The sequence below is a fragment of the Fictibacillus sp. 5RED26 genome, from assembly GCF_015903895.1.
GTDB lineage: Bacteria > Bacillota > Bacilli > Bacillales > Fictibacillaceae > Fictibacillus > Fictibacillus phosphorivorans.
The window spans coordinates 346,029-390,640 of sequence record NZ_JACZDU010000004.1; the positions used below are offsets into that span (position 1 = coordinate 346,029).

The 44,612-nt window shown below is 39.6% G+C and carries 52 protein-coding genes and 2 riboswitches (1 of these 54 only partly in view); of the genes, 15 read left to right on the forward strand and 37 right to left on the reverse strand.

Going from position 1 to position 44,612, the window contains the following annotated elements; genetic code table 11:
- The 4 genes from IHV10_RS16595 to IHV10_RS16610 all read right to left on the reverse strand — a co-directional run.
- On the reverse strand, nt 1-134 hold the 5' end (the start) of the coding sequence (locus IHV10_RS16595) for a YuiB family protein (protein WP_197132010.1). It extends 190 nt beyond the left edge of the window; only the first 134 of its 324 coding nucleotides appear in the window; the start codon lies at nt 132-134; its stop codon lies beyond the left edge, outside the window.
- Between the two features lie 81 nt (nt 135-215).
- Nucleotides 216-347, reverse strand: a complete 132-nt coding sequence (locus IHV10_RS16600) for a YuiA family protein (RefSeq protein ID WP_171005383.1) — start codon at nt 345-347, stop codon at nt 216-218.
- 252 nt (nt 348-599) lie between these two features.
- Nucleotides 600-1,082, reverse strand: a complete 483-nt coding sequence (locus IHV10_RS16605) for an NUDIX domain-containing protein (RefSeq protein WP_197132013.1) — start codon at nt 1,080-1,082, stop codon at nt 600-602.
- Nucleotides 1,083-1,159: 77 nt separating this feature from the next.
- The gene (locus IHV10_RS16610; protein WP_197132016.1) at nt 1,160-2,359 is read right to left on the reverse strand and encodes an NAD(P)/FAD-dependent oxidoreductase; all 1,200 of its coding nucleotides are present in this window, start codon (nt 2,357-2,359) and stop codon (nt 1,160-1,162) included.
- Nucleotides 2,360-2,735: 376 nt separating this feature from the next.
- Here IHV10_RS16610 and IHV10_RS16615 point away from each other — a divergent pair, with 376 nt between their 5' ends.
- The 3 genes from IHV10_RS16615 (at nt 2,736) to IHV10_RS16625 (ending at nt 4,270) form a co-directional block, all read left to right on the forward strand.
- Nucleotides 2,736-3,713, forward strand: coding sequence for an NAD(P)/FAD-dependent oxidoreductase (locus tag IHV10_RS16615; RefSeq protein ID WP_197132019.1), 978 nt, complete (start codon nt 2,736-2,738; stop codon nt 3,711-3,713).
- A gap of 82 nt (nt 3,714-3,795) precedes the next feature.
- Entirely contained in the window at nt 3,796-3,969 is a 174-nt protein-coding gene (locus tag IHV10_RS16620; protein ID WP_197132022.1) for a hypothetical protein, read from the forward strand.
- Nucleotides 3,970-4,108: 139 nt separating this feature from the next.
- Entirely contained in the window at nt 4,109-4,270 is a 162-nt protein-coding gene (locus IHV10_RS16625; protein ID WP_197132024.1) for a hypothetical protein, read from the forward strand.
- A 58-nt stretch (nt 4,271-4,328) separates the two neighbouring features.
- On the opposite strand, the gene IHV10_RS16630 is transcribed toward IHV10_RS16625, so the two are convergent.
- Entirely contained in the window at nt 4,329-4,685 is a 357-nt protein-coding gene (locus IHV10_RS16630) for a HesB/IscA family protein (RefSeq protein ID WP_197132026.1), read from the reverse strand.
- Nucleotides 4,686-4,763: 78 nt separating this feature from the next.
- Nucleotides 4,764-4,943 carry an aspartyl-phosphate phosphatase Spo0E family protein gene (locus tag IHV10_RS16635; protein WP_197132028.1) on the reverse strand — a complete coding sequence of 60 codons (180 nt, stop codon included), beginning with the start codon at nt 4,941-4,943 and terminating at the stop codon, nt 4,764-4,766.
- Between the two features lie 310 nt (nt 4,944-5,253).
- Here IHV10_RS16635 and mqnE point away from each other — a divergent pair, with 310 nt between their 5' ends.
- A complete protein-coding gene (gene mqnE, locus IHV10_RS16640) occupies nt 5,254-6,351 on the forward strand; it encodes an aminofutalosine synthase MqnE (RefSeq protein ID WP_197132030.1) in 1,098 nt (365 codons plus the stop codon).
- 38 nt (nt 6,352-6,389) lie between these two features.
- Here the strand turns inward: mqnE and IHV10_RS16645 are convergent, their stop codons facing one another.
- On the reverse strand, nt 6,390-7,064 hold the full coding sequence (locus tag IHV10_RS16645) for an NAD(P)H-dependent oxidoreductase (RefSeq protein ID WP_197132032.1): 675 nt from the start codon (nt 7,062-7,064) through the stop codon (nt 6,390-6,392).
- Between the two features lie 147 nt (nt 7,065-7,211).
- Between IHV10_RS16645 and IHV10_RS16650 the strand changes: the two genes are divergently transcribed.
- The gene (locus IHV10_RS16650; RefSeq protein ID WP_197132034.1) at nt 7,212-7,592 is read left to right on the forward strand and encodes a winged helix-turn-helix transcriptional regulator; all 381 of its coding nucleotides are present in this window, start codon (nt 7,212-7,214) and stop codon (nt 7,590-7,592) included.
- Between the two features lie 58 nt (nt 7,593-7,650).
- Here IHV10_RS16650 and dapF read toward each other — a convergent pair whose 3' ends face one another.
- Complete coding sequence (gene dapF, locus IHV10_RS16655) at nt 7,651-8,517, reverse strand: diaminopimelate epimerase (RefSeq protein ID WP_197132036.1); 867 nt, start codon at nt 8,515-8,517, stop codon at nt 7,651-7,653.
- A gap of 16 nt (nt 8,518-8,533) precedes the next feature.
- On the reverse strand, nt 8,534-8,776 hold the full coding sequence (locus IHV10_RS16660; RefSeq protein ID WP_197132037.1) for a hypothetical protein: 243 nt from the start codon (nt 8,774-8,776) through the stop codon (nt 8,534-8,536).
- A gap of 99 nt (nt 8,777-8,875) precedes the next feature.
- Nucleotides 8,876-9,021, forward strand: a riboswitch (FMN riboswitch).
- A gap of 187 nt (nt 9,022-9,208) precedes the next feature.
- Between IHV10_RS16660 and IHV10_RS16665 the strand changes: the two genes are divergently transcribed.
- Nucleotides 9,209-9,787, forward strand: coding sequence for an ECF transporter S component (locus tag IHV10_RS16665; protein ID WP_231618429.1), 579 nt, complete (start codon nt 9,209-9,211; stop codon nt 9,785-9,787).
- A 351-nt stretch (nt 9,788-10,138) separates the two neighbouring features.
- On the opposite strand, the gene IHV10_RS16670 is transcribed toward IHV10_RS16665, so the two are convergent.
- Entirely contained in the window at nt 10,139-11,353 is a 1,215-nt protein-coding gene (locus tag IHV10_RS16670; protein ID WP_197132040.1) for a NupC/NupG family nucleoside CNT transporter, read from the reverse strand.
- Between the two features lie 209 nt (nt 11,354-11,562).
- Nucleotides 11,563-11,799, reverse strand: a complete 237-nt coding sequence (locus IHV10_RS16675) for a YuzB family protein (protein WP_191752119.1) — start codon at nt 11,797-11,799, stop codon at nt 11,563-11,565.
- A gap of 237 nt (nt 11,800-12,036) precedes the next feature.
- Here IHV10_RS16675 and IHV10_RS16680 point away from each other — a divergent pair, with 237 nt between their 5' ends.
- The gene (locus IHV10_RS16680) at nt 12,037-13,101 is read left to right on the forward strand and encodes an NAD(P)/FAD-dependent oxidoreductase (RefSeq protein WP_197132043.1); all 1,065 of its coding nucleotides are present in this window, start codon (nt 12,037-12,039) and stop codon (nt 13,099-13,101) included.
- 39 nt (nt 13,102-13,140) lie between these two features.
- On the opposite strand, the gene IHV10_RS16685 is transcribed toward IHV10_RS16680, so the two are convergent.
- On the reverse strand, nt 13,141-13,449 hold the full coding sequence (locus IHV10_RS16685; protein WP_197132045.1) for an LSM domain-containing protein: 309 nt from the start codon (nt 13,447-13,449) through the stop codon (nt 13,141-13,143).
- Between the two features lie 88 nt (nt 13,450-13,537).
- Complete coding sequence (locus tag IHV10_RS16690) at nt 13,538-13,861, reverse strand: YuzD family protein (protein ID WP_144698327.1); 324 nt, start codon at nt 13,859-13,861, stop codon at nt 13,538-13,540.
- 158 nt (nt 13,862-14,019) lie between these two features.
- Between IHV10_RS16690 and IHV10_RS16695 the strand changes: the two genes are divergently transcribed.
- Nucleotides 14,020-14,265 carry a NifU family protein gene (locus IHV10_RS16695; RefSeq protein WP_066238880.1) on the forward strand — a complete coding sequence of 82 codons (246 nt, stop codon included), beginning with the start codon at nt 14,020-14,022 and terminating at the stop codon, nt 14,263-14,265.
- 304 nt (nt 14,266-14,569) lie between these two features.
- Here the strand turns inward: IHV10_RS16695 and argF are convergent, their stop codons facing one another.
- The 10 genes from argF to yutH form a co-directional block, all read right to left on the reverse strand.
- Entirely contained in the window at nt 14,570-15,517 is a 948-nt protein-coding gene (argF, locus tag IHV10_RS16700) for an ornithine carbamoyltransferase (protein WP_197132047.1), read from the reverse strand.
- Nucleotides 15,517-18,609 carry a carbamoyl phosphate synthase large subunit gene (locus IHV10_RS16705; protein WP_197132049.1) on the reverse strand — a complete coding sequence of 1,031 codons (3,093 nt, stop codon included), beginning with the start codon at nt 18,607-18,609 and terminating at the stop codon, nt 15,517-15,519. The genes argF and IHV10_RS16705 overlap by 1 nt, the downstream gene beginning before the upstream one ends.
- Complete coding sequence (locus IHV10_RS16710) at nt 18,602-19,654, reverse strand: carbamoyl phosphate synthase small subunit (RefSeq protein WP_197132051.1); 1,053 nt, start codon at nt 19,652-19,654, stop codon at nt 18,602-18,604. Before IHV10_RS16710 ends, IHV10_RS16705 begins: the two co-directional genes overlap by 8 nt.
- 80 nt (nt 19,655-19,734) lie before the next feature.
- A complete protein-coding gene (locus tag IHV10_RS16715) occupies nt 19,735-20,889 on the reverse strand; it encodes an acetylornithine transaminase (protein WP_197132053.1) in 1,155 nt (384 codons plus the stop codon).
- The gene (gene argB / locus IHV10_RS16720; RefSeq protein ID WP_197132054.1) at nt 20,886-21,629 is read right to left on the reverse strand and encodes an acetylglutamate kinase; all 744 of its coding nucleotides are present in this window, start codon (nt 21,627-21,629) and stop codon (nt 20,886-20,888) included. Before argB ends, IHV10_RS16715 begins: the two co-directional genes overlap by 4 nt.
- A 15-nt stretch (nt 21,630-21,644) precedes the next feature.
- Complete coding sequence (argJ, locus tag IHV10_RS16725; protein WP_197132055.1) at nt 21,645-22,871, reverse strand: bifunctional ornithine acetyltransferase/N-acetylglutamate synthase; 1,227 nt, start codon at nt 22,869-22,871, stop codon at nt 21,645-21,647.
- A 16-nt stretch (nt 22,872-22,887) separates the two neighbouring features.
- On the reverse strand, nt 22,888-23,922 hold the full coding sequence (argC, locus tag IHV10_RS16730) for an N-acetyl-gamma-glutamyl-phosphate reductase (protein ID WP_197132056.1): 1,035 nt from the start codon (nt 23,920-23,922) through the stop codon (nt 22,888-22,890).
- Between the two features lie 147 nt (nt 23,923-24,069).
- Complete coding sequence (locus IHV10_RS16735; RefSeq protein ID WP_197132057.1) at nt 24,070-24,846, reverse strand: SDR family oxidoreductase; 777 nt, start codon at nt 24,844-24,846, stop codon at nt 24,070-24,072.
- An 11-nt stretch (nt 24,847-24,857) separates the two neighbouring features.
- Entirely contained in the window at nt 24,858-25,823 is a 966-nt protein-coding gene (locus tag IHV10_RS16740; protein ID WP_197132059.1) for a 2-hydroxyacid dehydrogenase, read from the reverse strand.
- 361 nt (nt 25,824-26,184) lie between these two features.
- A complete protein-coding gene (gene yutH, locus IHV10_RS16745; RefSeq protein ID WP_197132061.1) occupies nt 26,185-27,207 on the reverse strand; it encodes a spore coat putative kinase YutH in 1,023 nt (340 codons plus the stop codon).
- A gap of 183 nt (nt 27,208-27,390) precedes the next feature.
- Between yutH and IHV10_RS16750 the strand changes: the two genes are divergently transcribed.
- The gene (locus IHV10_RS16750) at nt 27,391-27,888 is read left to right on the forward strand and encodes a phosphatidylglycerophosphatase A family protein (RefSeq protein WP_066397286.1); all 498 of its coding nucleotides are present in this window, start codon (nt 27,391-27,393) and stop codon (nt 27,886-27,888) included.
- 327 nt (nt 27,889-28,215) lie between these two features.
- Here the strand turns inward: IHV10_RS16750 and IHV10_RS16755 are convergent, their stop codons facing one another.
- The 3 genes from IHV10_RS16755 to IHV10_RS16765 all read right to left on the reverse strand — a co-directional run bounded on the left by IHV10_RS16755 (nt 28,216) and on the right by IHV10_RS16765 (nt 30,229).
- Nucleotides 28,216-28,983, reverse strand: coding sequence for a TIGR01457 family HAD-type hydrolase (locus IHV10_RS16755; RefSeq protein ID WP_197132063.1), 768 nt, complete (start codon nt 28,981-28,983; stop codon nt 28,216-28,218).
- Between the two features lie 66 nt (nt 28,984-29,049).
- Nucleotides 29,050-29,706, reverse strand: coding sequence for a helix-turn-helix transcriptional regulator (locus tag IHV10_RS16760; RefSeq protein WP_231619599.1), 657 nt, complete (start codon nt 29,704-29,706; stop codon nt 29,050-29,052).
- 82 nt (nt 29,707-29,788) lie between these two features.
- Entirely contained in the window at nt 29,789-30,229 is a 441-nt protein-coding gene (locus IHV10_RS16765; RefSeq protein WP_197132067.1) for a DUF86 domain-containing protein, read from the reverse strand.
- Nucleotides 30,230-30,332: 103 nt separating this feature from the next.
- Between IHV10_RS16765 and IHV10_RS16770 the strand changes: the two genes are divergently transcribed.
- Together IHV10_RS16770 and IHV10_RS16775 are read left to right on the forward strand one after the other, a co-directional pair.
- On the forward strand, nt 30,333-30,602 hold the full coding sequence (locus IHV10_RS16770; protein ID WP_197132069.1) for a DUF3055 domain-containing protein: 270 nt from the start codon (nt 30,333-30,335) through the stop codon (nt 30,600-30,602).
- A 93-nt stretch (nt 30,603-30,695) separates the two neighbouring features.
- Entirely contained in the window at nt 30,696-30,992 is a 297-nt protein-coding gene (locus tag IHV10_RS16775; protein ID WP_225218678.1) for a hypothetical protein, read from the forward strand.
- Nucleotides 30,993-31,072: 80 nt separating this feature from the next.
- On the opposite strand, the gene IHV10_RS16780 is transcribed toward IHV10_RS16775, so the two are convergent.
- A complete protein-coding gene (locus IHV10_RS16780; RefSeq protein ID WP_066238928.1) occupies nt 31,073-31,348 on the reverse strand; it encodes a YutD family protein in 276 nt (91 codons plus the stop codon).
- Nucleotides 31,349-31,469: 121 nt separating this feature from the next.
- Between IHV10_RS16780 and IHV10_RS16785 the strand changes: the two genes are divergently transcribed.
- Nucleotides 31,470-32,081, forward strand: coding sequence for a YhcN/YlaJ family sporulation lipoprotein (locus IHV10_RS16785; protein WP_197132071.1), 612 nt, complete (start codon nt 31,470-31,472; stop codon nt 32,079-32,081).
- 40 nt (nt 32,082-32,121) lie between these two features.
- Here IHV10_RS16785 and lipA read toward each other — a convergent pair whose 3' ends face one another.
- A complete protein-coding gene (lipA, locus tag IHV10_RS16790; protein WP_197132073.1) occupies nt 32,122-33,006 on the reverse strand; it encodes a lipoyl synthase in 885 nt (294 codons plus the stop codon).
- A 205-nt stretch (nt 33,007-33,211) separates the two neighbouring features.
- Between lipA and IHV10_RS16795 the strand changes: the two genes are divergently transcribed.
- Complete coding sequence (locus tag IHV10_RS16795; RefSeq protein WP_197132075.1) at nt 33,212-34,213, forward strand: M23 family metallopeptidase; 1,002 nt, start codon at nt 33,212-33,214, stop codon at nt 34,211-34,213.
- A 141-nt stretch (nt 34,214-34,354) separates the two neighbouring features.
- On the opposite strand, the gene IHV10_RS16800 is transcribed toward IHV10_RS16795, so the two are convergent.
- The 6 genes from IHV10_RS16800 to IHV10_RS16825 form a co-directional block, all read right to left on the reverse strand.
- On the reverse strand, nt 34,355-34,459 hold the full coding sequence (locus IHV10_RS16800) for a methionine/alanine import family NSS transporter small subunit (protein WP_137791787.1): 105 nt from the start codon (nt 34,457-34,459) through the stop codon (nt 34,355-34,357).
- 1 nt (nt 34,460) lies between these two features.
- Nucleotides 34,461-35,963 carry a sodium-dependent transporter gene (locus tag IHV10_RS16805; RefSeq protein ID WP_197132077.1) on the reverse strand — a complete coding sequence of 501 codons (1,503 nt, stop codon included), beginning with the start codon at nt 35,961-35,963 and terminating at the stop codon, nt 34,461-34,463.
- Nucleotides 35,964-36,153: 190 nt separating this feature from the next.
- Nucleotides 36,154-37,743 (reverse strand): Na+/H+ antiporter NhaC family protein, encoded by a 1,590-nt coding sequence (locus IHV10_RS16810; protein ID WP_197132080.1) that lies wholly within the window; start codon nt 37,741-37,743, stop codon nt 36,154-36,156.
- Nucleotides 37,744-37,885: 142 nt separating this feature from the next.
- Nucleotides 37,886-38,068: riboswitch (Lysine riboswitch) on the reverse strand.
- A gap of 104 nt (nt 38,069-38,172) precedes the next feature.
- Nucleotides 38,173-39,012, reverse strand: coding sequence for a sporulation protein YunB (gene yunB / locus IHV10_RS16815; protein WP_197132083.1), 840 nt, complete (start codon nt 39,010-39,012; stop codon nt 38,173-38,175).
- 72 nt (nt 39,013-39,084) lie between these two features.
- Nucleotides 39,085-39,561 carry a dihydrofolate reductase gene (locus IHV10_RS16820; protein WP_197132086.1) on the reverse strand — a complete coding sequence of 159 codons (477 nt, stop codon included), beginning with the start codon at nt 39,559-39,561 and terminating at the stop codon, nt 39,085-39,087.
- Nucleotides 39,558-40,352 (reverse strand): thymidylate synthase, encoded by a 795-nt coding sequence (locus tag IHV10_RS16825; protein WP_197132090.1) that lies wholly within the window; start codon nt 40,350-40,352, stop codon nt 39,558-39,560. The genes IHV10_RS16820 and IHV10_RS16825 overlap by 4 nt, the downstream gene beginning before the upstream one ends.
- A 123-nt stretch (nt 40,353-40,475) precedes the next feature.
- On the opposite strand from IHV10_RS16825, the gene IHV10_RS16830 reads away from it, so the two are divergent.
- Nucleotides 40,476-40,778 carry a YunC family protein gene (locus IHV10_RS16830; protein WP_066397323.1) on the forward strand — a complete coding sequence of 101 codons (303 nt, stop codon included), beginning with the start codon at nt 40,476-40,478 and terminating at the stop codon, nt 40,776-40,778.
- Nucleotides 40,779-41,227: 449 nt separating this feature from the next.
- Here IHV10_RS16830 and IHV10_RS16835 read toward each other — a convergent pair whose 3' ends face one another.
- Together IHV10_RS16835 and nfsA are read right to left on the reverse strand one after the other, a co-directional pair.
- Entirely contained in the window at nt 41,228-42,070 is an 843-nt protein-coding gene (locus tag IHV10_RS16835) for a DUF72 domain-containing protein (RefSeq protein WP_197132093.1), read from the reverse strand.
- Between the two features lie 24 nt (nt 42,071-42,094).
- On the reverse strand, nt 42,095-42,841 hold the full coding sequence (nfsA, locus tag IHV10_RS16840) for an oxygen-insensitive NADPH nitroreductase (RefSeq protein WP_197132096.1): 747 nt from the start codon (nt 42,839-42,841) through the stop codon (nt 42,095-42,097).
- 297 nt (nt 42,842-43,138) lie between these two features.
- Here nfsA and modA point away from each other — a divergent pair, with 297 nt between their 5' ends.
- Nucleotides 43,139-43,927: a molybdate ABC transporter substrate-binding protein gene (gene modA / locus IHV10_RS16845; RefSeq protein WP_197132097.1), complete on the forward strand. Its 789-nt coding sequence runs from the start codon at nt 43,139-43,141 to the stop codon at nt 43,925-43,927.
- A 295-nt stretch (nt 43,928-44,222) separates the two neighbouring features.
- Here the strand turns inward: modA and IHV10_RS16850 are convergent, their stop codons facing one another.
- Complete coding sequence (locus IHV10_RS16850) at nt 44,223-44,483, reverse strand: hypothetical protein (protein ID WP_197132099.1); 261 nt, start codon at nt 44,481-44,483, stop codon at nt 44,223-44,225.
- Nucleotides 44,484-44,612: the final 129 nt, after the last annotated feature.

Sequence of the window (44,612 nt, forward strand, 5' to 3'; positions counted from 1 at the left end):
ATGACGACTATTGGATATAGAATAACCATAAACCAAGTAGCACGTAAAAGCATGTTAAATAAGAAACCGATTCCAAAGAATAGAACCATAAACAGCAACATTGAAATAATGAATTGCGGCAATAGCAAATCCATGATGTAGACACCCCCATAATCCTTAGGTTAGTTTACTAAACGGGGGCATATACGTCAATCGTGTTTGAGAGCGTTACGGTTTTAAGCTCTTTTTTTACCGCTTCCGCAGCATTCCACACACGTTTCAGATCCTCCAAGCAAGAGCTGAAAATAACCCTTTCCCTCACAGTATGGACATTGATCATGTTTTTTCTGAATCGCATGTTTTCTCATGTTGTAACACTCCCTCTTTTTTTGTTTAAATTTTCAGATAATAATAACAAGGAAATGAGGGAATGAAAAACCGATTTTAAAGCTAAATACTCCAATGTAAGCGTAATCATCATGAACATTCTTTAATTATCAGAATATTTCGTACATTTTTGTTGTTACTTGTTTAAAACCCCTTTCTAAGGAGTTTAACTAAAATAAACAGAGCTCTTCGGAAGCCCTGAATCAATAATCTTTTTCGATAAGTATGTACTTTTATCTACAATCCATTACCTTATAAGTCGTATAACCGAATACGTCTCCAGGATTGATTTTATCTTCTAGAAACTTCACTTTTCTTTCCATAAAGTAATGAATCATTAATGATGTATCAGGATCTGCTCTTAGTTCTTCAGGCGTCATGAGAGCAGCTGTTTCAATTTCACTTGAATGCTGTGAAAGATCGCCATGCTTCTTCCTCAATAAAAAAACAACCATATTATCACTAATGGTTTCTTTAATAACACCTGAGCGTATACCAAGTATTGTACTGACTTCACCAACGATGCCTGTTTCTTCATAAACTTCTCGAATCGCCGCTTCATCAACTGTTTCTCCAGCATCTACAAAGCCAGCTGGAATAGACCATTTTCCTTTTAGCCCGCCATAATTCTTTTTTACGACGAGCCATCTTCCATCCTCATCGATCAGTAGACCAGCTGCTGCAAGCCAAACATTTCCTCTGTCTTTTTTCGTCATCCGAACGCTCGCCCTTTCTCAACGTAATAAAAAAGAACAGAAGCTTTACGCTTCTGTTCTTAGTTTACCACTATCTATTAAAACAGTTTTAATTTTCCTTTTTTAATAACCATCGGTACCCCACCTAGTAAGAACAGGTAGCGGTTATCGATTACTTTTTTCATGGCAGATGCAGTTGCACCAAATAATTTCTTGTTTCCAACTTTACCAATCGCTTCACCTTTACCAAGGGACGCAACTGTACCTTTAATATCAGGCTTGAATTCTTCAAGCTTTCCACCGTTCATCAATGCTTTGATGTTACGGCCGATCGTGTAAGCTTGTTGAATCGCGATTTGAGCTGTTGGAGGATATGGACGATTCGCTTCTTCATCGATGATAAGTGCACAGTCTCCTGCAACAAAAATATATTCGAATCCAGGCATGCGAAGGTCTTTATCAACTTTCACACGTCCGCGCATCGTTTCGAATCCAGCTTCTTCAACTAAGTGGTTACCGCGAACTCCACCAGTCCAAACGATAGTAGATGCTTTGATCTCTTCACCATTTGCAAGAATTACACCATCTTCATTACACTCTTTGATCGGTGTGCTTACAAGGAATTCAACGCCACGGCGTTCTAAGTTATTGATTGCATACTCAACTAGTTCCTCATCAAATCCTGGAAGTACTGTTGGAGCAGCTTCAATATTTACGATACGAACTTTTTCACGAGGAATATCATATTCACGGCAAAGTTCAGGAACACGGTCAGCTAGTTCCCCAACGAACTCAATTCCTGTAAATCCTGCTCCACCTACTACGATTGTAATAAGTTCATCAGGTTGTCCTTCGTTATTGTAACGAGCGAAAGAATAGTCGATATGCTCGCGAATTTTACGAACAGAGTTGATGCTGCGAATGCTGAATGCATTCTCTTTAAGACCTTGGATACCGAAAGTTTCTGGATCAGAACCAAGAGCAATAATTAAGTAGTCGTATGTTAATTCTTGATTATCTAGGATAACAAGCTTTTCATCTTTTTTGATTTCTTTAACCGTATCTTGAACAAAGTTCACTTTGTTCATGTCGATAATGTTATCGATCATGATACGTGTTTTGTCATGATGTAATGTACCCGCTGCGTTCTCATGAAGCCACGTCGTTTGGTAATGATAGTTGTGCTTGTTTACTAACGTGATCTCAGCTTCGTCTGAACCTAGCTCTTTTTGTAAACGGACAGCTGACATGATTCCACCGTAGCCGCCGCCTAATATTAGAATTTTTGGCTTACTCATTTAAATTCACTTCCAGTTCTCATTTTTTTTAGTTTGACCTTTTCAATCATTAAATATGATGGAAAGGAATAGATTGTGATATATTTCACGTAATAAGATATAAATAAATGCAAAAAACGTTCGAAATTTCGACATTTTTTAACCATACACCCTCATCTTATTCCTTTTTTCTTGTTTTTTCAACCCTTTTTTCGTTATGATGATGTTTCAATTTCTATTGTGAAGTACCTTTCATTACGTTGTTTGACAATGTCAAAATCTACAAACAAAAAGAGGACTTTGGGCTTCCTTCAAGAATGTAAAAATGAGAGATAGCACGTTCTGGTCAGAACATATTACATGTTCGTCAGTCATAAATCTAGAAGAGGTGAAAGTTATGACAAAAGAGATTTACGATATTACGATTATTGGCGGAGGACCTTCAGGCTTGTTTGCTGCTTTCTATGGTGGCATGCGTCAGATGAAGGTGAAAATTATTGAGAGCATGCCTCAACTTGGCGGTCAGTTATCTGCTCTTTATCCTGAAAAGTACATATATGATGTTGCTGGATTTCCTAAAGTACTTGCTCAAGAACTCGTCAATAATCTTAAAGAGCAAGCGATGCAGTTTAACCCAACAGTCGTTCTAGAAGAATCGGTTCAAAATGTTGAAAAAAGCGAAGAAATCTTTGAGTTAACAACAGATAAAAGCGTGCATTACAGCAAAGCCGTTTTAATTACGGCAGGCGTAGGTGCATTCCAGCCTCGTCGTTTAGAACTGGCAACCGCTCAACAATACGAAGGGAAAAACCTTCATTATTTCGTAAATGATTTGAATGCATTCGCAGGAAAACGCGTTTTAGTTTGTGGTGGCGGAGATTCAGCTCTTGATTGGTCATTGATGCTTGAGCCTATTTCTCCACAAGTTACGTTAACACACAGACGTGATAAGTTTCGTGCTCATGAACATAGCGTCGAGCAGTTAATGAATTCAAAAGTTGCAGTTAAAACCCCTTATCAAATTACAGAGTTGATCGGTGATGGAGAGAATATCTCAGCTGTTGTTTTAGAGAATGGAGATGTTAAAGAGACCGTTGAAGTGGATGCTGTAGTTGTAAACTATGGTTTCATCTCCTCTCTAGGTCCAATTAAAACATGGGGGTTAGATATTCAAAAAAACTCAATCGTGGTTAACTCAAAAATGGAAACAAATATAAAAGGGATTTATGCTGCTGGTGATGTATGTACGTATGATGGTAAAGTAAAGTTGATCGCTTCAGGTTTTGGTGAAGCGCCTACGGCAATCAACAATGCTAAATCATACATCGATCCAAACGCTAAGACACAACCTTTACACAGTACTAGCTTATTCTAAACTTTTATTGGCGCGGGGTAACAAGCTCCTGCGCCTTTTTATTTTCAATCATTCAAATAGTCATATAAGGGAGAGAGTAGATATGAACAGACAATTTACTGAAGAGGAAATGCATGCTGCTGACTGCCTTCAGGAAATGCAAAGGATCATCAATCAGCTTCATATATCAGACGAATCTTTCCTAGAAGATACGAAAAAAGAAATTCCACGTTTATCTGAGTTGCTACAAGATCTAGAAAAATACACAGTGGAATAAATTGCATATGGTTAGCAACCTTTAGTTCTGTTATCATGGTATTTGAGGCGGACAAGTGCCGCTGACTCATATGAATTTTTACCCGGTGTTGGCGCGCCGGGTTTTCTTATATCTTTTTTTAGATAAGGAGACTTACATAATGGAGATTAATTTAATACTTGGAATTGTTTTCTTTATCCTTGGTACCTTTTTGATGCCTCTTGGTTTAAAAGAGCAACACAAACAAAAGAAATTCTTACTTATCGGTGCTGCTGTTTTATCAGATATACTTGGGGTGCTTTTTATTTTTAATATCATTTAGCTCAAAAAAGCTCCTGCCTCTTGAATAAGAGGCAGGAGCTTTTATTATCGCACTTTATTTAACACTCTTCTGGTGTTCCAGCGTTTGTCGCTGTTCGGAAAGAAGATCCACAGCCACATGATGCGATTGCGTTCGGGTTTGTAATCGTAAACCCTCCACCCATCATGTTCTGTTTAAAGTCGACAACTGTTCCTTTTAGGACTTTTGCACTTTCTTCATCCACAACCACGCGGATTCCTTCAATCATCTCTTCTCGGTCTGAGTCACTTTTATCACTATCGAAACCCATGCCATAAGAAAGTCCTGTACATCCGCCGCCTTTTACCGCTACACGGAGAAATTGATTTTGATCTTCTTCATCAGCAAGCATTTCTTTAATTCGACTCGCTGCACTATCTGTTATTTCAACGATCATCGTGATCACTCCTCTTATAAGGATCTATATCTATAGTATAACGACTCTTAAATAAGCCCTCAAGGAATCGGCTTTCGATTAGTTGGTTTTTTGCTGCATTTCCATAATCTTATTATGTGTCTCATCAATTTTTCTACTATATTTTAACACCATTGGATGCTGCAGACCTAACACGTTCGCCGCCTGTATCATTTTATTACGCAATGCCTCTAATTGTTCGATCTTTTCAAGTCTAGCGGCTGGTATTGTGGCTTTCATTTTCGTCACTCCACTCTTCGTTTTCAACATATCCGTTCCTTTTATTTTACATTTTTTCTATTTATTAGACAACGAGTCACTAATAAAAAAATTAAACTTTTTATGTGCTAATATCTGTAAAAGCAGCTTCCCTTGTCGTAAAGTTTGAATAGGATTATAATGATTATGCAATTAAGACATGTATTGAATTCTCTTAATACATAAGTATTCGTATAAATTTGGTAAAGAGAGAGTGTCGCTTTATGCCTATCTCTTAAAAAATTGTGTACATCATCCGAACATTTCATTTGAAAAATTAGGGGGATTAGTAATGGCAAATATATTAACGCTAGATACGCGTATGGAGGCAATCGCTGAGAAGATAACTCACGGTGAGCGTCTTTCGATTGAAGATGGATTATTTCTATATGAAACGAATGATTTGCTAAGCGTTGCTTCATTAGCAAACGAGGTTAATAAGCGTAAGAACGGCGACAACGTTTACTTCATTGAAAACTTGTACATCAACCCGACTAACGTATGTGAAGCTACTTGCAGTTTCTGTGGCTTTAAACGTAAGCCTGGTGAAGAAGGCGCTTATACGATGAACGATGAGCAGCTCTTGAGCTATGTTGAAAAACGCTGGAACGATAACATTAGAGAGTTTCATATCGTAGGTGGCCATAATCATGAAGTACCTTTCGATTATTATCTAGATACGATTCGAACGTTAAAAAAGCATTATCCACAAGTAACGGTTAAAGCATATACAGGTGCAGAGATCGAGTTCTTCTCCAGAATAGCTGGACTTTCTATGAAAGAAGTATTAGAAGAGTTGATTAAAGCAGGTCTTGATACCCTGCCTGGTGGTGGTGCTGAGATTCTGACCGAACGTTACCGTTTAAAAATGAGCCCAGACAAAGCATCGACTGATCAGTGGTTAGAAGCACATGAAATCGCTCATGGTTTAGGATTAAAAACACATGCAACAATGTTGTACGGATCTATTGAGACGAAAGAAGAACGTCTCATTCATATGGACCGCTTGCGCCAACTTCAAGATTCAACAAACGGATTCATGGTATTCATCCCGTTAGCTATGCAGCCTCGTACACAATCTATGGGATTGATGAGAAGAACATCTGCTTTTGATGATATGAGAACCATTGCGATCAGCCGACTCATGCTAGATAATTTTGACCATATCAAAGCATATTGGATCAACATTGGTGTTCAGTTAACTCAAATGGCATTAACGTTCGGTTCAAGTGACATCCACGGAACGTTGATTGAGGAACGTATCTCTCACGCTGTTGGAGCATTAACGTCATCAGGGATTACACGTAAAGAACTTGTTCACTTGATCAAAACAGCCAACAAAGTTCCTGTAGAACGTGATACATTTTATAACATTATTCAAAAATACTAAAAAGTGGAGGCGATTGTGCCTCCACTTTTTTATGTTCGTTACTCAATCCATTTCACAACATCGCTCATATCTTGACGAACTTTTGGACGGGGTTCATTTACGCGATAGCCGAATCCTACCATAACCGCTACTTCAAAGTTTCCTCCTTGAAGTACTCCTTCTCTTTCTAAAATTGCCTGAACTTTCTCTTGATCAAATCCTTCGATCGGGCAAGAATCAATTCCTATCTGCGCTGCAGCTGTCATCATATTTCCTAGTGCAATATAGACTTGTTTAGCTGCCCAATCGACCATAGCGCGGTCGTTTCCAAGAAGCTTAAAGTCAGATTCTAAGAATGTCTTGTAAAACCCACTGATCGCATCATACGCTTCTTTCGGAAGATTCTTTACATCTTTCTTGATATGCTCAATGTATTCTGAATCGTACATCATATCTTCTGCCGTACGTGCTAGCATCACGATATAGTGACTCGCAGTCGGCAATTGTTTTTGTGCGCCCCATGATACAGGTTTCAACTGTTCACGTAGCTCTGGGTCTTGAATGACAACAAAACGCCAAGGCTCAAAGCCGAAGGAACTCGGTGATAGACGTCCAGTTTCTAAAATAAATTCAAAGTCTTCATCTGAAATCTTTTTCTCTGGATCAAATTCCTTTGTTGCATGTCTGAACTGAAATGCCTCTAAGATTTCTTGTTTTTTAGCTTCTTTATTCATGATGTTTATCTCTCCTTCAATATTTATGAACGTAATTTAAAGTTGTTTTGATATCCTACACAATATATTATAAAAGTAATAACAAAAATGAAAAGTACGCACATTTTTGTGTCATAGTATCATTTTTTATACTAAAGGAGCCATTCAATGACTAATCAACAATTCGACCTTTCCAATTGGCAATCTCACGGCTATTCATGTCCAGTCGAAGCGACTCTTGATATTATCGGTGGTAAGTGGAAAAGCGTTATTTTGTATCACTTGATCGAGGGCAAGATACGTTTTAACGAACTAAAGCGCCTCGTCCCTGGAATTACACAGCGAATGCTTACCCTACAGCTACGAGAATTAGAGCGTGACGGCATCATACACCGAGAAGTTTATAAACAAGTCCCGCCGAAAGTGGAATATTCTCTAACTTCATTTGGTGAAACACTGATCCCTATTATAAAGTCCATGCTTCAATGGGGAATTGAACATACGGAGAAAATCGTTCAACATCGTGAGCAGGCTGAAGTTAAGGATTAAAAAAAGAAAGCATCTCTGCTTTCTTTTTTAGTAGGTGTAGGCTTAATGTGTGCACCTTCTACCTATTAGTATGATATTCACCCGTACAGATTATTTCTGCTGGGCCAGTCATCCAAATATCTCCATTATCTTTCCAGTTAATGATGAGATCTCCGCCTGCTAAATGAACAGTAATATCCGTATTTCTATCTGCTTCTTCGTTTAGAACGGCAGCTACAGCTGCTGCACAAGCTCCTGTACCACAAGCTTGTGTAATACCTGATCCTCTCTCCCAAACTCTAAAGTGCATTTCACTTTTAGACACCACTTCTACAAACTCTGCGTTTACCCAATCAGGAAACATTGAATCTTTTTCGATGATTGGTCCTAACGAATGCAGAGGCGCTTTCTCAATATTATCCACAAAGAAAACGGCATGTGGATTTCCCATGGAAACAGCAGTGAGTCTTAAAGGTGTCCCATCAAAAGATACTTCCTCATTCACCACTTGTTGGAGGTGGTCAAATCCCGTGACAGGAATTTTTTGAGGTCGAAGGATGGGGTTACCCATATTAACCGTAACGAGTGATACTTTATTGTTGTTACCTATTGTTACTTTTGCAGTTACTAAACCACCTAGTGTTTCAATCTGAAATTCGGTTTCTGTTACTAACCTGTTTTCGTACGCATATTTGGCTACACATCGAAGTCCGTTACCACAGTTTTTAGCTTCAGAACCATCATTATTAAAGATTCTCATTTTAACTGGCGCTAATTCGCTTGGGCAGATTAGAATCATCCCATCTGATCCGATGCCCGTGTAAGGATTTGAGACTTCCGCTGCTAACCTCGGCAGATCAGCTTCATCAATACACTCTTCAAACATGTTTATATAGATGTAATTATTGCCTAATCCATGCATTTTTGTGAATTTCAACGTATCCATCGCTTAACCCTGCTCCTTATGATTGACCTCTCAATTTTTCATCCGTATAAAAATAATCATCGTCGGCGTTTAGTATGGTTAACTTGCCATGACAACAAGGCATAATAAGTATCTGTTTAATTCCTTCTTGAGCAAGATTCAGTTGTTCTTCTTTAAAGGAAGTCAATACATTGTCTCGTTGGCAGAACGGACATTCCGAAATATAAATATCCTTCATCATTCTTTCATATGGCCATGTATATTCAAATGTTAATTTCATATCGGTTCATCCTCTATTTGGAAGGTATGGTTATTGCATATTCGTTCACAACTTACATTTTTTAAAGTATAATAGGTGATGTAACAAAATACAATAGCGATCCATCTTCGGGGCAGGGTGAAATTCCCGACCGGCGGTAAATGAAGATTCCCTCTTCATCAGCCCGTGAGCGAAAAAGTTTTCTTTTTTGCTGATCTGGTGTAATTCCAGAGCCGACAGTATAGTCTGGATGGGAGAAGATGTAGGTACAGCGGTTCAACTCTAATTAGAACCCTTTGTTTAAGCATGCCATTTTGTGCATCTTTTACATGCTGTTTATCATACTTACAAACTCCCTTAGTCTCATTAACTGACTAAGGATTTTTTGTGTGAAACAGGCTGTGCTGCATTCGAAATCATGAGATGGCGCAACACAAAAGAGGAGAGATTTCAATGCAAAAGGGAAAGATCAAACAAATGGTAGCGGTATCGATGCTCAGTACGATTGCTTATGTACTGATGATGCTCGACTTTCCGTTCCCAGGGTTACCTCCATTTTTAAAGATTGATTTTAGTGAGGTGCCTGCACTTCTAGCTGCAATCATTTTCGGACCAGCGGCAGGAGTTATGGTGGAAGCCATAAAAAATGTTCTACACTACGGGATAGTAGGAAGCTTTACCGGAGTACCAGTTGGCCAATTAGCAAACTTTGTGGCCGGTATTCTATTCATTCTTCCAGTATCCTACTTATTCCGCAAAAAGAATTCTGTTAAACGTCTTTCAGCGGGCTTGATCTTAGGAACGGTTTTGATGACATTTATGATGGGTCTGCTCAACTACTTAATCATCTTACCAGCCTATACGTGGTTCCTTGGTGCTGATCCGATGTCTAGCCAGATGATGCTTGATCTTATATTAAAAGGTATAACACCGTTTAACTTGATAAAAGGTACAATAATTACACTGTTATTCGTAGCATTATACAACCGAATGCAGCCATGGGTGATGAAACAGATCGCTCAACAGGCTTAAATATAGAAGATAAAACCGCAGGGGGGATGATTCCCACTGCGGTTTTTTTATTGTTCATGATAGGGGTATTATGCTGGACGGGCGGTTAGATTGCTTGTCGAAATTTAGCGAACCGCCTTTATTTTTGAATTTAGACTTAATTGAACGCCGTTTTGACTTAATTAAGTCTTATTTCGACCCAATTTTGTTTGCTTAGACTTAATTATAGATGATGATACCCTAGCTGGTATTATTCAGGGGACTATGTCCCAAGTGTGACAGAGAATTGCACCGCACGCTATCTGCTAAAAGCCTCCCTAACAAAAAAAGATGCTCAAGCATTAGCTTGAACATCTTAAAATGAAACCATTTTTATAGAATAAACATACCTGCGATTGCACCGCTTAGTAAGTTTGCGATTGTAGCTGCGATTACAGCGCGCATTCCAAGTCTTGCGATGTCAGGACGACGAGTAGGTGCCATTGCTCCAAGACCACCTAAAAGGATTGCGATCGAAGAAAGGTTCGCGAAACCACAAAGTGCGAAACTTACAACCGCTACTGTTTTCGGCATTAAGTCTGGAATTTGAGGTGCGAATGAAGAATAAGCAACGAACTCATTCAATACGATTTTTTGACCGATGAACGTACCGGCTTTAACTGCTTCTTCCCACGGTACACCAATAACAAATGCGATTGGAGCGAAAATATAACCTAGAATTTGTTGAAGTGTGATATCATAACCGAACCAGCCACCGATTCCGCAAAGGATACCGTTAACTAAAGCGATAAGTGCGATGAATGCAAGTAACATTGCCCCAACGTTAAGTGCGATTTGAAGTCCATCTCCAGCACCTTTTGCTGCAGCGTCAATTACGTTTACTGTATCTTTATCACGTTCTAATTTGATCTCACCCATTGTTTCAGGCTCTTCTGTTTCAGGAACAATGATCTTAGCGATTGCAAGTCCTGCAGGAGCACACATAAAGCTTGCCGCGATTAAGTATTCTAACGGTACTCCTAATAGGTAATAACCAATCAATACAGAACCTGCTACTGATGCTAGTCCACCTACCATTACAGCAAAAAGTTCAGATTGAGTAAGACGGTTCATATATGGACGAATAACTAGAGGTGCTTCTGTCTGACCTAAGAAAATATTTGCAGTAGCACTCATTGATTCTGCTTTACTAGTTTTTAATAACTTAGATAATGCTCCCCCTAAAATTCTTACAACCCATTGCATGATGCCTAGGTAATAAAGAACTGAGATTAGAGAAGAGAAGAAAATGATAACGGTTAAAACTTGAAACGCAAAGATAAATCCTTTTCCTTCTGCTGGAATCATACTTCCAAACAAGAAAGTAATTCCTTCGTTCGCATAAGCCACAACGTTTGAAACCTTTTGTGAGACGCTTTGCAATGCTTGTTTTCCAGCATCCCATTTAAGAACGATCAACGCAAAAGCAATTTGAATTGCTAGTGCACCGATTACCGTTCTCCAGTTAATCGCTTTCTTATTTTGAGAAAGTAAGAATGCGATTACAAGAAGAACGAGCATACCACCTAATCCCCATAAAATTTGCATATTCGTACACCCCTTTTGTAATTTGGAAGAAAACGCTTACTATTAGCACGTTAGTTGTCAGACATCCAATGACTGACCCTTTTCTAATGTAACAAATTTCGACAAAAATGCAATCGTTTTTCAAAAAATTATATGCTAGATATTTTTCCCAATCATAACTCCCTTATCCATAGAAAAAGCAGCTATCCCATTTTTAGAATAGCTGCTTTTTAAAACATTCCGTTTTCTTCTATATGATTGTAAATATTTTTCACAAGTTCATCTGATGTTTCTCCGTGAACGATATCTCCATTTACGAGAGCAAACATCGACTTTGCACAGTGTCCACAATAGCCTAGACACCCATACTCGATAACGTCTAGATCATAGTCTTTCTCGAGTTCTTCGAGCGCTTTTTGTGCACCACTCGCTAAATTACTTACACAAAACTCTATAATCGGTCTCATTTCCGTCTTCACCTCTTGATGAATCCATCCTAACCGTTTCTATAGTTGTAGTCAATGTAAACACTCATTCTTCCTGTGTTTTTTCTATAAAAGAGTTGTGAAATTGTTGCAAAGTGCTATACTTAAACATGTCAAAAACGTGTAATCGTTTACTTATTTCGAGTTAAGGTTATTTACTAATATATGCATTTTTAAAAACAGATAAGAATTGTCTTGAAAGAAAAGGGGAAATGACAAATGAAACACCTCGTTTTACTTGGCGGAGGATATGGAAATATGCGTGTGCTAAAGAGACTTCTTAATTCCTCAGACCTCCCTGAAAACATTCAGCTTACGCTTATTGATCGTGTACCTTATCATTGTTTAAAAACTGAATACTATGCACTTGCTGCAGGTACGATATCTGACCATCATGTACGTGTTACCTTTCCAGACCACCCTCGCCTGAATATTAAATACGGCGAAGTTACAGCAATTGATGTAAAAGAAAAAAAAGTTCTATTAAAAGATCAAGATGCAGTCTCATATGACGATTTGGTTATCGGCCTAGGTTGCGAAGACAAATATCATAATGTCCCTGGTGCTGACCAATTTACGCTCAGCATTCAGACTATTGATAAATCACGTCAAACGTATCAAATTCTAAACAACTTGCATGCTAATGCGGTTGTTGCAGTAGTTGGTGCCGGTCTTTCAGGAGTTGAGTTGGCATCTGAACTTCGTGAGAGCCGTCCGGATCTTACAATTAAACTCTTTGACCGTGGTGATATGATTCTTTCCGCTTATAAGAAGCGATTGAGCAACTATGTACAAAACTGGTTCGTTGAACACGGTGTTGAAGTAATCAATAATTCAAATGTAACAAAGGTTGAAGAAGGCGCTCTTTATAATCATGATGAAAAGGTAGAGTGTGATGCTATCGTTTGGACGGCAGGTATACAGCCGAGCCGAATCGTTCGTGATTTAGATGTTGAAAAAGACAGTCAAGGACGTGTTGTTCTAACTGAACATCATCACCTTCCAAACGAAGAGCATGTATACGTTGTTGGAGATTGCGCGAGCCTTCCTTATGCACCAAGTGCACAATTAGCAGAGGAGCAAGCAGAACAAATCTCTCAAGTCCTTTTAGCTCGTTGGAACGAACAGCCTCTTCCTGAGATGAACGAGATTAAACTAAAAGGAGTTATGGGTTCTCTTGGTAAGAAGAGCGGATTTGGTACGATGGGTAGCACTGCTCTTATTGGTAGAGTGCCACGCTTATTAAAATCAGGAATTCTATGGTTGTATAAATATCAAGTATAAGAAAATACCCATGCAGCAGCATGGGTATTTTCTTTATTTTTACCAATAATAAGGACGAAAACGACGAATTCGGTAAAAAGGAAAACCAAAAACTCCGAAGCCTGGAAAAAACGGCCCGACAAAAATGATACGGCTATTACGGTCAGCGTTCTCACCTGGCATGATCATATACATGTTATCCTGATCATAGCTATGCAATTGACCGTGATATACATTTCCATCATTCAATTCGATCGTAACCTTCTGTCCCATGTACTCGAGACAAAGATCATGATAATGATGGTGATGATGTCCTGCATATGAGGATGATTCATCTTTATGACTTTTACCTTTTAAAGGGTTCAACAATACAATTTGCCTCCTTTTTTCTCTATACATCTTATTCTTAAGAGAAAACAAGGCGTGTGTACAAACCCAAAATAAAAAAAATAGGCGCTTAACTTACAGCGCCATAACCGTTCTGTTCTATAATTGCGTAGATCGTTTTTAAATTCGGATTACCTTCTGCTACTACTTCTCCATCTATCACAACGACAGGATAAAAAAGGTCTTCTTCTACAATTCTTTCTGAAAATGCCTGATCGATCTCATTTTCCGTATTTTCCATGTCTATATAAAGAACATTAAACAATAAGTTCGGAAACTTTCTTGAGATTGCTGCTTCTAGCCATTCAGCCGTTTCTTTTGCTGAAGGAAGATGAACACAGCTGGCACATTTTTGTTCTGCTCCATATACTTTAATACTAAATGAGTTACTCATGAAGAATCACCTCAATGTATGCGCTTATTTGTTTTCATCATACCTTATTTTTCAAAAAAGAAAAAGGAGCAAATATCATGATGCTTGCTCATGGATTTTTTATTCCATATCCCGTATACTAAGAGTAAGTTCTTTTTAAGAAAGGAGCCTTGATTATTATGGCTGAAACTCAAAACTTAGAGATGCGTGAACAAGTTGAAGAAGTTCTTGATAAATTACGCCCGTTCCTTCTTCGTGATGGAGGAGACGTGGAATTAGTGGATATTGAAGAAGGTGTAGTAAAAGTACGCCTAATGGGAGCATGTGGTAGCTGCCCAAGTTCAACAATCACACTAAAAGCAGGTATCGAACGTGCACTTCTTGAAGAAGTTCCTGGTGTTGTTGAATTAGAACAAGTATTTTAATAAAAACGCAAGAAGCCGCTCTTTTGAAGAGCGGCTTCTTTTTTTGTTTTTTTAAAACTTAGTTGCAATAGAAAGTAGTAATTTAGTATACTCGCACAAATTATTTGAACGCTATTAAGAGTTCTTTAAGAAGCTTCATTGACAAGTTGATTGGAGTGTAAGGGCGAGACTCCTGGGGGGGGATCAGCGGGACAGGTGAGACACTTAACAGCGCAGAGCGCTAGGTGGCTCACCGCATGCCCCCCCCGGAACGGGAGCACCTGAAACGGAAATCAACCACTCACTAATCTTCACTACATTATACTTAACTCATCAAACGTACAAGCAGTGCTTTTTGTGCGTGAAGACGGTTTTCGGCCTCGTGAAAAACAACAGAATGAGGACCATCAATAATCTCCGCTGTCACCTCTTCCTCTCGATGCGCAGGCAAACAATGCATGAAAATAAAATCACTCTTTGCATAGGACACAAGCTCTCGGTTCACTTGATAACCCTTAAAATGTTCGAGACGTTCCTCCACTTCCGCTTCTTGACCCATACTCGCCCAGACATCCGTGTAAATAACATCACTATTTTTAACACCAGCAACTGGTTCATGAGTTACCTCGATAACAGAGCCGTTTTGTTTCGCAACTTCCTTTGCATAAGAAACGATTTCTTCTTTCGGTTCGTAGTTTTCAGGTGAAATAATGGTGCAATCCATCCCCACTTTTGCAGCTCCAATCATTAAAGAGTGCGCTACATTGTTTCCGTCACCAATATAAGCCAGCTTTTTCCCTTTGAATGATCCTTTATATTCTAAAATCGTAAGAAGATCCGCTAGTATTTGACACGGATGAAAATCATCCGTAAGTCCGTTAATTACAGGAATAGATCCACTATGCGCAAGCTCTTCAACTGTGGATTGATGAAACGTACGAATCATTAGAGCATCTAAGTATCCGGACAATACTTTCGCTGTATCTGAGATCGATTCTCCTCTACCCATCTGAATATCACGAGTCGATAGATGGATCGCATGACCGCCGAGTTGCAGCATAGCAGCCTCGAACGAAACGCGAGTACGTGTAGATGATTTCTCGAAAATCATTCCTAAGATCTTTCCTTTTAATAAGGGTGGTGCAGATGGACCTTGTTTTTTTAAGTCTTTCGCAAGGTTCAATAATTCGATGATCTCAGATGTAGAATAATCCATAAGTGTTAGAAAATCTTTCTGAGTTCGCGTTTGTCGAAAAGGGTGTACGATTGACATCAGATCAGCACTTCCTTTCTCATTTTATTCGTGGTGCGTATCGCATTTAAATAAGCGTTAGATGTTTCTTTCCTTGTTAGTACATGGACTCTTTCTAATACGGCACGTTTAGCATTCTGGCTTTCGCTATCATTCGAAAAGTTTATATATATGACTTTGTTATCTGTTTTTAACCACTCATCAAATGTCAGATCATTTGCTGTAAGGACGGTATACCCACATTCCTCCCAGGCTTTTGAAGCAGCTTCATCAAGGATTCCTTCCACAAAAATACTTCCATGATCATTCCAGAGATCTGCTAATTGAAGGCTTGAGCCTTTCAAAGCTTTCACTAGAGCTCCATTAAAATCTGCATCCGTTCCAATCACTTCTCCGGTTGAGAGCATCATTGGATTTAACACCGGGGAAACACCAGGCAGTTTAATGGTTGAGAAAACAGGTGCTTTTACTGTAATCTCTGGTTGTCCGTTATGCTCTTGTTCAAGGTTCAGTGAATGTAATGAGTGACCTAGAAGCAATTGTGTTGCTTTCTGGACAAGGTTTACATTCGTGATTTTGCTCATGATCGGTGCTGTTCGAGATGCTCTTGGATTCACTTCAATGACATAAACACACTCATTCTGTATGGCAAATTGAACATTAAATAATCCTTTATATGATAAGTTTAGTGCTATCTTTTTAGAGTACGACTTTATTTGATCGATCACATGGTTAGATAAAGATTGCGGTGGTGTAACAGTCAAACTATCTCCTGAATGAACCCCGGTTCCTTCTAGATGTTCGAAAATACCTGGAATGAATAGTTCTGTACCATCACTTAAAACATCTACCTCCGCTTCTGTTCCTTCTAAGAATGTATCGATCAAAACGGGATAATTCACTTGTTCATGGTTCAGATAACTTGTTAGTTCGCTTTCAGAATAAAGAACCTTCATCCCGCTTCCACCAATCACGTATGATGGACGCAGAAGAATTGGAAACCCTAGTTTGCCTGCATATTCTTTGACTTCTTTTTCACTTAATGCCGAGAATCCAGGAACTTTAGGAATATTTAATGCATCTAAAAAATGATAAAAACGCTCTCTGTCTTCCATTTGGTCCACGGTATCTGCTGGACTTCCAAGAACAGAATATCCTGCCTCTTCTAACTCTTTAGCCAAATTGATTGATGTCTGGCCCCCAAATTGCAGAATGACATCTGATATTCCTTCAAACTCCAAAACATGATTGATGTCTTCAAAGGTTAGAGGCTCAAAATATAGAGAGTCAGATACTTCATAATCCGTGCTTACTGTCTCGGGATTATTGTTGATCAGTATCGCTTCATATCCACATGAATGAAGAGCTATAGCGCTGTGAACACAACAATAATCAAATTCAACGCCTTGCCCGATTCGTATAGGACCTGACCCGATAACGGCAACCTTCTTCTTAGTGTCAGGGATTCTATCGCTCTTCCCGCTCCAGCTGGAATAAAAATAAGTCGTTTTTGCTTCAAACTCTGCTGCACACGTATCCACCATCTTATATGTCGGCGTGATCCCCCACTCTATTCTCTTGTTGCGTACCTCTATTTCTGAAACAGACCAGATATTCGATAAGTATCGATCTGAAAAACCATATTTTTTTGCTAGTTGCAGTTGTTGTTTATCTACTTTTTCTAATCCCGTTTTTTGCAGCATATTGTCCATAGAGACCATCTCTTGAAATACCGATAAAAAATACGGTGTAATTTTAGTCAATTCATGAATTTTGTCTGAAGAAACTTCTCTTCGCAACAGTTCCATCACAACGAAAAAGCGGCGATCATCTGCTGATACGACTAGATCAAGAAGTGTATCCTCATCTAGTGCAAATAGTTCTTTCAAATACATGCCATTCGTTTTCAGCTCGAGTGAACGAATCGCCTTTTGAAAGGCAGAAGCCATGTTTCTCTCTAACGCCATCACTTCGCCTGTCGCTTTCATCTGTGTTCCGAGGTTTCGGTCTGCATGAGGAAACTTATCGAACGGCCATCTTGGCATTTTTACAGCTACATAATCTAACGCCGGTTCAAAACTCGCAAAGGTCGTTCCGGTTACTGGATTCTTCAATTCATGCAGGTTATACCCTAGGGCAAGTTTGGCAGCAATCTTTGCGATCGGATATCCGGTTGCTTTTGATGCTAAAGCAGATGACCTGCTCACACGCGGATTCACTTCGATCAAATAATACTGTGAGTTATCTGGATGAAGCGCGAACTGTATATTACATCCTCCTACGATTTCAAGCGCAGAAATAATGGTCAATGATGCTTTTCTTAATGACTGATACTCATCATCTGTTAGCGTCTGGCTAGGAGCTACTACTACAGAATCACCTGTATGAACACCAACAGGGTCAACGTTTTCCATGTTACACACCGTGATGCATGTTCCGTTCTTGTCACGCATCACTTCATATTCAATCTCTTTGTAGCCTGCAATACTTTTTTCAATCAGACATTGGTTGATCGGACTCGCCGAGAGACCTTGTTTGACTAGTGAGATCAGCATTTCTTTAGATGAAGCAATCCCGCCACCAAATCCTCCGAGCGTATATGCTGGTCTAACAATTACGGGATAACCCGTCACTTCAGCAAAATGGATCGCTTCATCTATTGACGTAACAATCTCACTTTCTGGTACAGGTTCTCCTAGATACTTCATCAATGACCGAAAAAGCTCACGGTCTTCTGCTTTTTGTATAGAGTCAATGTCTGTACCTAGAAGTCGAACTCCATATTTCGCTAATATCCCATTTTCATGAAGCTCCATTGCTAAGTTAAGTCCTGTTTGGCCACCAACTGTCGCTAGAAGTCCATCAGGTTTTTCCTTCAGAATAATCTGTTCGGCATATTCTACTGTTAATGGCTCAAAGTATATAACGTCTGCAAACGTGTTGTCCGTCATGATCGTAGCAGGATTGTTGTTGATCAGGACCACTTCGATCCCTTCTTCTTTTAATGCTTTACATGCTTGTGTTCCGGAATAGTCAAATTCTGCGGCCTGCCCGATTACGATCGGTCCTGATCCGATCACGAGCACTTTCTTGATGTCTTGTTGTTTAGGCATAACTTCTCACCTTCTCTGTATGTTGTACACTGTTTATAAAATTTTGAAAGATTTCTTTATGTTCGTTCGGACCCGGTGCTGCTTCTGGGTGGAATTGAACACTCGCAACGTTAAATGAACGATGCCACAATCCCTCAACACTTCCATCGTTCACATTTTCAAACCAGATGTTAAAGCCTGTTTCTGCTAAACTTTCTTTTTGAACGACATAGCTATGATTTTGAGAACTCATTGATACTTTACCCGTCTTCAAGTTCATAACCGGCTGATTCGCACCACGGTGACCAAATTTCAGCTTCTGTGTCTCACCACCGAATGATAAAGCCAGGATCTGATGACCAAGACAGATGCCTAATGTCGGATAGCGCATGGCCAGATTTTTATAACGATGAAAATAGTTAGAGAACCTCATAGGGTCACCAGAACCGTTTGAAAAAACTAAGCCATCAGGATTCAATTTTTCGATATCGTTTAACTCTTGATCAAAAGGAACAATTGTTACGCTACACCCTTCGTTAACAAGAGCTTCAGCAATCGACTTTTTATATCCGAAGTCGATCAATACTATATGTGTATCTCCTGAACCTGTCTTTTCCATTGATGTCGCTGGCCAATATTCTTCTAGACTAAAAGAATCAGGAGAGATACTTGGTACATGCATAACAGCAGGCAAAGATCCTTTTATGCGAATTTGTTGAATAAGAGATCTCGTATCTACATTCTTTAGTGCAGGGATTTGATATGCATTTAACAAGTCCACGATCGATTTGCGGCCTCCTTTTGCAGCAAATCCAAAGCAATCTGCCATAACTACTCCCGCTACTTGGATTTTTGCGGATTCCATACTCTTAGGATCAAATCCATAATTTCCGATGAAAGGATAAGAAAACACGACGATCTGTCCTTGATAGGAAGGATCAGTCAAAACTTGTTCGTATCCAGTCATCCCTGTATAAAATACAATTTCACCTGAACCATATTGGTTATCACTAATCCAGTCACCATCGAATGTATTACCGTTAGATAGTGTTATACAGCCTTTCATAATACGTTCCTCTCCTTGTATAAAACTTATATTTATTTGTATTTTTATTCATTTGTGTGTAAAAAAATAGCGCCTTTCATTTAGGTCACTGTTTCATACTTGTTGTTAAATGCTCTTTGAATCGTGTTTAGAGCGAGCGATAACTCTTCATCCGTAACGTTTAACGGAGGTAATAATCGAATAACGTGCTCGCCTGCAGGAACGGTTAATAAGCCCTGTTTCTCTATGTTTATTATGAGTTCTCCGGCGTTCTCACACTCAATTCCTATCAATAATCCTTCTCCTCTTATTTCTTTTACAGATGAAAATTTTATTAAGTGCTTCTCTAATTGCTCTTTAAAGTTCTTACCCTTACGATCAACCTCATTTAAGAATTCGTCATCAAAGATGATATTCAAAACACTTTGGCTGACTGCACAAGCAAGAGGATTACCTCCAAACGTCGTTCCATGACTTCCTGGTCCAAACGCTTCAGCTAGTTTTCTTTTACCTAGCATAGCCCCTATTGGAAAACCATTTCCTAGTCCTTTAGCAAGGGTAACGATATCTGGATCTAATCCGAAGTGTTCATAGGCATATCTTTTTCCCGTTCTGCCGATACCCGTTTGAACTTCATCTATAATCAGTAGAATATCGTTCTTCTCACAGATTTCTTGCACTTCCTTATAAAAATCTAAGTCAGCGATTTTGATACCGCCTTCTCCCTGGATGACTTCCATCATGATTGCAGCTGTGTCGTTGTCTGCTTGATTCTTCAGTTGCTCAATATCGTTCCATGGCAGGTGTATGAATGTTGACACGAGGGGTCCATACCCTTCTTTTATCTTCTGTTGACCAGTCGCCGACATAGAACCGAACGTTCGACCGTGAAATGAATCGTTAAACGTGATGATCTTATTTTTCTTTGTAAATTTCTTAGCCAGCTTGATTGCAGCTTCGTTTGCTTCCGCACCACTATTGCAAAAGAAAGCTAAATCCAAATGCGTGTGCTTTACAAGTGTAAGAGCGAGCTGCTCTTGCTGTTGGATTTCAAACAGATTGGAAGTATGCCAAATGCAATCGCTCTGTTTTTGAAGCGCTGCAACCACTTCAGGATGACAATGTCCTAGACTTGTAACAGCTATCCCGCTCGTGAAATCTAGATACTTTTTATTGTCTTGGTCATATACATAACTTCCGTTTCCTTTTTTAAGTTGTATCTGCTTTCTTTTATATGTTGGAAAAAGTGCACTCATGTGATCAATACCTCCTTAAGCAACTCTGTTCCTGACAAAGTTTGATCGGTGATTCGTACTTGCTTGATGTTTAAATCGAGACATTTTATAGCCGCTTCAACCTTTGGTACCATGCCTCCCTTTATGTGTCCTTCGACAATACTTGTAAAAATGTCAGCGATCGTTAAGCATTCCATCCACTCTCCAAGCACTGAAACACCAGGGGTATCTGTAACAAAACAGATCGACTCAGCAGATAAAGAAGCTGCTGTTTCTCCTGCCGCTGTGTCTGCGTTAATATTAACCGTTTCACCCGACTCTGTTACACCTAGAGAAGCAATGACTGGGACCTTGCCAGCATCTAACACGTTTTGGATAATCTTTGTATTTACTTTCTGTATACTTCCAACCCAACCATAATTCTCTTTATCTAAAAAATCACAAGTGAGTAAGGAATTCTCTGCTCCAGAAAGTCCTTGAGCTGATATGCCTTCGTTATCTAATCTCTCTACAAGATTTTTGTTGGTAATGTCCTTTAACGCTGTTTTCACATAGGAAAGTGATTCTGGGCTTGTTACTCGGATGCCATTCTTCATTTGTAACGGCAACCCCGATTCTGACAGCTTTTTATTGATTTCCGGCCCTCCTCCGTGAACGATAACGATCTTTTCACCTTGTTGAATCCTATTTTTTAAAACTTCAAAAAAAGCAGGTTGTAAGTTAGCTAGCGTACTTCCTCCAATTTTCACAACATGAAACACAACACTCGCCTCCATTTAGGTACGATAACTTGCATTAATCTGAACATAATCATACGTGAGATCACATCCCCACGCTCTTCCACTTCCAAAACCTTCTGATAGTTCGACTGAGATGTGAATTTCATGGCTTTTTAAATAGTTGCGAATTTTTTCCTCTGAAAATAGAACTGGCTCTCCATCTACTACGACTTCATGCTCACCAATCTGTATTTTTACAACGTCCGGATTAAACGAAACTCCGCTATATCCAGCTGCAGCAAGAATTCTGCCCCAGTTGGCATCGCAGCCAAACACAGCAGTCTTCACTAAGGGAGAACCTACTACCGTTTTTGCTATGATTCTCGCATCTTTATCGGATGCTGCTCCGCTAACTTGAACCTCAATCAGCTTGCTCGCACCTTCCCCATCTTTCGCAATAAGTTTGCCTAAATCTTCACAAACGAGTACGAGTGCATCTAAGAATAGTTCCCACTCAGGGTGGTCTTTGTTTAACTCTTCATTCTCACCCATTCCGTTTGCGAGCATGAGTACCATGTCGTTCGTCGATGTATCACCATCAACAGTAATACAGTTAAACGTACGTTCTACAGCAAATGACAAAGCCTCGTGGAGATCATCTTGTTGGACAGCCGCATCTGTCGTGATAAAGCCCAGCATCGTAGCCATATTGGGGTGTATCATCCCCGATCCTTTTGCCGTACCTGCAATCGTTATATTCTTATTATTAATTTTCAACGAGTAAGCTGTATTCTTGGAAACAGTATCTGTCGTTAAAATGGATTGAGCAAAATCAATCGAGCCTTTTAACTCAGAATCTAATACTAGGTTTTCAATACCCGTTGATATCTTATCCATCGGCAGATGTTCACCGATTACGCCAGTTGAGGCAACTCCAACATAGTGCGGAGGAATACCCAGCTTTTCGGCCGTCTGAATCTGCATGTGCCGAGCATCATTCAAGCCCCTTTTTCCTGTACACGCATTTGCATTTCCAGAGTTCACGATGATCGCTTGAAGCTTGCCTTCTTGAGAGATACTATTCTGAGTAACTTTTAGTGGTGCTGCCTGTACTTGGTTCGTTGTATAAACACCTGCCGCATTCGCCGGAGTAATACTATACAACAATCCTAAGTCGAGCTTTTTATGTTTCACACCACAATGAAGTCCGCTTGCATAAAATCCTTTTGGCGTCGCGATGTTGATACCTGTTACCTTTTGAATCGTTGCTTTTGTTGCCTGCATATACTGCCTCCTCTAGTTAAGGGAACATCGGCGAAGACTTTAATCCCTTAGTTTCTTCCATTCCGCACATCACATTCATATTTTGAACCGCTTGACCTGCAGCTCCTTTTAATAAATTATCAATACAAGAGATCACCGTGATACGGTTTGTACGCTCATCAACGGCAAACGTAACATCACAAAAATTGGATCCGTATACTTGTTTTGTAAACAGATTTGCTTTTTCATTATGAACCCTGACGAAGTATTCACTGTCGTAATAAGATTCATAGATTTCTTTTACAGATGAAGAGGTAACTGAATCTGTGAGTTCCGCATACATCGTAGTCATAATGCCTCTTGTCATTGGAACAAGGTGTGTATTGAATGTAATTTTCGTTTCCGTATCCGTACATGACTGTATCGTTTGCTCGATCTCTGGAATGTGCTGATGTTGATTGACCTTGTAGATGCCGAAGCTATCATTTACTTGTGCAAAATGCGTTGCTTTACCAGGCGTTGCACCCGCTCCAGAAATTCCGCTCTTTGCATCAATCACGAGTGAAGATGGATGGATCACGTTTTCTTTTAGTAATGGGAGAATACCTAGGAGAGCTGCGGTTGGATAACATCCTGGATTTGCGATCAGCTTCGCATTCTGTACCTCTTCTCTCTTCCATTCTGTTAATCCGTATACTGCATCATTCACGAGTGATTGTGGAGGAGGCTCTTTTTTGTACCACGCTCGATAGGTATCTGCATCTTTTAAACGAAAATCCCCTGCTAGATCAATGATCTTCAAGTTCTCATCGAGTAGCGAAGGAAGAAACTCTGATGAAACGCCGCTCGGTGCGGAGGAAAATACGAAATCTAGGCCATCGGTCGGCAGTTGTTTCAGTGATCTTAGCTTCTGATCATGAACATGAGACAGATGCTGAATTTCTTCTGAAAGCTCATTACCCGCTTTAGAGGATGAATAGAGAACAACTTCGGTAATCTCCGTATGTGCCGATAGCAGCCGGAAAAGTTCCATCCCACCATATCCGGTTACACCAATAATTCCTGCTCTCATTCCATCACTCCTTAAATAAGTTATGGTTCATTATAGGACTGTATAAAAATTAATTCAATAGTATATTTATAAATAATTTAATTTTAATAAAAAAACTGACTTTTTGGGTACACTTAGATACCACTAAAGCCAGTCTCAAAAATGTTTCTATTGTCTTAAGAATCCACCCTCTGAATGGATGATCTGTCCGGTTATCCACTCTGCTTCTGGTGTTGTTAAAAATGCGACTAACCTTGCCGCATCTTCTGGTTTTCCGATCCTTCCTCCAGGAAACTTAGGCAGAAGAATTTTTTCTAAATCCGGGTTGATCCAGCCCGTATCTGTTGGACCAGGGTTCACTGCATTAACAGTAATTCCTTTATGTCCGATTTCAGCAGCTAAAGATATCGTTAACGCGTCTACGGCTCCTTTTGTAGCAGCATAAGCCAATTCTCCAAGCATCGGACCTTTCGACTGGCCGGATGTTAGATGAACGATACTTCCTCTGTCCCCTGTAAAACGCTTGGCAAACTCTATACTAAAAAGAGTTGTTGCACGAATGTTGATTGCATAATGAGCATCTAAAATCTCACTTGTTGTATCTTCCCAGCTGTGATTTTGTGACATACAGGCGTTATTCACAAGTATGCTTGCTACTCCTAATTCACTTTCAACTTTATCTAGAAGTTTCGGAATGTCTTCTGCAGCACTAAGGTCAATTTCTTCATACAAAGATTTTACTCCGAAATTTTTTAGTTTCTCCACAAGCTGTTCTGGGTCATTTGTATGGTCACCTGTGTGCATGGTTGTGTCATATGTACCCCAAGTCGTAAAGAAAATATTAGCTCCTCTTTTTGCAAGCTCAACACAAACGGCTGCGCCAATTCCGTTTAAACGGCTTGCTCCCGTAACAATGGCTGTTTTACCTTCTAAAGAACGATACATCTTGTACCTCCTTATGTAACAGGCGTTTCTGCGCCTTTTCCATCCAATATATTGGTTATGTTTCTGCATGCAAGTTCAGCCATCTTCATTCTTGTTTCCACACTTGCACTTCCGATGTGAGGTAGGGCTACCACTTGTTTCATCGACAGAAGAGGATGATCGACTTCAATTGGCTCTTGCTGAAATACATCAAGCCCTGCACCCGCGATTTCCTGGTTATGTAATGCCTCAATAAGCGCAGATTCATCAACCGTCGCCCCTCTGCCTGCATTAATGAATATCGAGCTATTCTTCATACTCTGAAACGCTTCTTCATTAAACATTCCTTTTGTCTCAGATGTTAATGGTGCAAGAGAGACAACAAAATCTGATTGCTTTAAGAGCTCATGAAATTCTTTGTATTCTGCGCCGAGTAAGATTTCTGCATCGGGCTTACGATTTCGATTATGATATAAAATTTTCATATCAAAGCCTTTTGCTCGTCTCGCTACGGCTTCACCGATTCTTCCCATTCCAACAATACCGATTGTTTTATGATGAACATCTGCTCCAGCAAGCAATAGAGGTCCCCAGCTGTTCCACTTTCCTTCTTTCACATAATTTGCTGATTCAACGATTCTGCGCGCTGTTGCAAGAATTAGAGAAAATGCTAAATCCGCCGTAGAATCTGTTAATACATCTGGTGTATTACAAACCGTTATCCCTTTTTGTTTTGCGGCTTCGACATCGATGTTGTCATAGCCAACTGCTAGATTGGCAATTACTTTTACTGAAGATGCTTCATCAAGTAATTCGCTATCGATTTTGTCTGATAGCATCGTGAGCAGTCCATCAGCTTTTTTGATTTCGGTTAAAAGTACTTCACGTGGAACTGCCTTTTCTTCATGTGGCCACATATTGATCTCTGCAATTTGCTCTAGTTGACTAACCGTTTCTTTCGGTAATTTTCGTGTAATAAAAACATAAGGTTTTTGCATACGCTTTCACTCCCTGCTTGCTATTTTCTCATGGGAAAGTGAGAAAATAAAGAAATGGTACTTGTGAATGGTGGTTTTAATTACATTGTTGTCTTCGAAAGTAGGTTGATTTCCGCTCCAGGTTGCTCGCTTTCCATGGGGCGAACGGTGAGCCACTTGCCACTATGCGCCATTAAGTGTCTCCACCTGACCGCTCGTCCCATAGGAGTCGGCAACCTTGCGCTCCAATCAACTTGCAGATGAAGGGAAAAAGAACCTACACAAGCAATAATCTATTAGAAGATATGAAAAAGACCAACAAGTAACCAACAGAAAAAAGAGGTATAACTCAAAAATCTTACTTTTTGAGCTACCTCTTTCATTAGATCATGGGAACGAGCCAATCGACCATTGGAATATTTAACTCTTGAACCGGAAGACCGATCGATCTGTAAAAGCTTTTTAAGAAGTATTCATTTTGCTTTTCATACGAGATTAAGTCAGTAAAGCGGCGAACATACAGTTCTTTTCCAATATCTCTCTCATTATTATAATGTTCATCAACCGTATCAAAGTACTGTGAAGGAAAGAGGAGTCTGCCGTATAGAAGCCTCCAAGCCCCTTTAGATAATGGCTTTACTTTTTCATATTCGTCGATCAACTGCAATACTTCGTGACTTCTGAATTCTGGCTGATAGATCTTCTCCCTGATGCATTCTGCAAGGTCTCTCATCGGACTATCGATCACCCAGCCCACAGGCAGTTTCACAAAACTGTTAGACGTCCGAATCCATGACCGCTCACTGAATCGATCGTAACAAATTGCAGCAGAACCTATTCCTTTAGGTCCTCTCTCTAGTTGGTAATCCGTAATATATTGAATTGCATTTTCTGCCATTCCCTCATAATAAGGAAATGTAGTCAAAAATAATTGATCAAAATCGTTCTTTTGCTTTCTGGCTGATATTTCTGCATATCGGTTATGCATTTCATCCACACGATTGATCCATAATAACGGCCATTGTCCGTATGCGATTTGTTCAACGGGATAATACTGTTCAAGCCCTTTTCCTCGCTTATGAAATTCTGCTAGTTCAGAGCCCATTTCAATATTACGATTTTCCCCTTTTTTAAGCTCAACTTTAAAAATGATAACAGACTCACCATCTACATAAGCGCTAGGCATATTGGTGATCGTAGGCTGCAGAACAGGAATGTTCTCTTCTCCACGCTGCTGTAAATAATCACTGATATACATCATTTCTTGCAGTTTCTCATAAGACATTTGCTGCTGCGGTATCACGATGTATTGATTTCCTTTGCAATAGAAGGTCCGATAACCTGATTCAGATCTTCTGTCTTCACAAACTAGTTGATAATGATGAAATATATCTCTTTCAAACAAAGCCGATCCCCCCACCCCTTCAGCTTTCCAGCGGTCGATCTTTTCACACCACCGCATGATTGGATACAACATTGTATGCCCATATAGGCGAAGTGGTTAGTACTTTTTATAAATTCATAACTTTACTATGAAAACATATACTATACAAAGCTAAGGAGACTAACAGAGAAAAGGAGTACAAGGATGCCAAACAAAAAAGTGGAAAAAGTCGAAGAAACTGCTCGCAAACAGCTGAACGAACGGGGCGTTACGGTAAACGATATTGCTGAACTTGTTTATTTTCTCCAAGTCCCCTACCATCCTGATCTTAAAATGGATGTATGTAGAGAAAACGTTGAGAGAGTCATCGCAAAACGTGAAGTTCAGAATGCCATTCTTACAGGCATAGCGCTTGATGTATTAGCGGAACAGAAAAAACTTGAGCAGCCGCTTCAGGAAATATTGGCTCGCGACGAAAGTCTTTATGGGATCGATGAAGTGATCGCACTCTCAATCGTAAATATATATGGCTCGATCGGCTTTACCAACTATGGATTCATCGATAAACAAAAACCGGGTATTCTAGAAAAGCTTAATGATAAGTCTACAGGTATGGTTCACACTTTCTTAGATGACATAGTCGGTGCTATTGCAGCTGCAGCATCGAGCAGATTGGCACATCGTGCAGCAAATGAAGAATAAAAATAAGGCTTAAGAACAAGAGGATCCTCTTAGACTTAAGCCTTTTTTATTTTTTATTAACTGGTTGTTGCTACATAGTCTCCATCGGGAAAAGCAAGTACGCTGAAACAAAAAGCTGCATCAGTTCTTAACTATTAGTAAGTCATTCAGTTAACTTGGCTTCCTTGGCAAGTTGGTTGGAGTGCAAGGTGCGAGACTCCTGCGGGACAAGCGGTCAGGTGAGACCATTAAGGGCGCATAGCGGCAAGGGGCTCACCGCCTGCCCCGCGGAAAGCGAGCATCCTGAAACGGAAATCAACCACTTTTAAGAGCAACTTCGTAATTAGCTTAATTGATCTCCCACTCATCCAATCCGTTAACGGTATACGTTGGATGCACTTCAATTTCCTCAAGGTGTTTCTTAGTTGTGACTCCTGTGTGCACAAGCAGAGTATCTATCCCGGCACGAATACCAGCTAATATATCTGTTTGATAGTTGTCCCCGATCATGAGTGTTTCTTCTTTTTTCGTTCCCAGCGTTTCTAACGCCATCTCCATGATGATGGACTCAGGCTTACCGATAAACGTCGGTTCTGTTTGCGTAGAAACCGTAATGACAGAAGTTAGTGAGCCGTTTCCTGGCAGAAGTCCTCTTTCTGTTGGAAGTGCAATATCGCCATTTGTAGAGATAAAAGTTGCTCCGTTACGGACTGCTAGGCATGCTTTTGCTAATTTTTCGTATGTGATCGAGCGATCGATTCCGACCACAACATAGTCAGGGTTCTCTTCAACAAGTTGCAGTCCTTGCTCTTGAAGCGCTTCTCTTATTCCATCTTCACCGATACAATAGACAGTCGCATTTTTCTTTTGTTCTGCAATATAATTGGCAGTTGCCATGCTCGTCGTATACACATGCTCTGCTGAAGCTGGAATATCAAACCCTGCAAGCACATCTGCCACTTGCTTTTTTGTTTTAGAAGAATTATTGGTCACAAACAAATAGGGAAGATTTTTTTCGTTTAGTTTTTTAACAAAATCAACGGCCTCAATAATTCGTTCTGTCCCTCGATACATCGTTCCATCCAAGTCGATCAAGAATCCTTTATATGCCTTCATTATGCTCTCTCCTTTTATGTACCTTCTCATTTTACCCACTTCAAAAAAAAACACACCTGAAGCGATTTAGACTTCAGATGTTTGCTTTTCTTCTTTTATCACATAGCAACAATAATCTCCGCCTTTTGCCATGCACGTCTTTCGCTCAACGGCATCTGTTTGAAGCATGCGCTTAAACAGCGAAAGTTCACAAGAGCAGGCTTGCTGATATTCATTCGCTACCTTAGCTATCGGGCAATTGTACTCTGTTAATACGTAGGTTCCTGGATCTTCGCCTCTTTCCCAGTCCACCATATAACCCGCTTCATTTTGTATGTTCGACAGTTCATTTACTTTTTGCTCAAACTCTGTGAGTGTGTTCATTCGTTCTTTGTATCTATCCTGAAGACGATTTTCACGACGCTTAAACAATTCATCAATTGTTTCTGTGCCACTCACTTCTTCTATATCTTTTAAAAAATCTACGGTAAGTCCTGAATAGTTACGTGGAAATTGTTCGTCACCGCTTGCTGTAAGATGATAAAAATGAATTGGTCTTCCCATAGCCTGTCGCACAAGAGTCGTTTCAATCACATGGTCGCGCTCTAATGTGTTGAGATGACGACGAACCGCCATTTCGGTTATTCCTAGGGATTTCGCCATTTCCGTAACTGTCATCCTCTTATTTCTTTTTAAAAGATAGATGATTTCATCACGGGTTGAGGTGTGATTCTTCATGGTCATCACCATCCTTTGTCACCATTTTATCGTAAATAAGGGTAAACGTACATTTTTAAATATAAATGTATAAAAACTCTACTTATCCTTATTCAGGTAAAAATGCAGAAACTGGCCCCAACTCTTCCTCTAAATACCGTCTTACATGTATTGGGAATGCTGAAAGTTCTTTCTCTTTTGAAGCGATTGTATCGTATATGATTTTACTATCAGCCGAAGTGTAATCTTGAACAAGTGATTTACGAAGGTTCACCACTTCCTTTAGAGATAGTGCTTCATCATTTGGGATTACCTTTTCATCAATCAGGATATCAAGGATATCTTCAAAGCTTCCTGGATCGCGCATGATAAATCCATCAATGATCATATTTCCAACGTCCATCATCGATTCGATCAACATATGTCCGATTCTTTCCACCACAAGTGTTTCAAGCTTATTTTCTGGGGCTGCTACTTCCTTGAACGTATGGATTAACTCATTCATATACACTAAATGTTCATTGATTTTCTTTCGATCAACAAAATACATAGTCATCACCTTTTGTAAGTTTCTCAAGTAAAGTGTAACATAAAGTAAGAGCAATCATATGGACTCAAAATTTAAATTTTGCTTAGTACGAAGGAGGAACAAAATGAACGAGGAAACATTTTTCTTATATGATGATAAAGAAACAACAGAAACGCGCTTTGTAAGCTTCATGGGACGAAATACTCGCTTTGATCTTGCCATCACCAAAACAACAAGACATTACGGTAAAGCTTTAGTTCTGAACATGTTAGGCAGTACGTATGCCATCATCGGTCAAGATGACCTAGAAGAAGAGGGCTATTTAGAACACGCGTTTAATCTAACTGAAGAAGACGCGATGGAGCTTCGTGAATTTTTAGCTGAAGTTGTTTAAGATGTAATCAAAATGTACCAAAAAAGAATCATGCTTTCTTGGAGACACTTTAGATAAGGATACTTTTCTTATCCTAAAATGACCGAAGAGAGGATGGTTTTTTTGTTCGAAAAAGAAAAAGAACAATATACCGATTTTTCGAATGTAGAGACTGGTCGTAATTACGTACTTCCTGAGGATTTACCTGAAGGTCCGTACGGCTCTCCAATCAAGAGAGCTTTAGGAAAATCGACTCCTTGGAGAGAAGAACAGCGTTATTATAGTGCCTTTAACTATGAAAACAAAACCCTTCATGAAGGTCTGGAAAGACAAGATCCTGGTGCTCATCCCACACACGATGATCCAGAATATCATACGGAAAAGCCTTATGAAGATTCTAGAGGCTCGTAAAGTAACCTTGGTGACTTTTTAATAGCCTTTACGTCAAATTTAAGATCATCGCTAAGACAAAGAAAAACCCCTGAATTTTCTCAGGGGTTTACTTTTTTGACTACAAAATACGGACAACCGAAATTACAATATTCGTAAATGTACTCCGGCAGTGTACTGATCTTCGTATCAAACGTAGCCTTTTCATGATTGTCTTCAAAGAATCCACGAAGTCGAAGCTGTTCGTAACCGAGATCACCAACAATATAATCGTATTTATGTAATATTTCACTATAGCGCGCTTTAAATTGTTCCTCGTTAAAGGCTTCTCGTACATCTTCAATCACTTCATAGGAATAATTACCAACTGTAATCAAAAATGCTTCACCTCGTTTCCTGATACTTATTTTACCATGCTTGTACTCGTTTCAGCCAACAATTTCTTCGTAAAGATCTTCCCATTTAAGGCACTCTATAGAATAAGGAGGTGAAACACCTGTGAAAAAATTAGGAATGTTCTTATTGATATGCTTGATGCTCGCTGGATGCGGCGGCGGTGATCAGAAAAAGATGGGACAAGAATATAAATTTTCTAAAACCAATGTAAAAGATGAGAATCGAATTGGCAACAACATGAACTATGGGGACTTTGGATATATGCGTCATATGTCGGGGGACAAAGTAAAAACAGGAAATGCGGTTCCATACTTAAATCGCCAAAAGCTTGCTGATATGATCTCTGATATGGTCCTTCAACTACCGGATATTAAAGATGTCGGTACATTAGTTACGGATGAAGAGGTACTGATCGGCTACAAAACAACAAACAAGGATCGAAACGCAGCTGCTGACCAAGTAAAGATGACTGGATTCTCTGTCGTTCCAAGATATTATCACGTCTACGTATCTGACGAAAAAGGAATGATTGATAAGATCGAACAATATCAATCACTAAATAATGATACGGAACAGATCGAAGGCATCATGGACACGTTAATCCAACAAATGAAAAAAGCGCCTCAAGGTAAGAAGTGGAACTATGGGGAAAATGAAAACGGTGAGATGAACGGCGAAACAAACAATATGCGTAGTGAAATGGAAGGCAAATAAAAAACCAGAAGCAGATCGTTGCTTCTGGTTCTCTTATTTTTTAGCTGTTTTGTGCAGCTGCGTTTACTTGCTCATCAGCATGGTAAGAAGAACGCACAAGCGGTCCAGACTCACAATGCTTGAATCCTTTAGAGAACGCGATATCACGCAGCTCTTTAAACTCATCTGGTGTATAGTATTTTTGTACTTTTAAATGTTTCTTAGTAGGTTGTAGATATTGACCGATCGTCATGATATCTACGTTATTTGCACGTAAGTCATCCATCGTTTCTACAATTTCATCCCACGTCTCACCTAACCCGATCATTAGACTGGACTTAGTTGGGATGTTAGCATTCATTTCTTTTGCACGACGCAAGAACTCCATTGTTCTGTCATACGTAGCACGTGCACGAACTCTCGGAGAAAGACGTCTCACCGTTTCAATATTGTGGTTCATAATATCTGGTTTTGCATCCATCAATGTTTTCAGTGCATCAAAATCACCTAACATGTCAGATGGAAGGACTTCGATGGAACAGAATGGATTACGAGCACGTACAGCACGAACGGTTTCGGCGAATACATGAGCACCGCCATCTTTAAGGTCATCACGCGCAACCGCTGTGATTACAACGTGTTTTAAACCCATTTGCTCAACAGATTCTGCAACGCGTTCTGGCTCTTGTAGATCAAGTTCTGTCGGTAATCCTGTTTTAACGGCACAAAAACGGCAAGCACGTGTACAGATATCTCCAAGAATCATGAAAGTAGCCGTTTTTCGAACAGCCCAACATTCATGGATATTTGGACATTTTGCTTCTTCACATACCGTATGTAGCTTTTTCTCACGCATCATTTTTTTAAGTTCTTTATAATTTTCATTCGTGTTTAGCTTTATTTTTAACCACTCGGGTTTACGTACATATTCTTCTTTCTTTGCCATCATCATCACCCCAAATTTTCTTGGTCTTTCGTATAATGAACGTTCGTATTTTAGTTTCTACTTAAACATTATTGTCCCCTCAATACTCTACCATACGACAGGGTAAAATTCCAAACATGAGTTTTTTCCAACATTTTTCCTTCATGTTTTTTCTTAACTTCAACAAACTATAGATAAATGATAAGAAAGGAGTGGATTGGGACGCATGAGGAAATTTTCAGTCCTGTTCCTCACTCTGACAGCCCTTCTAATAACCTTTCTTCCAGAAAGCAGGAGCACGGCCGCAGAGCGATATACGAAAGAAGATGTGGAAAGGCTTAGCCTCTATAAAAAAATGGAGTCCGTTACTCTCATTCCATGGCACTACTTTGCAGGCGTAGACCAATATGAAAGAAGCGTGAGAAAAGCGAGAAGAGATCTACCTGCCAGAAAAGGATTAGTCGGCATTTACTTTTCTCCTTTACAATGGTCTGGACCGATCAACCCTACTATGGACGATACGAACCCTGAACGTATTTCTATGTTTGGTGGCATCGGAAAAGACGGTAACAACGACGGAATTGCAGATCGAAACAACGATGAAGATATTTTATATACATTTAGTGAGATCATTCAAAAGCATGGGCATGATATAGAGAATTTCAGAATCGGCCTTTGGAGCTATTACCAGCGTGATAAAGCCGTGGATATTATTATGGAAAACGCGAAGATCTATGAGACCTATGGAACCGTTTCTCTAGACAAACACAGCTTTATCGTTCCATTAAGATCAAACTATAGTTACCGAAGCACTTGGGGAGACCGACGCGGCTTTGGTGGATTACGTATCCATGAAGGCACAGATATCTTTGCAGATTATGGAGTTCCGGTAAAAGCCGTTTCATACGGAATTGTTGAAATTAAAGGATGGAACCGTTTTGGCGGATGGAGAATCGGTGTCCGTGATATCAATAATGTGTATCATTATTACGCCCATTTAGGCAGCTTTAATAAAACAATTGAAAAAGGATCTATCGTCGAACCCGGAACTGTGCTTGGTTATGTGGGCAGCTCAGGCTACGGTCCTCCAGGAACATCAGGAAAATTCCCTCCTCATTTGCACTTTGGTATGTACCGTGACAACGGATATACGGAATGGGCATTCGATCCATACCCTTATTTAAAAGCATGGGAACGTCAGGAGCGCATTAGCAACAGGCGAAGATAAGATAAATGGTGGCAAAGTTGAAAAAGAAGCTTGAGGGCTTCTTTTTTATATGGCGCTCGTAAATCTCGAGCCTTGCTCTGGTTTACGAGCGCCATCATAAGAAAAAAGCTGATTCTTCAATTGAAGAACCAGCTTCACCCTTTATTTCTTTCTCGAAACGCGAACCACGTTTGCAATACTCGCTAGGAGGCCGCCCCATAGGATAACCATGCCAATCACCATCATTGTAATCGCACTGCCTGTCATATTAGCTGACCTCCTTTTTCTCTACTGCCACTTCAGATTTCCACTTCACTAGACCGAGTACGATGCCGAGTACGATTACGCCAACTGCCACGGCTACACCATACGTAAGGATCAGTTCTGTAGGATAACCTTCATAGTTTTCTGCAAGGTTTTGTTTAATGTTATCAAACATCATGTAACCAAGAAGGATTGGTGTGATCACACCTAGACAAACCTTCCACCATAAACCTGTTCGTAAGTCAGAGATGGCGTTCGCATGGTTTTGAAGTCCAGCCAATTGTCTGACGAACCAAGCAACAATGACTACTTCTACAAGACCTGCTAAAGTGATACCGAAGTTGTTGATGAAGTAATCCACGATATCAAGCATGTATAGTCCGCCTTTTGTAGCGAAAAGTAATGAGATAACAGATGCTACTCCTCCACCCATCAATACAGCTTTTGTTCTAGAAATGCCAAACTTATCTTGTAATGCAGACACATACGTTTCAACGATCGAGATCAACGATGTCATACCAGCGAATACAAGGGTTAAGAAGAAGATTGTTCCAAAGAAGGCATTTCCGCCTGGGAACTCATTAATAATTGCTGGGAATACTTCAAAGGCTAGTCCGATTCCGCCTTTTACAACTTCATCAACCGGCAGACCTTGTTGCATCGCCATGAATCCTAAAGCGGCAAATACACCAATACCTGCAAGTAGTTCGAATCCTGAGTTTGCGAAACCTGTAATAAATGCATTATTGTTAATATCTGATTTCTTAGGCAGATAGCTTGAGTACGTTACCATAATTGCAAATGCGATCGATAATGAGAAGAAAATCTGACCGTAAGCTGCTACCCACACCTTACCATTATTCATCATGCTCCAATCAGGTGTGAAGAATGTGTTCAAACCTTGAGCAGCTCCATCGAGCGTTACGGCACGAATAACAATTAACGTAAACATAATAACTAAAGCTGGAATAAAAATTTTGTTAAAACGCTCGATTCCTTTCGATACACCTTTATAAAGAACAAGAAGTGTAACGACCCACACGATTAGAAGTGCGATCAGAATACCTGGTACGATACCACCCAAGTCACCAGGCGTCTTGCTTAATTGAAGGACTTCACCGTAGAAGAAGTCAGAAGGCTTGTCTCCCCAAGTTAAATTTAATGAGTAAATAGAATACTTAATGGCCCAAGCGATGATAACCGCGTAATAAGTAGAAATAACAAACGCTACAAATACTTGCCACCATCCTAGCCACTCCGCTTTTTTGTGAAGTCGGAAATAAGAAAGTGGAGCAGATCCACGGTACTTATGACCTAGCGTAAATTCTAGGATTAGTAAGGGAATCCCTGCCGTTAAAAGTGCTATAAGATATGGGATGAAGAATGCTCCTCCACCGTTCTCATAAGCAACTGCTGGAAATCTCCAGATATTGCCTAGGCCGATTGCTGAGCCGACCGCTGCTAATATAAACCCATAGCGGCTTCCCCATTGCTGCCTATTTTCCATTGTTGTATCCCCCTTTTTATGAAGTCGAAAAGTTTACAATTGTTACTTTTTTCTGATAATTCTGTGTTCAGTATATTACAAAACATGAAAACCTGTCAAAATGTTTTTAGTTATTTTGTCGGAATAAGGGGGAAAAAGTCGTATAAATATAAGAAAAAGTGCCTGGTTAACTACCAGACACTTTCAAAAATTAAGCCTTTAAAGATTGATCACTAATGCTATTTTTACTAGATACTTTTTTAATTATGAAGAGCGCTAAGATAAATATTATAGCAGATGCGAAGAGGCCGACCCAAACACTTTCTGTGAACCCAAGGGCAAGATAACCAACGGCAGACACTCCAGCAGCCACTAGGCTATAAGGAAGCTGGGTCATGACGTGATCAATGTGATGACTTCCCGCTCCTGTTGAAGAAAGGATGGTAGTATCTGATATTGGGGAACAATGGTCACCAAAAACAGATCCCGCTAGTACTGCAGCAAGAACAGGAAGCATTAACTCAATATTTGTAGAAGCTGAAATTTCTGCTGCGATCGGCAGCATTACTCCAAATGTACCCCATGAAGTTCCTGTCGCAAAAGCCATTAGCCCTGACAGTACAAAAAGAACAAACGGCAGATAAGCTAAATTCATATGCTGATCAACTAACCCTGCTAGATACGTCCCTGTTCCTAAGCTATCGATGATAGAGATGATCGTCCATGCAAAAAGCAAGATCGTAACAGCACCGATCATAGACTGAATACCGCGTCCCAGTCCTTTTCCTAAGGATGCAGCACCCATCTTCTTTGGAAGGAAGAACAATATAGCAGAAGCTAAACCAAGCAGACCACCATATACTAATGATTTTGGTACATCGGTATTCTCAAAAATAGATAAAAGTGTGATGGCCGTTGGTTCTTCTAGCCCCTTCACATTTTGAATACCTGTATAGATCATGAATCCAACCGTAGAAATAATCAAGATTACGATTGGCCAAACAAGGTCTCCTACTTTTCCTTTGTCACTTTCTTCGAGCTTAATACCTTCTCCGATTGCAGCTTTTTTATCAGCTGCAATCACTTCTCCTGTAGCAAGAGCTGTTTCCTCATGTTTTTTCATCGGTCCAAAATCAAGTTGAAAATACGCTACAGCAAATACTAGGATTAACGCAAACACTGCATAAAAATTCATTGGAATCATTTGAATAAAAGCACTAAACGCAGACATATTTGTGATCTCATGTGTAGCAAAGATCGTTCCGATAATACCGATAATGTACGCGCCCCAACTTGAAACAGGTGAGATTACACACACTGGCGCTGCAGTTGAATCAAGGTAATATGCCAGTTTCGCACGCGAGATGCGATGTCGGTCAGTAATAGGTCTACTTACATTTCCGACAGCCAACGAATTAAAATAGTCATCAATAAAAATGACGAGTCCAAACACAACCGTTAAAAGCTGTGCACCTCTTCTCGTTTTCACTCTAGAAATGGCCCACTCTCCAAAAGCTCGGCTTCCACCTGCTAAAGAGATAATGCTCGTCATCATTCCTAAGATTAATAAGAACAGAAGAATATAAACATTCCACTCATTTAATGCACCGTCTGAAATAAAGTGCCCTTTCACAATCGTACCAATTTCTTTCAGTGTAGCCACAATACTAAAATCGTGAAGCAATAGGGCTCCCGCTAGGATCCCAGCTCCTAATGAGACTAACACTCTTCGTGTTAGAACAACCATCAAGATTGCCAATACGGGTGGTATTAACGAATAAATCGAATTCTCAAATTCCATGATGTTCCTCCTTCTTTTATTTAGCCATCGATATTGAGGAGTTCTTACAGGACGTTGAGGAAAAAAGGACAAAATAAAAAGCGATCAATAGACAAGGAAATAACCTGCTATCAATCACTTAAGTAATTTATGGTTTTCCTCATCGATCAGTAGTCCTCCACTGCTTTTAATTCCCAAGCAGTGACAGTTTTACACTTGTTTAGTGTAAACCCAGCAAAAGTGAACAGACGGTTTACTTTTGCTTCGGCGGAAGTTCCTTTCCTTTTTCTTCACAGACGTCACTCTCTGAAAAAGTACTTATAAAATCCGCTCCTCTACCCCATCGGTGATAGGCTTAAAGACATATAAAATTTTAAATTCAATTTCAATTATAACAAACTAGGACGAATGGTCAACCTAAACAGGATTTGTTAAATGAAGGAAATATATTTATTCTGCTGCTTCTTCCCCACTTGTGTCTTCTGATGGACTATCTTCAGAAGGCTCCAATTCATCATGAGATTCCTTTTCTTTTAAGTCTGGTGTAATCGGCACAGTCGGCTGAATAGGATCTCCAGATTGATTATAATAGACAGGGACTTCCCCTTTAATAAACTGTGCTGTTATCTTTATTGGTCTTTTTACAACTGTCGTTTCTGTCGCAAAAGGAATAACGATCCTCGTTTTCACTGTGACTACAATATCAATATTGATCCACGTATTGTTGATCCCTGAATTCTCTATTTTCTCTTCGATATCTGTGTTCGCTTCACCAATCAACATAAATTTTATAGGAATTTTCGGCCCTAAGTTAGCTAGGAGAGAGTTTCTTGTTGCTTGCCCAAGAGGTATTTCCATAATAACACCCGGTTCGTTCTTATAGGCTGTTATTCCTAACTCATCATTGGTTATTACTTCGTGTGCTTTTCCTTCTTCTATTTCCTTCAGGTATTTTTGAACGACTTTTTGTGACTGGTTGGCAACCTGGTTGACTACACTCTGATTGATTCCAGCAAAGACGACATTTCCTTCTGTATCGGTCTTATATTCGATGATGTCATTCATTTCCGAAGGCCCTAAAATTTCATTGTCGATCGCTTCACTTATTGCAAGTGCGGCGATTTCTTCCGTTTTCTTTTGAGCAATCAACATAAGTGTTGGTTCGATCCCTTTGTTTACAAGCCATAGCCCTTGAATCGTTATAAATGTAAACAGAATAAATGAGATCAATAGTACAAATCGGAATGGAAGTGGCCCTTTTCGAAGTTTCATTTTTCTACGCTTAAGCAAAAGGTAACCCCCCTTTATCTACATATACATATGTATGCAGACAAGAGGGGGGCTCATTCAAACTTTATGGTTTTAATTTTTTTCGTAGACTACAAAATCGTGATGATATTTGTTCTTTTCATCTACAACACCTGGTTTACGGGAAACTTCCTTCCATTCCTCACGATTGATTTCTGGAAAAAACGTATCAGCATCAAAGGTGTGGTGGATCTCTGTGACATACAAGCGATCTGCAACAGGCATGAACAGCTTAAAGATCTCCGTTCCCCCGATCACACATAGTTCTTCTGTTTCTTTTTGAATGACTTCGTCGACAGAATGAACGACCGTCGTTCCCTCAGCTTGATACTGCTCATCTCTTGTTACCACGATATTCTCTCGACCAGGCAAAGGCTTTCCTATGGATTCATATGTTTTACGACCCATCACGATCGGCTTTCCCATCGTTACGTTTTTAAAATGCTTGAGATCGTTAGGCAAGTACCACGGTAGATCATTGTCTTTACCGATCGCGCGATTTTCATCCATCGCTACAACAAACGAGATCATACGCTCACCACGCCTTTAATGTGTGGATGCGCCTCATAGTCTACAAGCTCAAAGTCATCGTAAGTGAAATCAAAAATACTCGTCACGTTTGGATTAATCTTCATCTTCGGAAGCGGCTTTGGCTCACGAGTGAGCTGCAGCTCTACTTGTTCAAGGTGATTGGTGTAGATGTGTGCGTCCCCAACAGTGTGAACGAATTCTCCTGGTTTAAGTCCGGTCACTTGAGCCACCATCATCGTTAACAAAGCATATGACGCAATATTAAAAGGCACACCTAAGAAACTGTCTGCTGAGCGCTGATAAAGCTGACAGGAGAGCTTTCCATCCGCAACATAAAATTGAAACAATAAATGACATGGGGGCAGCGCCATATTCGGAATATCAGAAGGATTCCATGCAGAGACGATTAATCGTCTTGAATCTGGATTCTTCTTGATGTCTTCAATTACGTTTGATATCTGATCGATCGTCTCACCGTTCGGAGCAGACCATGAGCGCCACTGATGTCCATAAACAGGCCCTAGGTTTCCATCTTCATCGGCCCACTCATCCCAAATCCGTACACCGTTTTCTTTTAAATAAGCAATATTTGTGTCGCCTTTTAAGAACCAAAGCAATTCATGAATAATCGATTTTAAATGCAGCTTTTTAGTCGTAACAAGCGGAAAGCCTTTCTGTAGGTCAAACCTCATCTGACGACCGAACACAGAAACGGTCCCCGTGCCTGTCCGATCCTCTTTTTTCGTACCGTTATGTAGAATATCTTGAAGAAAATCCAGATATTGTTTCATCCCTCATCGCCTCCTATTTTTCTTTTAATCGTATCATACGAAAAGTCATAAAAATAGCTTCAACACCTAACACTTTTTCCCTTCTATACACATAAAAATAATAGTGAAGAAAGGAGTGGAAGCATGTTAGAGATGAACCCGATCTTAATCGAAGGACATCCGTTTACCGCTGTCACCCTTCGTTTGCCAAAAACGAATTTTATGGCTGTATTCAACGACAATGGATATATCATGTGTGGGGCACTTGACGTAGCTCTTTTAAACGAAAAGTTAGCAGACCGTAAAATTATCGCAGGACGCGCTGTTGGAGTAAGAACAATCGAACAGCTGCTGGATGCACCTTTAGAATCTATTACTCTTGAAGCAAAAGAAAAAGGTATTGAAGTTGGTATGCAAGGGCGAAAAGCACTTTTAAAAATGATTTAGAGCATTTTATCGGCGAGATTTGAAATATATCGGCCAAAAATCATTTATATCGGCAACTTTTCAAATATATCGGCGAAAAATGAAATATATCGACATTTGCAATAAAACGACAACACCCTCTGCCAAAATGGCAGAGGGTGTTTCATTATGCTTTAAAACGATCTCTTGTTATTTTTAATGAAATAAGATTAATGCATAAGACCAAGGATAAGAACTGTATGCGCTTCGCATCATTGATATATATGTAGACACATAATAAGTAAACGCCACTGATGATAAAGGCAATTTGTAAGCAGTACATCATCTGAATCAATTTTTTGAAATTCAAAGTGATCCCCACTTTCTTTATCCAGTTCACGATATTTCGTTCACCCTATTAGTATATCAGTCTACCTTGAAAAATGAATCGTTTCCTTCTTTTTGAAATGGATTTGTAATATAAGGAAAACTCAGAAAAGATCCAATTGCCTTGGAGCCAAAAAGTCGTATTGAATATCCAGAAGTTCAATCATCTGCTTCGCGTTATCGGCAGCATCTCCACCCGAATTATTGTTAAAAAGTATGGTTAGATCCTTCGTTTCTGAAGAAAGCTGTTGTATGCGCTCCCTCCATTCTTGAAGCTCTGTCTCATTATAACGATATAGATAACGTACTTCTCTCCAGTTCGGTTGACCTTGGTTGTTCCAACCATAAACGTTTCGGCCATGCATCCTAACAAGTGTCTTTTCCGAGGTTGTGTGCATGACGATTGGAATCGAGCCTTGTCCGGCTTGAGGTTCATCACAAATTGTATGAATCCAATTCTCTTCCCTAATAAATTGAAGCGTCTTCTCCTTCATTTCATCACTGAACCAGGTTTGATTACGAAACTCAAGAGCTAAAGGAATATCACCCATCATTTCTTTTGCATAGCGAAGCATCTGGACATTTTCTTTCTTACAATCAAACCACGGTGGATACTGAAACAAGACCATTTCAAGCTTGCCTGACGAGATGACAGGTTGAATAGACTCTATAAACGCCTCATACATTTCTTTGACAGATTCAAAAGGCAGCTTGCCTCTTGAATGTCCCGTCATCCCTTGATACGCCTTTACAACAAACGAAAAATCCTGTGGTGTAGAAGCTACCCACTTTTCATAGTTTTTGACAGGCTGTACCGCGTAAAAGGAAGAATCAACTTCTACAACAGGAAAGTGGCCGCTATATACAGCAAGCTTTTCTCTTGCAGGAGTACCATCTGGATAAAGAGAATCGTGATCTCCCCAGCCTGTTACACCGATTTTCATCATTCTTTGAAGTCACCTGCCTGTGAGTTACAATTTATTTAATCCTTTTGATCGGACAAATTCTTTCATATACGTTCGTTTAGGAGTCACCATCGACGCTGTGATCTGCGTGACCCAGCCTTCTGTACGTTTTCCGCCCGTTCTTTCTGTGTAATATGCAGCAGTTTCTTTTTCATACTGATCTAGGAGAGCTTCTGTTTCCTCAGAATTTTGGTATTGATTTTTATGGAAAACCGCTTCCATCGGTAAACGAGGCTTTTTCCCAGGTTCTGCGTCCGGATACCCTACCGCTACCCCAAACAACGGAAGTACATGGTCTGGGCAATCCAACAACGCTGAAACTTCCTGCAGTTGATTACGAATTCCCCCTATATAAACGATACCAAGTCCGAGAGACTCTGCCGCTACAGATAGGTTTTGTGCAGCAAGAGCGGCATCCACCGTTCCTACGATAAATGCTTCAGTGGATTGGATGGTTTCTTGAATATCTATTGTCTTCATGTTTGCTGCAATTGTATGACGGTTGTAATCCATACAAAAAACAAAGAAATATCCATTATCTGCAACATAAGACTGATTACCCGCAAGCTCAGCTAGTTTTTCTTTCTTTTCCCGGTCTTCTACTCCAATAATCGTACAAACTTGTTGATAGCTTGAAGTAGACGCAGCTTGAGCACATTGTACAAGTGTTTCAACCGTTTCATCATCTAACGGCTTGTCTTTAAACTTTCGAATCGATCGGTGAGCTAATATTGTTTCTATAATTTCGTTCATCACATAAGCTCCTTCTTTAAAGTTATGGTTGATTGCATTATATCTTTTTCGTATATAAAAAAGCGAACCATTTGAAGTCTTTATAATCTCTTCTTCTCATTAACGCAAAGAGATGGTATACTAATTTAGCGATGAGCTAATTGCATAAGACGAGATTGACGCGCCTTTTGGCAATGCACTATGTGGAGTGCTGTCTCTCGCCGCAATATACGCAAAAAAGACGTCCAATCGGGCGTCTTTTTTCTATATATTCTTACCTGACACTAAAAAAACAAAAGTTAAGTGAGGAGAGAGAAGATGAAGAAAAGTTATACAATTTTACTTCTAATCTGCTTGTTTGCAACATTATTATCTGCATGCTCAAAAAATGAATCATCAGAGTCAGCCAAAAAAGAATCTAATGTAGAATTAACAATTTCAGCTGCAGCCAGTCTACAAGATGTATTAAATAAAATTGCGACCCAATATGAAAAAGAAAATCCGAATGTCAGCATCACTTATAATTTCGGAGGCTCTGGTGCCCTTCAACAGCAAATCTCTAATGGTGCACCTGTTGATCTTTTTTTCTCTGCAGCAGAAGATAAATTTGACCAGCTTGTTAAAAAAGGCCTCATTGAAAAGGAACAAGGAACTGATCTTGTAGGAAATGAACTTGTCTTAGTCGTTGGGAAAGACTCACAAAACATCAAGCGTTTTGAAGATTTGATAAAGGTAAAAAAAATAGCGATTGGTACTCCTGAAACGGTTCCAGCAGGTCAATACGCCACAGAAACGCTAGAAAATTTGGAGTTATTAAAAGAAGTTGAAAAAAGAATCGTTTACGCAAAAGACGTTCGCCAAGTGCTTACATACGTAGAAACGGGTAATGTCGATGCTGGTATCGTTTATAAGACTGATGCGATGATCTCTTCTAAAGTCAAAGTAGCAGCTGTTGCTAAAGAAGATACTCATTCGCCTATCATCTATCCAGTCGGAGTAATAAAAGAGACTTCTCATAGAAAAGAAGCAGAGCAGTTCTATAAATATTTGCAAAAAGAAGAAACATTAAATACGTTTGAAAAGTTCGGTTTTAAAAAGGTTGAATAATCGTTCACTTACGAGCATGTAAACACAAAAAAGCCTTGGTGCAGTCTTACACCAAGGCTTTTCTTTATTAACCGATTGAACCTTCCATCTCGAACTTGATTAACGAAGACTTTCATAACATATTAAATAGATGTAAAAACTCTGTTAATTCAAGGTTTTCCATGTATTGATTTTTAAACTATTTCAATGCTTTTCAAATTCAGTTGGCACAAAGTTGGCACGAAGCCTTCCTTCTCCTAAGGATCTTAATTTAACCCTTTAACTTCCTTATGGCTTTTGCTTGTTAAACTTATTGTTAATGTTCAATTGATTTATGTTCCATAGATCTAGTAACAATTTCTGAATTACGATTCGTATTTAACACTGGCGTAACAGGTTTAAATAAATTCTTATCAACTTTATTAGTAATAATAAAGTTATACATATCCATATCCTGTTTGAATTTTACAGTTTTCAATGGTATTGCGATTAAAGTTAAAATAATGATCTCAAATATCGCTTTTTCACCTACTAACAGTATCCCTATTAATGGCATTGTCATTAACAGCTTTCTCAATGAAAAATCCCCCTATTTATATTTTCATAATTTTTCAAAAATAACCTGATTATATTTTACCACATTATTACAAATTTGATATCTACTATCCTTACCAGATTAAATTAAAAAACAAAAAGCACTCCTAAA

Coding starts and splice junctions, on each gene's coding strand:
- dapF (WP_197132036.1), bottom strand. CDS start 8,517: ATGGATACGTTGAAATTCACAAAAATGCATGGATTAGGCAATAATTAC.
- IHV10_RS16675 (WP_191752119.1), bottom strand. CDS start 11,799: ATGAGACCGATTATAGAGTTTTGTGTAAGTAATTTAGCGAGTGGTGCA.
- lipA (WP_197132073.1), bottom strand. CDS start 33,006: ATGGCAAAGAAAGAAGAATATGTACGTAAACCCGAGTGGTTAAAAATA.
- IHV10_RS16600 (WP_171005383.1), bottom strand. CDS start 347: ATGAGAAAACATGCGATTCAGAAAAAACATGATCAATGTCCATACTGT.
- IHV10_RS16710 (WP_197132051.1), bottom strand. CDS start 19,654: ATGAAAGGCTGTATAACACTATCTAACGGTAATACATTCGATGGTGAC.
- IHV10_RS16650 (WP_197132034.1), top strand. CDS start 7,212: ATGACTAATCAACAATTCGACCTTTCCAATTGGCAATCTCACGGCTAT.
- IHV10_RS16615 (WP_197132019.1), top strand. CDS start 2,736: ATGACAAAAGAGATTTACGATATTACGATTATTGGCGGAGGACCTTCA.
- IHV10_RS16605 (WP_197132013.1), bottom strand. CDS start 1,082: ATGACGAAAAAAGACAGAGGAAATGTTTGGCTTGCAGCAGCTGGTCTA.
- IHV10_RS16835 (WP_197132093.1), bottom strand. CDS start 42,070: ATGATGAAAATCGGTGTAACAGGCTGGGGAGATCACGATTCTCTTTAT.
- IHV10_RS16660 (WP_197132037.1), bottom strand. CDS start 8,776: ATGAAATTAACATTTGAATATACATGGCCATATGAAAGAATGATGAAG.
- IHV10_RS16770 (WP_197132069.1), top strand. CDS start 30,333: ATGAACGAGGAAACATTTTTCTTATATGATGATAAAGAAACAACAGAA.
- IHV10_RS16635 (WP_197132028.1), bottom strand. CDS start 4,943: ATGAAAGCCACAATACCAGCCGCTAGACTTGAAAAGATCGAACAATTA.
- IHV10_RS16805 (WP_197132077.1), bottom strand. CDS start 35,963: ATGGAAAATAGGCAGCAATGGGGAAGCCGCTATGGGTTTATATTAGCA.
- nfsA (WP_197132096.1), bottom strand. CDS start 42,841: ATGAACGAAATTATAGAAACAATATTAGCTCACCGATCGATTCGAAAG.
- IHV10_RS16830 (WP_066397323.1), top strand. CDS start 40,476: ATGTTAGAGATGAACCCGATCTTAATCGAAGGACATCCGTTTACCGCT.
- IHV10_RS16795 (WP_197132075.1), top strand. CDS start 33,212: ATGAGGAAATTTTCAGTCCTGTTCCTCACTCTGACAGCCCTTCTAATA.
- IHV10_RS16645 (WP_197132032.1), bottom strand. CDS start 7,064: ATGAATAAAGAAGCTAAAAAACAAGAAATCTTAGAGGCATTTCAGTTC.
- IHV10_RS16670 (WP_197132040.1), bottom strand. CDS start 11,353: ATGCAAATTTTATGGGGATTAGGTGGTATGCTCGTTCTTCTTGTAATC.
- IHV10_RS16705 (WP_197132049.1), bottom strand. CDS start 18,609: ATGCCTAAACAACAAGACATCAAGAAAGTGCTCGTGATCGGATCAGGA.
- IHV10_RS16695 (WP_066238880.1), top strand. CDS start 14,020: ATGGCTGAAACTCAAAACTTAGAGATGCGTGAACAAGTTGAAGAAGTT.
- mqnE (WP_197132030.1), top strand. CDS start 5,254: ATGGCAAATATATTAACGCTAGATACGCGTATGGAGGCAATCGCTGAG.
- IHV10_RS16610 (WP_197132016.1), bottom strand. CDS start 2,359: ATGAGTAAGCCAAAAATTCTAATATTAGGCGGCGGCTACGGTGGAATC.
- IHV10_RS16760 (WP_231619599.1), bottom strand. CDS start 29,706: ATGACCATGAAGAATCACACCTCAACCCGTGATGAAATCATCTATCTT.
- IHV10_RS16750 (WP_066397286.1), top strand. CDS start 27,391: ATGCCAAACAAAAAAGTGGAAAAAGTCGAAGAAACTGCTCGCAAACAG.
- IHV10_RS16630 (WP_197132026.1), bottom strand. CDS start 4,685: ATGATCGTTGAAATAACAGATAGTGCAGCGAGTCGAATTAAAGAAATG.
- IHV10_RS16765 (WP_197132067.1), bottom strand. CDS start 30,229: ATGTATTTTGTTGATCGAAAGAAAATCAATGAACATTTAGTGTATATG.
- modA (WP_197132097.1), top strand. CDS start 43,139: ATGAAGAAAAGTTATACAATTTTACTTCTAATCTGCTTGTTTGCAACA.
- argC (WP_197132056.1), bottom strand. CDS start 23,922: ATGAGAGCAGGAATTATTGGTGTAACCGGATATGGTGGGATGGAACTT.
- argF (WP_197132047.1), bottom strand. CDS start 15,517: ATGTCAATCGTACACCCTTTTCGACAAACGCGAACTCAGAAAGATTTT.
- IHV10_RS16715 (WP_197132053.1), bottom strand. CDS start 20,889: ATGAGTGCACTTTTTCCAACATATAAAAGAAAGCAGATACAACTTAAA.
- IHV10_RS16820 (WP_197132086.1), bottom strand. CDS start 39,561: ATGATCTCGTTTGTTGTAGCGATGGATGAAAATCGCGCGATCGGTAAA.
- IHV10_RS16690 (WP_144698327.1), bottom strand. CDS start 13,861: ATGAGTAACTCATTTAGTATTAAAGTATATGGAGCAGAACAAAAATGT.
- IHV10_RS16775 (WP_225218678.1), top strand. CDS start 30,696: ATGGTTTTTTTGTTCGAAAAAGAAAAAGAACAATATACCGATTTTTCG.
- IHV10_RS16665 (WP_231618429.1), top strand. CDS start 9,209: ATGCAAAAGGGAAAGATCAAACAAATGGTAGCGGTATCGATGCTCAGT.
- IHV10_RS16735 (WP_197132057.1), bottom strand. CDS start 24,846: ATGTATCGTTCTTTAGAAGGTAAAACAGCCATTGTTACGGGAGCAAGC.
- IHV10_RS16740 (WP_197132059.1), bottom strand. CDS start 25,823: ATGCAAAAACCTTATGTTTTTATTACACGAAAATTACCGAAAGAAACG.
- argJ (WP_197132055.1), bottom strand. CDS start 22,871: ATGCAGGCAACAAAAGCAACGATTCAAAAGGTAACAGGTATCAACATC.
- IHV10_RS16800 (WP_137791787.1), bottom strand. CDS start 34,459: ATGACAGGCAGTGCGATTACAATGATGGTGATTGGCATGGTTATCCTA.
- IHV10_RS16620 (WP_197132022.1), top strand. CDS start 3,796: ATGAACAGACAATTTACTGAAGAGGAAATGCATGCTGCTGACTGCCTT.
- IHV10_RS16810 (WP_197132080.1), bottom strand. CDS start 37,743: ATGGAATTTGAGAATTCGATTTATTCGTTAATACCACCCGTATTGGCA.
- IHV10_RS16755 (WP_197132063.1), bottom strand. CDS start 28,983: ATGAAGGCATATAAAGGATTCTTGATCGACTTGGATGGAACGATGTAT.
- IHV10_RS16625 (WP_197132024.1), top strand. CDS start 4,109: ATGGAGATTAATTTAATACTTGGAATTGTTTTCTTTATCCTTGGTACC.
- IHV10_RS16825 (WP_197132090.1), bottom strand. CDS start 40,352: ATGAAACAATATCTGGATTTTCTTCAAGATATTCTACATAACGGTACG.
- IHV10_RS16680 (WP_197132043.1), top strand. CDS start 12,037: ATGAAACACCTCGTTTTACTTGGCGGAGGATATGGAAATATGCGTGTG.